This window comes from Arthrobacter sp. BE255 (assembly GCF_031457335.1).
Lineage (GTDB): Bacteria > Actinomycetota > Actinomycetes > Actinomycetales > Micrococcaceae > Arthrobacter.
Genome location: NZ_JAVDWK010000001.1, coordinates 571,174 through 627,996, shown reverse-complemented (window position 1 = coordinate 627,996; position 56,823 = coordinate 571,174). Strand labels below are relative to the sequence as shown.

General features: G+C 67.3%; 52 protein-coding genes, 1 tRNA gene and 1 pseudogene (1 of these 54 only partly in view). 21 read left to right on the top strand and 33 right to left on the bottom strand.

Annotation, left to right across the window (positions count from 1 at the left end):
• Window positions 1–201: the 5' end (the start) of a MarR family transcriptional regulator gene (locus tag J2X42_RS02920; RefSeq protein ID WP_310162184.1), read on the bottom strand. Its footprint begins 255 nt before the window's first position; only the first 201 of its 456 coding nucleotides appear in the window; its start codon is at window positions 199–201; the stop codon falls past the left edge of the window.
• A 95-nt stretch (window positions 202–296) separates the two neighbouring features.
• On the opposite strand from J2X42_RS02920, the gene bcp reads away from it, so the two are divergent.
• The 8 genes from bcp to J2X42_RS02880 all read left to right on the top strand — a co-directional run bounded on the left by bcp (window position 297) and on the right by J2X42_RS02880 (window position 10,314).
• Window positions 297–770 carry a thioredoxin-dependent thiol peroxidase gene (gene bcp, locus J2X42_RS02915; protein WP_310161959.1) on the top strand — a complete coding sequence of 158 codons (474 nt, stop codon included), beginning with the start codon at window positions 297–299 and terminating at the stop codon, window positions 768–770.
• Window positions 771–860: 90 nt separating this feature from the next.
• A tRNA-Leu gene (locus J2X42_RS02910) sits at window positions 861–942 on the top strand.
• Between the two features lie 274 nt (window positions 943–1,216).
• Window positions 1,217–1,891 carry a fasciclin domain-containing protein gene (locus J2X42_RS02905; protein ID WP_131131744.1) on the top strand — a complete coding sequence of 225 codons (675 nt, stop codon included), beginning with the start codon at window positions 1,217–1,219 and terminating at the stop codon, window positions 1,889–1,891.
• Window positions 1,892–2,086: 195 nt separating this feature from the next.
• A complete protein-coding gene (locus tag J2X42_RS02900) occupies window positions 2,087–3,760 on the top strand; it encodes an ABC transporter substrate-binding protein (RefSeq protein ID WP_310161957.1) in 1,674 nt (557 codons plus the stop codon).
• 79 nt (window positions 3,761–3,839) lie between these two features.
• Window positions 3,840–5,342: a malate:quinone oxidoreductase gene (locus J2X42_RS02895; protein WP_310161955.1), complete on the top strand. Its 1,503-nt coding sequence runs from the start codon at window positions 3,840–3,842 to the stop codon at window positions 5,340–5,342.
• Window positions 5,343–5,411: 69 nt separating this feature from the next.
• Entirely contained in the window at window positions 5,412–8,627 is a 3,216-nt protein-coding gene (locus J2X42_RS02890) for an efflux RND transporter permease subunit (RefSeq protein WP_310161953.1), read from the top strand.
• Window positions 8,628–8,743: 116 nt separating this feature from the next.
• Window positions 8,744–9,853: an LLM class flavin-dependent oxidoreductase gene (locus J2X42_RS02885; RefSeq protein ID WP_310161950.1), complete on the top strand. Its 1,110-nt coding sequence runs from the start codon at window positions 8,744–8,746 to the stop codon at window positions 9,851–9,853.
• A complete protein-coding gene (locus J2X42_RS02880) occupies window positions 9,853–10,314 on the top strand; it encodes a MarR family winged helix-turn-helix transcriptional regulator (RefSeq protein ID WP_310161948.1) in 462 nt (153 codons plus the stop codon). Before J2X42_RS02885 ends, J2X42_RS02880 begins: the two co-directional genes overlap by 1 nt.
• Before the next feature lie 64 nt (window positions 10,315–10,378).
• Here J2X42_RS02880 and J2X42_RS02875 read toward each other — a convergent pair whose 3' ends face one another.
• On the bottom strand, window positions 10,379–11,185 hold the full coding sequence (locus tag J2X42_RS02875) for a transglutaminase family protein (protein WP_310161946.1): 807 nt from the start codon (window positions 11,183–11,185) through the stop codon (window positions 10,379–10,381).
• A 72-nt stretch (window positions 11,186–11,257) separates the two neighbouring features.
• Window positions 11,258–12,061 carry a hypothetical protein gene (locus J2X42_RS02870; RefSeq protein WP_310161945.1) on the bottom strand — a complete coding sequence of 268 codons (804 nt, stop codon included), beginning with the start codon at window positions 12,059–12,061 and terminating at the stop codon, window positions 11,258–11,260.
• 68 nt (window positions 12,062–12,129) lie between these two features.
• Here J2X42_RS02870 and J2X42_RS02865 point away from each other — a divergent pair, with 68 nt between their 5' ends.
• The 3 genes from J2X42_RS02865 to J2X42_RS02855 are packed head-to-tail and all read left to right on the top strand — an operon-like array spanning window position 12,130 to window position 14,208.
• Window positions 12,130–12,792 carry a DUF1684 domain-containing protein gene (locus J2X42_RS02865; RefSeq protein WP_310161943.1) on the top strand — a complete coding sequence of 221 codons (663 nt, stop codon included), beginning with the start codon at window positions 12,130–12,132 and terminating at the stop codon, window positions 12,790–12,792.
• Window positions 12,793–12,844: 52 nt separating this feature from the next.
• Window positions 12,845–13,687, top strand: coding sequence for a fumarylacetoacetate hydrolase family protein (locus tag J2X42_RS02860; protein ID WP_310161941.1), 843 nt, complete (start codon window positions 12,845–12,847; stop codon window positions 13,685–13,687).
• 17 nt (window positions 13,688–13,704) lie between these two features.
• Window positions 13,705–14,208 (top strand): GtrA family protein, encoded by a 504-nt coding sequence (locus J2X42_RS02855; RefSeq protein ID WP_310161939.1) that lies wholly within the window; start codon window positions 13,705–13,707, stop codon window positions 14,206–14,208.
• Window positions 14,209–14,223: 15 nt separating this feature from the next.
• Here the strand turns inward: J2X42_RS02855 and J2X42_RS02850 are convergent, their stop codons facing one another.
• The 5 genes from J2X42_RS02850 to J2X42_RS02830 are packed head-to-tail and all read right to left on the bottom strand — an operon-like array spanning window position 14,224 to window position 20,088.
• Window positions 14,224–15,381, bottom strand: a complete 1,158-nt coding sequence (locus J2X42_RS02850) for a cysteine desulfurase family protein (RefSeq protein ID WP_310161937.1) — start codon at window positions 15,379–15,381, stop codon at window positions 14,224–14,226.
• A gap of 7 nt (window positions 15,382–15,388) precedes the next feature.
• Window positions 15,389–16,276 carry a carboxylating nicotinate-nucleotide diphosphorylase gene (gene nadC / locus J2X42_RS02845; RefSeq protein WP_310161934.1) on the bottom strand — a complete coding sequence of 296 codons (888 nt, stop codon included), beginning with the start codon at window positions 16,274–16,276 and terminating at the stop codon, window positions 15,389–15,391.
• On the bottom strand, window positions 16,269–18,074 hold the full coding sequence (gene nadB, locus J2X42_RS02840; protein ID WP_310161932.1) for an L-aspartate oxidase: 1,806 nt from the start codon (window positions 18,072–18,074) through the stop codon (window positions 16,269–16,271). Before nadB ends, nadC begins: the two co-directional genes overlap by 8 nt.
• Window positions 18,074–19,381: a quinolinate synthase NadA gene (gene nadA / locus J2X42_RS02835; protein WP_310161930.1), complete on the bottom strand. Its 1,308-nt coding sequence runs from the start codon at window positions 19,379–19,381 to the stop codon at window positions 18,074–18,076. Before nadA ends, nadB begins: the two co-directional genes overlap by 1 nt.
• Entirely contained in the window at window positions 19,378–20,088 is a 711-nt protein-coding gene (locus tag J2X42_RS02830; RefSeq protein ID WP_310161927.1) for an NrtR DNA-binding winged helix domain-containing protein, read from the bottom strand. Before J2X42_RS02830 ends, nadA begins: the two co-directional genes overlap by 4 nt.
• Before the next feature lie 253 nt (window positions 20,089–20,341).
• Between J2X42_RS02830 and J2X42_RS02825 the strand changes: the two genes are divergently transcribed.
• From J2X42_RS02825 to J2X42_RS02805, 5 genes and pseudogenes are all read left to right on the top strand, one after another.
• Window positions 20,342–21,721, top strand: coding sequence for an amino acid permease (locus tag J2X42_RS02825; protein WP_310161925.1), 1,380 nt, complete (start codon window positions 20,342–20,344; stop codon window positions 21,719–21,721).
• Between the two features lie 27 nt (window positions 21,722–21,748).
• Window positions 21,749–21,958, top strand: a pseudogene (locus J2X42_RS02820) (biotin attachment protein); the annotation flags it as partial.
• A gap of 4 nt (window positions 21,959–21,962) precedes the next feature.
• Window positions 21,963–22,790, top strand: coding sequence for an alpha/beta fold hydrolase (locus J2X42_RS02815; RefSeq protein ID WP_310161923.1), 828 nt, complete (start codon window positions 21,963–21,965; stop codon window positions 22,788–22,790).
• Between the two features lie 69 nt (window positions 22,791–22,859).
• Entirely contained in the window at window positions 22,860–23,741 is an 882-nt protein-coding gene (locus J2X42_RS02810) for a serine hydrolase (protein WP_310161921.1), read from the top strand.
• 95 nt (window positions 23,742–23,836) lie between these two features.
• Window positions 23,837–24,484, top strand: a complete 648-nt coding sequence (locus tag J2X42_RS02805) for a phosphoribosyltransferase family protein (RefSeq protein ID WP_310161917.1) — start codon at window positions 23,837–23,839, stop codon at window positions 24,482–24,484.
• Window positions 24,485–24,576: 92 nt separating this feature from the next.
• Here the strand turns inward: J2X42_RS02805 and J2X42_RS02800 are convergent, their stop codons facing one another.
• The 3 genes from J2X42_RS02800 to J2X42_RS02790 all read right to left on the bottom strand — a co-directional run bounded on the left by J2X42_RS02800 (window position 24,577) and on the right by J2X42_RS02790 (window position 28,107).
• Entirely contained in the window at window positions 24,577–25,908 is a 1,332-nt protein-coding gene (locus J2X42_RS02800) for an MFS transporter (protein WP_310161914.1), read from the bottom strand.
• Window positions 25,909–26,058: 150 nt separating this feature from the next.
• Window positions 26,059–27,513 (bottom strand): 4-hydroxyphenylacetate 3-monooxygenase, oxygenase component, encoded by a 1,455-nt coding sequence (hpaB, locus tag J2X42_RS02795; protein WP_310161910.1) that lies wholly within the window; start codon window positions 27,511–27,513, stop codon window positions 26,059–26,061.
• A 57-nt stretch (window positions 27,514–27,570) separates the two neighbouring features.
• On the bottom strand, window positions 27,571–28,107 hold the full coding sequence (locus J2X42_RS02790; RefSeq protein WP_310161906.1) for a flavin reductase family protein: 537 nt from the start codon (window positions 28,105–28,107) through the stop codon (window positions 27,571–27,573).
• Between the two features lie 155 nt (window positions 28,108–28,262).
• Here J2X42_RS02790 and J2X42_RS02785 point away from each other — a divergent pair, with 155 nt between their 5' ends.
• Window positions 28,263–28,997 carry an IclR family transcriptional regulator gene (locus J2X42_RS02785; RefSeq protein WP_310161905.1) on the top strand — a complete coding sequence of 245 codons (735 nt, stop codon included), beginning with the start codon at window positions 28,263–28,265 and terminating at the stop codon, window positions 28,995–28,997.
• 24 nt (window positions 28,998–29,021) lie between these two features.
• Here J2X42_RS02785 and J2X42_RS02780 read toward each other — a convergent pair whose 3' ends face one another.
• The 4 genes from J2X42_RS02780 to J2X42_RS02765 form a co-directional block, all read right to left on the bottom strand.
• Window positions 29,022–30,335: an MFS transporter gene (locus tag J2X42_RS02780; RefSeq protein ID WP_310162181.1), complete on the bottom strand. Its 1,314-nt coding sequence runs from the start codon at window positions 30,333–30,335 to the stop codon at window positions 29,022–29,024.
• 144 nt (window positions 30,336–30,479) lie between these two features.
• A complete protein-coding gene (locus tag J2X42_RS02775) occupies window positions 30,480–33,512 on the bottom strand; it encodes an SMC family ATPase (RefSeq protein ID WP_310161903.1) in 3,033 nt (1,010 codons plus the stop codon).
• Complete coding sequence (locus tag J2X42_RS02770; protein WP_310161899.1) at window positions 33,509–34,699, bottom strand: exonuclease SbcCD subunit D; 1,191 nt, start codon at window positions 34,697–34,699, stop codon at window positions 33,509–33,511. The genes J2X42_RS02775 and J2X42_RS02770 overlap by 4 nt, the downstream gene beginning before the upstream one ends.
• Window positions 34,700–34,790: 91 nt before the next feature.
• Complete coding sequence (locus J2X42_RS02765; protein ID WP_310161896.1) at window positions 34,791–35,780, bottom strand: aquaporin; 990 nt, start codon at window positions 35,778–35,780, stop codon at window positions 34,791–34,793.
• Between the two features lie 166 nt (window positions 35,781–35,946).
• Between J2X42_RS02765 and J2X42_RS02760 the strand changes: the two genes are divergently transcribed.
• Window positions 35,947–37,029: an ADP-ribosylglycohydrolase family protein gene (locus J2X42_RS02760; RefSeq protein ID WP_310161895.1), complete on the top strand. Its 1,083-nt coding sequence runs from the start codon at window positions 35,947–35,949 to the stop codon at window positions 37,027–37,029.
• On the opposite strand, the gene J2X42_RS02755 is transcribed toward J2X42_RS02760, so the two are convergent.
• Together J2X42_RS02755 and J2X42_RS02750 are read right to left on the bottom strand one after the other, a co-directional pair.
• Window positions 37,016–37,552: a DUF4395 domain-containing protein gene (locus J2X42_RS02755; protein WP_310161893.1), complete on the bottom strand. Its 537-nt coding sequence runs from the start codon at window positions 37,550–37,552 to the stop codon at window positions 37,016–37,018. The genes J2X42_RS02760 and J2X42_RS02755 overlap by 14 nt on opposite strands.
• 59 nt (window positions 37,553–37,611) lie before the next feature.
• A complete protein-coding gene (locus J2X42_RS02750; protein ID WP_310161890.1) occupies window positions 37,612–38,640 on the bottom strand; it encodes an exonuclease domain-containing protein in 1,029 nt (342 codons plus the stop codon).
• A gap of 123 nt (window positions 38,641–38,763) precedes the next feature.
• On the opposite strand from J2X42_RS02750, the gene J2X42_RS02745 reads away from it, so the two are divergent.
• A complete protein-coding gene (locus J2X42_RS02745) occupies window positions 38,764–39,540 on the top strand; it encodes a VTT domain-containing protein (RefSeq protein ID WP_310162179.1) in 777 nt (258 codons plus the stop codon).
• Window positions 39,541–39,667: 127 nt separating this feature from the next.
• Here J2X42_RS02745 and rdgB read toward each other — a convergent pair whose 3' ends face one another.
• The 8 genes from rdgB to clpS form a co-directional block, all read right to left on the bottom strand.
• Entirely contained in the window at window positions 39,668–40,324 is a 657-nt protein-coding gene (gene rdgB / locus J2X42_RS02740) for an RdgB/HAM1 family non-canonical purine NTP pyrophosphatase (RefSeq protein WP_396134012.1), read from the bottom strand.
• A gap of 2 nt (window positions 40,325–40,326) precedes the next feature.
• Window positions 40,327–41,085 carry a ribonuclease PH gene (gene rph, locus J2X42_RS02735; protein WP_131131717.1) on the bottom strand — a complete coding sequence of 253 codons (759 nt, stop codon included), beginning with the start codon at window positions 41,083–41,085 and terminating at the stop codon, window positions 40,327–40,329.
• A gap of 57 nt (window positions 41,086–41,142) precedes the next feature.
• Window positions 41,143–41,367, bottom strand: a complete 225-nt coding sequence (locus J2X42_RS02730; protein ID WP_310161887.1) for a helix-turn-helix transcriptional regulator — start codon at window positions 41,365–41,367, stop codon at window positions 41,143–41,145.
• Window positions 41,367–41,999 (bottom strand): hypothetical protein, encoded by a 633-nt coding sequence (locus tag J2X42_RS02725; RefSeq protein WP_310161885.1) that lies wholly within the window; start codon window positions 41,997–41,999, stop codon window positions 41,367–41,369. Before J2X42_RS02725 ends, J2X42_RS02730 begins: the two co-directional genes overlap by 1 nt.
• Before the next feature lie 102 nt (window positions 42,000–42,101).
• A complete protein-coding gene (locus tag J2X42_RS02720) occupies window positions 42,102–42,899 on the bottom strand; it encodes an MBL fold metallo-hydrolase (protein ID WP_310161884.1) in 798 nt (265 codons plus the stop codon).
• Entirely contained in the window at window positions 42,896–43,975 is a 1,080-nt protein-coding gene (murI, locus tag J2X42_RS02715; RefSeq protein ID WP_310161883.1) for a glutamate racemase, read from the bottom strand. The genes J2X42_RS02720 and murI overlap by 4 nt, the downstream gene beginning before the upstream one ends.
• Before the next feature lie 93 nt (window positions 43,976–44,068).
• Window positions 44,069–44,635 (bottom strand): DUF2017 domain-containing protein, encoded by a 567-nt coding sequence (locus tag J2X42_RS02710; RefSeq protein ID WP_131131713.1) that lies wholly within the window; start codon window positions 44,633–44,635, stop codon window positions 44,069–44,071.
• Window positions 44,628–45,011 (bottom strand): ATP-dependent Clp protease adapter ClpS, encoded by a 384-nt coding sequence (clpS, locus tag J2X42_RS02705; RefSeq protein WP_310161879.1) that lies wholly within the window; start codon window positions 45,009–45,011, stop codon window positions 44,628–44,630. Before clpS ends, J2X42_RS02710 begins: the two co-directional genes overlap by 8 nt.
• 214 nt (window positions 45,012–45,225) lie before the next feature.
• Between clpS and J2X42_RS02700 the strand changes: the two genes are divergently transcribed.
• Both J2X42_RS02700 and J2X42_RS02695 read left to right on the top strand, forming a co-directional pair.
• Window positions 45,226–46,554, top strand: a complete 1,329-nt coding sequence (locus J2X42_RS02700; protein WP_310161877.1) for a nicotinate phosphoribosyltransferase — start codon at window positions 45,226–45,228, stop codon at window positions 46,552–46,554.
• Entirely contained in the window at window positions 46,554–47,189 is a 636-nt protein-coding gene (locus J2X42_RS02695) for an isochorismatase family protein (RefSeq protein ID WP_310161876.1), read from the top strand. The genes J2X42_RS02700 and J2X42_RS02695 overlap by 1 nt, the downstream gene beginning before the upstream one ends.
• Before the next feature lie 83 nt (window positions 47,190–47,272).
• Here J2X42_RS02695 and J2X42_RS02690 read toward each other — a convergent pair whose 3' ends face one another.
• From J2X42_RS02690 to J2X42_RS02655, 8 genes are all read right to left on the bottom strand, one after another.
• Complete coding sequence (locus J2X42_RS02690) at window positions 47,273–49,057, bottom strand: DEAD/DEAH box helicase (protein WP_310161874.1); 1,785 nt, start codon at window positions 49,055–49,057, stop codon at window positions 47,273–47,275.
• Window positions 49,057–49,398, bottom strand: a complete 342-nt coding sequence (locus tag J2X42_RS02685) for a DUF3039 domain-containing protein (protein WP_056349372.1) — start codon at window positions 49,396–49,398, stop codon at window positions 49,057–49,059. Before J2X42_RS02685 ends, J2X42_RS02690 begins: the two co-directional genes overlap by 1 nt.
• A gap of 66 nt (window positions 49,399–49,464) precedes the next feature.
• The gene (gene nagB / locus J2X42_RS02680; RefSeq protein WP_310161870.1) at window positions 49,465–50,244 is read right to left on the bottom strand and encodes a glucosamine-6-phosphate deaminase; all 780 of its coding nucleotides are present in this window, start codon (window positions 50,242–50,244) and stop codon (window positions 49,465–49,467) included.
• A 30-nt stretch (window positions 50,245–50,274) separates the two neighbouring features.
• Window positions 50,275–51,846, bottom strand: a complete 1,572-nt coding sequence (locus J2X42_RS02675; RefSeq protein WP_310161869.1) for a transporter — start codon at window positions 51,844–51,846, stop codon at window positions 50,275–50,277.
• Window positions 51,828–52,622 carry an ABC transporter ATP-binding protein gene (locus tag J2X42_RS02670; protein ID WP_131131705.1) on the bottom strand — a complete coding sequence of 265 codons (795 nt, stop codon included), beginning with the start codon at window positions 52,620–52,622 and terminating at the stop codon, window positions 51,828–51,830. The genes J2X42_RS02675 and J2X42_RS02670 overlap by 19 nt, the downstream gene beginning before the upstream one ends.
• A gap of 72 nt (window positions 52,623–52,694) precedes the next feature.
• A complete protein-coding gene (locus J2X42_RS02665) occupies window positions 52,695–53,792 on the bottom strand; it encodes an NADH:flavin oxidoreductase/NADH oxidase (RefSeq protein WP_310161865.1) in 1,098 nt (365 codons plus the stop codon).
• Window positions 53,792–54,817 carry a tetratricopeptide repeat protein gene (locus J2X42_RS02660; RefSeq protein WP_310161863.1) on the bottom strand — a complete coding sequence of 342 codons (1,026 nt, stop codon included), beginning with the start codon at window positions 54,815–54,817 and terminating at the stop codon, window positions 53,792–53,794. Before J2X42_RS02660 ends, J2X42_RS02665 begins: the two co-directional genes overlap by 1 nt.
• A gap of 71 nt (window positions 54,818–54,888) precedes the next feature.
• Window positions 54,889–56,598: a hypothetical protein gene (locus J2X42_RS02655; RefSeq protein WP_310161862.1), complete on the bottom strand. Its 1,710-nt coding sequence runs from the start codon at window positions 56,596–56,598 to the stop codon at window positions 54,889–54,891.
• Window positions 56,599–56,823: the final 225 nt, after the last annotated feature.

Genomic DNA, 56,823 nt, shown 5'->3' with positions numbered 1-56,823 from the left:
CAGCGTCTTGCCCATGGTCTGCGCCTGGACGCGGACGTACTGGGCCAGCTGCGCTTGCGTCATGGGGCCCTGGGCCGCCAGGACTTCGATCGCGATGACACCGGCATGGGTCAACCCAATGGCGCCGAGTTTTTCGTTCCACGAGTGTTCTACGAGACGGGCCGCGGTGGACAGTAGGCGCCCAGTGGGCCAGTGATCCATATCAGGCATACCAGCAGTATAGCCAAGTGCCGATTCGCCCCGGTCCAGCACGCTTACTAAGCTGGAATGTCCCGCCTTCAACTAGGAGATTAACTGTGGCTGACAGACTCACGACCGGTACGGAAGCACCAGGCTTCACTTTGAAGGATTCGCACGGAAAGGACGTCAGCCTCGCTTCCATGCGCGGCCGCAGCACCGTTGTGTACTTCTATCCCGCGGCATCCACCCCTGGCTGCACCAAGCAGGCCTGCGATTTCCGTGACAGCCTGGCCTCCTTGCAGGCGGCCGGTTACGAAGTCCTGGGCATCTCCCCCGACCCCGTGGAGAAGCTGGCAAAATTCGCCGCCGCCGAAGCCCTCAGCTTTCCACTTCTCTCGGACGAAGACCACGCGGTTGCCGAGGCCTACGGCGCATGGGGCGAGAAGAAGAACTACGGAAAGACCTACCAGGGCCTGATCCGCTCAACCATCGTGGTGGACCCCGATGGCAAGGTGTCCATAGCGCAGTACAACGTCCGTGCGACAGGCCATGTGGCAAAGCTTCGCCGGGACCTCAAGCTTGATTCCTAAAGGTTCCGGCGGCTGACGGAACCCGTCGCCGGCCGGCGCTACAATGGAACCTGGCATCCGCCGTCGCAGGTTTTTTGCGGGGGCAGCCAAGCGCGAGTGGTGAAATTGGCAGACACGCAGGATTTAGGTTCCTGTGCCTTCGGGCGTGGGGGTTCAAGTCCCCCCTTGCGCACAGCCAGACAAATGAAAATACGCAATCCCGGGCCCCAGCGGCCCGGGATTGTGTTGTTTAAGCCCCGGAGAAGCCTGGAATTCCGCGGATTTTGAGCCGACAGGGCGCCAACCCAAAAAAACTCCTTGAGATTCACCCATCCGCTTCACGGCAGCGCCCGAATACACAGTGAGACACCAGCCAAGGGCAGGTGCCCACCAAGTCGGAAAAGGCCACATGCGGCAGGCAGATTGCCCGCAGCAGGCAATGATCGGCACTAACAAGGAGAATCGAAATGCAGTCAATCAAGCGCACAACTTTCACCGTTGCAGGTGTTGCAGCTGCAGCTCTGCTCAGCCTGACCGCTTGCGGCGGCTCGGCCACCACGGCGAACTCTTCCTCAGCACCGGCATCCACGCCCTCTGCCTCCAGCATGGCGCCGTCACCGTCGGCCAGCTCCGCTGCCCCCATGGACCCGGCAGCCAACCTGGTTGGTGCCGGCTGTGCAGGCTACGCCGAGAAGGTTCCGACCGGCGCAGGCTCCGTTGCCGGCATGGCACTGGATCCCGTTGCCGTTGCAGCTTCGAACAACCCCATCCTCACCACCCTGACGGCGGCTGTCTCCGGCAAGCTGAACCCCAAAGTTGACCTCGTGGACACCCTGAACGGCGGCGAGTTCACGGTCTTCGCTCCGGTCGATGACGCCTTCGCCAAGATCGACGCTGCCACCATCGAGACGCTCAAGACCGACGACGCCCTGCTGAGCAAGATCCTGACCTACCACGTGGTCCCCGGCCAGATCACTCCGGACAAGATCGCCGGCACCCACGCCACGGTCCAGGGCGGATCAGTCACCGTCACGGGCAGCAAGGATGCCCTCATGGTTGATGGCGCCAGCGTGATCTGCGGCGGCGTCCAGACCAAGAACGCCACCGTTTACCTGATCGACTCGGTGCTGATGCCCAAGTAACCCTGGGCGCAGTCAACACCGGGCTCCCCTGGAGCCGCCCGGCCTGACTCCCCCGGCGGCTCCGCGCACAACGTTGGACCCGGCCCTCACAGGCCGGGTCCAACTGCGTCCCCGGGACCTTCCGGGTCCGTCAACTAGACTGGGCTGGCCCCCGCAGACAGCGGAGCCAGCCCGCAGCCCAGAGGTGATCAACGAGTGCCCAGCAGTACATCGCGACGAACGGTGATCAAGACAGGCGCCGTTTTCCTGGCTTTGGGCATGACGTCCTGCACCGGCGTCCCGGGTCCCTCACCCTCTTCCCCCACCACGTCGACGCCATCAGCGGGAGACGGTCCGTCCGCCACCTTCACGTTCGGCACGGCCTCCCAGCCGCTTGGGCTCGACCCGGCACTCTCCAGCGATGTTGAGTCCTACCGGATCACGCGGCAGATCCTCGAAGGCCTGGTGGGAGTGGACCAAACAACGGGCAAACCCACGCCGCTGCTGGCCACCGAGTGGACCGAATCAGACGAAGGCCGCTCCTACACCTTCAAGCTGCGCAGCGGAGTCACTTTCCACGACGGAACCCCCTTCAACGCAGACGCCGTCTGCGCCAACTTCAACCGCTGGTTCGCATTCCCGGCGGCGCTCCGCCAACAGGCCCCGGGAAGTTCCTTCAAGGGTGTCTTCAAGGCGCACTCCGACGAGGCATCCCTTTCCATTTTCAAGAGCTGCACGGCCGTTTCCGCCGACACTGTCCGGATCGACCTCACGCAACGCTTCACTGCTTTCCTCCAGGCCCTGACGTTGCCGGCTTTCGCCATGGCGTCGCCGGCGGCACTGGCCGCCGGGACTGCGGATGTGCTGGACCAGGTACGGGGCGGGCAGCCCCTGTCAGCCTTCGCCACCAATCCTGTGGGGACCGGCCCCTTCAGCCTCGGAACGTGGAATGACGCAGCCGTCACCTTGGTCAGCAACAAGGGCTACTGGGGCGAGCGGGGGCAAATCGCCACCATCAATTTCCTGACGTACGACCATCCGCAGACCCGCCTGCAGGCACTCCTCGACGGAAAGATCGACGGCTTCGACGCCGTCACGGTGGGAAACTTTGACCAGCTGGTCAAACGCGGCATGCAGATCGTGCAGCGGGACCCCTTCTCCGTAATGTACGTGGGCATCAACCAGGAAGTCCCGGTCCTCCAGGACGTGAAAGTACGGCAGGCGATCGAGATGGCGATCGACAAGGACACCCTGATCCGTAAATTCTTCATCGACAACACCGCCCAGGCCTCCCAGTTCGTTCCACCGAAGATCAGTGGCTTCAATAACGAAGCCCCGTCGCTGGGCCACGACCCGGCCAAGGCAAAGACCTACCTGGAAGACTCCGGCTATAACGGCGAAGAACTCAGGTTCTACTATCCGCTGAACGCCACCCGGCCCTACCTCCCCACGCCTGAAAAGGTCTACGCCGAGATCAGCCGGCAGCTGACCGCCGTCGGGCTGAACATCAAACCCGTCCCGGTGGACTGGTCCGACGGGTACCTGCAGAAAGTCCAGTCCCCCGGCGACCACGCCCTCCACCTGCTCGGCTGGAACGGTGCCTACGCCGACGCCGACAACTTTGTCGGGCCGCTGTTCGGCGAGAAGAACGGCGAGTTCGGATACCAGGACCCCCAGGTCTTCTCAAAAATCAACCGGGCCCGCAGCATGCCGCAGGGACAGGAGCGTGATGAGCAATATCACACCATCAATGTCCAGATCGCTGCGTCGGTTCCGGCCGTTCCCATTGCATTCCCCATCTCGGCACTGGCACTCTCGGACCGGGTGGCCAGCTACCCGGCCTCCCCGGTCTTAAACGAAGTTTTCACCAAGGTCCAGCTAAAGCCTTGACGGGCCCGTCCAATTTCAGTAAGAGGGTCACGCGGGGATATTCTGTGACAGCCAGAGCCGCTGCTATCGGAGACTCACTGTGACTTTTATTTCCAAGACCAAACATGCCGACGTCGTCCTGATCGGCGGCGGCATCATGAGCGCCACACTGGGGGCGTTCATCAAGCAGCTCGAACCCACCTGGACCATCTCCCTCTTCGAGCGCCTCGACGAGCCCGGACTGGAAAGCTCCGGTCCGTGGAACAACGCCGGAACCGGGCACGCCGCACTCTGCGAGCTCAACTACTCCCCCGCAGCCAAAGACGGCTCGGTGGACCCCACCAAGGCGCTGCTCATCAACGAACAGTTCCAGCTGTCCCGGCAGTTCTGGTCCCACCTCGTGGAGCAGTCCCTGATCGGTTCGCCGAAGGGCTTTATCAACACCGTCCCGCACATGAGCTTTGTCATCGGCGAGGACAACACCAAGTTCCTGCGGACCCGGTACGAGGCACTGAAGCCCCACCCTCTGTTCCGCAGCATGGAATACTCCGAGGACCACGGCCAGATCGCTAAATGGGCCCCTCTGATCGTCAAGGGCCGCGACCCGAAGCAGCGCATCGCCGCCACGCGGGCGGCCGAAGGCACCGACGTCGACTTCGGCGCACTGACCCGGGAGCTGACCACCTACCTCGGGAACAACGGCGTCGAGATCAACTACGGCCATGACGTGACGGGCATTTCCAAAGCGTCCGACGGCGGCTGGGACCTTTCGCTCAAATACCCGGCTTCCGGGGAACACGGCAGGATCCATGCCAAGTTCGTGTTTGTCGGCGCCGGCGGCGGCGCACTGCACCTGCTGCAGGCCTCGGGGATTCCGGAAAGCAAGGGCTTCGGCGGCTTCCCCGTCTCGGGCCAGTTCTTCCGCTGCACCGACGAGACCCTCGCCGCCCAGCACAGCGCCAAGGTCTATGGCCAGGCCTCTGTGGGCGCACCGCCCATGTCCGTGCCGCACCTGGACACCCGCTACGTCGACGGCAAACGCTCCCTGCTGTTCGGCCCGTACGCCGGTTTCTCCACGAACTTCCTGAAGAACGGCTCGTACCTGGACCTGCCCCTGTCCATCCGGCCCAGCAACATTATCCCGATGCTCGCCGTGGCCAAGGACAACATGGACCTCACGGCCTACCTCGTGAAGGAGGTGGCCAAGCGCCACGGCGACAAGGTGGAGGCGCTGCGCGAGTACTACCCCGAGGCCAAGGACGGCGACTGGGAACTCATCACCGCCGGCCAGCGTGTACAGATCATCAAGAAGGACCCGAAGAAGGGCGGCGTGCTGCAGTTCGGCACGGAAGTCATTGCCGGCCGCGACGGCTCCATCGGTGCGCTCCTGGGCGCTTCCCCCGGAGCCTCCACCGCGGTGCCGATCATGATCGAACTGCTGCAGAAGTCCTTCCCGAAGAACTTCAAGGGCTGGCAGGGCAAGCTCAAGGACATGATGCCCGGCTACGGCACCAAGCTGGACAGCAACCCGGAACTCGCCGAGGAACTTGAGAAGGCAACCGCCACTGCCCTCCAGCTGGAGAGCGTTTCCGCGACCCGCTGACCCTGCCGGGGTCGGCGGGCAGCAGTTCATCCCCATACCAGTCCGCCAACCCCGTCAGGAGACCACGCGATGTTCCGGCTGGCACAACTTTCACTGGCAAACAGGGCACTGATCGCCCTCATCACCGTCTTCGCGTCGGTGTTCGGGGTGATCACCATGTCCTCGCTGAAGCAGGAACTGATCCCCTCCATCGAGTTCCCGCAGATCACTGTGCTGTCCGCGATGCCCGGCGCTTCGCCGGAGGTGGTGGACAAGCAGGTCAGTGAGCCGCTGGAGAAGGCGCTGAACGGCGTCGAAGGTCTGGAATCGACGTCGTCAACATCCCGCACGGGCGTCTCACAGATCTCGATGACGTTCACGTACGGCTCCAACCTGGACCGGGCGCGGAACCAGATCGACCGGGCCATCTCCAATGCCAAACGCCAGTTGCCGGATGACGTCCAGCCGCAGGCCATCGCCGGCAGCATCAGCGATTTCCCCATCCTGTTCCTGGCGGTCTCCTCGGACAAATCCCTGAGCGGGCTTAATGCCGACCTGCAGCGGCTCAGCATCCCCCGGCTGCAGAAAATCGACGGCGTCCGCAGCGCCGATGTGACCGGCGGCGCCACCCAGCACATCCAGATCCTGCCGCGCATGGACGCCCTGGCGTCCACCGGCGCAACCATCACGGCGATCCGCGATGCACTGGCCAACAACGGGGCGCTGGTTCCTGTCGGAACCGTCGAAGAGGACGGGAAGACCCTCTCCCTCCAGATCGGCAGTCCGGTGGACTCCCTCGACGCCGTCCGGGCCCTGCCTCTTGCCGGCACGAAGCAGCCTGCAACCATCGGCTCCGTGGCGGACGTCTCGCTCAAGGATGACGAACGCACCTCCATCTCCCGAACCAACGGCAAGGAAACGCTGGCGGTTTCCGTCACCAAGAAGCCCGAGGGCGACACGGTGGCCATCTCCCACGCCGTCGCAGGCATCATCGGTGACCTTGAAGCGGAATTAGGCTCCAACGCCACGTTCACGCCGGTCTTCGACCAGGCACCCTTCATTGAGAAGTCCATCAAGGACCTGACAACCGAGGGCCTGCTGGGCCTGGGGTTCGCCGTGGCCGTGATCCTCGTGTTCCTGATGTCGTCCCGCTCCACGCTGGTGACGGCGGTTTCCATTCCCCTGTCGCTCCTCATCACGTTCATCGGACTGTCAGCGACCGGCTACTCGCTGAATATCCTGACGCTGGGCGCACTGACCATCGCCATCGGCCGCGTGGTGGACGACTCGATCGTGGTCATCGAGAACATCAAACGCCACCTCGCCTACGGTGAGGACAAGGTCACCGCCATCCTGACGGCAATCCGGGAAGTGGCCGGGGCGATTACCGCCTCAACACTGACCACGGTGGCCGTCTTCCTGCCCATCGCGTTCGTTGGCGAACTCGCCGGCGAACTCTTCCGCCCGTTCGCGCTCACCGTCACCATGGCACTGCTGGCATCCCTGCTGGTGTCGCTGACCATCGTTCCCGTGCTGGCGTACTGGTTCCTGAAGTCCCCGGCGGTCGCTGCCCCCGGATCCGCTGTCGCCCGCGAGGCTGCCGCGGCCGTGCGGGCCAGGGCACTGGAAGCCGAGCAGAAGAGCCTGCTGCAGCGGGGCTACCTCCCCATCCTGACCAAGACCCAGAAACATCCGGTGGTGACGCTGGTTGCCGCCGGGCTGGTGCTGGCCGCCACCGGCGCCATGACCCCGTTGTTGGCCACGGACCTGCTGGGCCAGTCCGGGCAGAACAGCCTCACCGTGCGCCAGGTCCTGCCGGGCGGCACCAGCCTGGCCGAGACCAGCGCCGCCGCCGTCCGGGTGGAAGAGGTGCTGCGCGGCATCGACGGCGTCAAGACCATCCAGGTCACGTCCGGCAATGCCCAGGCGGGCTTCGCCGCGCTGGTATCCTCCGGGGCCTCCAATTCGACCTTCACCGTGGTGACGGACGAAAAAGCGGACCAGGCTGAGCTTCAGGAAGAAGTCCGCACAGAGCTTTCCGGCATCCCCGACGCCGGGAAGATCTCCGTGGGCACGCAGCAGGGCGGCTTCGGCACCTCGTCCACGGTGGACATCACCCTGCGGGCCGCAACCTCCGCCGATCTCCGCACCGCAAGCGATGCGATGGTCGAGGCAATGGGCGGTGTGCCCGGCACCAGCGAGGTGGCCACAAACCTTGCAGCCAGCCAGAACGTTGTCCAGGTCAAGGTTGACCGTGCCAAGGCCGTGGCCGCCGGACTGAACGAGCAACAGGTGGCCGGCGTGCTCGCCGCAACGATCAGTCCGGTCCCCGCCGGGACGGTCCGGATCGAAACCGACGACTTCCCGGTCCAGATCGGCGAGGGAACCCGGTTCACCAGTGTTGAGGCTGTGCGCAACATCCCGCTTCCGGGGGGACGGGCCACGCTGGGCACCATTGCCGACGTCGAGCAGGTGGAGGTCCCGATCTCCATCACCGCCAGCAACGGGCAGCGGACCGCGAAAGTCTCCCTCACGCCGTCGGGCTCCAACCTTGGCGCCGTGAGCGCCGAAGTCCAGTCCCGGCTGGACGATGTCCAGCTGCCTGCCGGGGTCACGGCCACCCTGGGCGGGGCCACCACGCAGCAGGCAGAGTCCTTCCGGCAGCTGGGGCTGGCCCTCCTGGCCGCCATCGCCATTGTGTACGTGATTATGGTGGCCACCTTCAAATCCCTCGTCCAGCCGCTGATCCTGCTGGTGTCCGTCCCCTTCGCGGCCACCGGCGCCGTAGCGCTGCTCCTGGTGACCGGTGTGCCGCTGGGCCTGCCGTCGCTGATCGGCATGCTGATGCTCGTCGGAATTGTGGTGACCAACGCCATTGTGCTCATCGACCTGATCAACCAGTACCGGAAGCCCGGCGACGGCAGGGCGGGGATGCCGGTGGCGGACGCCATCACCCACGGCGCCCGGCAGCGCCTGAGGCCCATCCTCATGACAGCTCTCGCCACCGTGTTCGCGCTGACCCCCATGGCCCTGGGCCTGACGGGCGGCGGCGGCTTCATTTCGCAGCCGCTCGCCGTCGTGGTGATCGGCGGCCTGGTCTCCTCCACGGCCCTCACCCTGGTCCTGGTCCCTGTCCTCTACCGGCTGGTGGAGGGGCGCCGCGAGAGGAAGGCACTGCTCCGGGCGCTGCACGAGCGCCCGGAACTCGGTCCCGCGGACGACGTCGACGACGAGTTCCGCGACTGGACCACGGGCATGGTTCCCAAGGTCAGCGGCCGCCGCGCCGCACCGGGCGAGCCGGGCTAAACGAACGGGAATAATCCGGCCCCGGAGGCGTTGTATCCGTCGATAGATGCATATGCATCTAAATCGGGTATAGTGGTGGTAAGCCCACCACGGACAGCCAGAACGGAAGGCACATCATGCAGATCGGCGTATTCAGCGTCAGCGACATCACCGCTGACCCCACCACGGGACAGACCCCCACGGAGAACGAGCGCATCAAGGCCTCCGTCGCGATTGCCAAAAAGGTCGAGGAAATCGGCATGGACGTCTATGCCATCGGCGAGCACCACAACCGACCGTTCTTCTCGTCCTCCCCCACCACCACCCTCGCCTACATCGCGGCGCAGACCGAGCGGATCACGCTGTCCACCGCCACGACCCTGATCACCACGAATGATCCGGTGAAGATCGCCGAGGACTTCGCCATGCTCCAGCACCTGTCCGATGGCCGCGTGGACCTGGTACTGGGCCGCGGCAACACGGCCCCCGTCTACCCCTGGTTCGGGAAGAACATCCAGGACGGCGTGGAACTGGCCATCGAGAACTACAGCCTGCTGCGCCGGCTGTGGGACGAGGACACCGTGAACTGGTCCGGCAAGTTCCGGACCCCGCTGCAGAACTTCACCTCCACGCCCCGCCCGCTCGACGGCGTCGCCCCCTTTGTCTGGCACGGCTCCATCCGCACGCCGCAGATCGCCGAGGTGGCCGCGTACTACGGCGACGGGTTCTTCGCGAACAACATCTTCTGGCCCAAGGAGCACTACCAGCAGCTGATCGGGCTCTACCGCGAACGCTACGAGCACTACGGCCACGGCAAGGCGGACCAGGCGATCGTGGGGCTCGGCGGCCAGTTCTTCATGCGGAAGAACTCCCAGGATGCGGTCAAGGAGTTCCGGCCCTACTTCGACAACGCCCCTGTCTACGGCCACGGCCCGTCGCTGGAGGACTTCACCTCGCAGACCCCGCTCACGGTGGGCAGCCCGCAGGAAGTCATCGAAAAGACACTCACCTTCCGCGAGTACTTCGGTGACTACCAGCGCCAGCTGTTCCTGATCGACCACGCGGGCCTGCCGCTGAAGACCGTGCTGGAACAGCTTGACCTGTTCGGCGAGGAGGTCCTGCCGGTCCTGCGCAAGGAGTACGCGGCCCTCAAGCCTGCGCACGTTCCGGAACCGCCCACGCACGCCGGCCGGGTCGCCACCCTGTTGGCTGCGCAGAGCGCCGAGACAACCCCGTCGGAGGCGTGATGGCCACCGACGGCGAATCTCCGGTCAGGCTCGCCGCTGAAACCTGGGAGTCCCTGTTCCGGGCCCAGGTGGCCGTGATGCGGAAGCTCCAGGCCGGGCCCGCCTTCAAGAAGGTGGCGATTAACGAGTACGATGTCCTGTTCACGCTTTCCCGCTGCCCGTCGGGCTGGCTGCGGCTGAACGAACTCAACGATCATGTCCTGCTGAGCCAGTCCAGCCTCAGCAGGCTCGTGGAGCGGCTCGAAAAACGGGGACTGGTGGAGCGGATGGCGGCCCCCGAGGACGGCCGCGGGGTGCTGCTGAAGCTGACCGACGCCGGCGCCGAGCTGCAAAAGGACATCGGCCGGGAACACGTCCGGGATATCTCCGGGCTTCTGGGTCCTGCCCTGACCGCGGCCGAGCAGAAGGAACTGAGGCGGCTCACCGAGAAGCTGCGTCATTCCGTGGGCGCGCGCCACTGACCTGAGATTCTTTGTCCGGATGCGGAGGGTTTATGCCCCTGTATCCGGACAAAAAACTCCAGGCCTAGCGCAGCACGACGAGCCTGGCCGGGTCCTCAGCGGGCAGGTTGCCGTTCACTACTGCGGTGACGCGCATCTGGTGGAGGGTGAGGCTTCCGCCGACGGTGGACAGGAAAGCGGTATCGGCAGAGTCGCGGCCGGCCGTGATCCTGAGCATCGACTCCCGCGGGGCGAGCCCCGTGGGGTCGATGACGTGCCAGGCCCCGTTGACGTGGGCTTCGGCCACGGCGTGGAAATCCATCGGGCTCAGTCCCGGCGCGTAGACAGCAGTCAGCCGCGCGGGGATGTCCTTGGACCGGAGCAGCGCGATGGCAAGGTGGGCGAAGTCGCGGCAGACGCCGCGGCGGTGCAGGAGGGTATCCACTGCTCCGTCGGTGCCCCGCGATGATCCGCTGATGTACCTCAGCTCGCCGTACACCCAGTTCCGCACGGCATGCAGCAGCTCCTCGCCGTGGAGCCCGCCGAATTCCGCATAGGCCGTGGGCAGGAGCCGGTCCGACTCGGCGTACCGGCTGGGGCGGACGTAGCGGATGAGGTCCGCCAGCGGTGCCTCCTCGGGGTCGGCCTGTCCGGCCACCGACGCCGAATAGTCGACTGTCACCTCGGACGGATCGGGGAACTCCATGTAGTGGATCCGGCCCCCATGGTGGTCCGATAATTCAGTCAGCGGAACCTGCGCGCCTTCAACCGTCACCGACAGGGATTCCTCGAACGAGGTGTAACCGGGGTTCCTGGCCACGGAAATGGCCAGCGCAACCTTGGTGTCGGCGACGGTCCTGAAAACCAGGCGGGCGGAAACAGAGCGGTCCATTGATCTCCGGGGTGTGTGGAAGTGGTTTGCCAGTCTCCGCTCTGGACCGGCGGGGGTGGGCCGGCAGCAGGACTAGTTTTTGATCTCCAGAGACATTAGCATCCGTTGGACGTTGGCGAATTCGGCGCCCTCATCCACGTACTTCGCAGCCTGGTCCAGGGTGTCAAAGGCCTTGGCGGGAGCCACCTTTTCATCCGGCGCGAACGCCCTGAGCGCCGGCAGGTCCCCGAAGGAGTAGTCACCCTTGCCGGCCGGGCCGCGGACCACGTTGCGCAGTTCGCACGCCTGCCCGTCGGCGCCGCCCACGATGTTCGTGATGCCGAAGGACCCGAAGTACCGGTAGCCCTGGATCACCCTGAACACCACATGCGGTGCGATGGTTCCCTCTCCTGCCAGTGCCGGCAGGTCCACCGGCACGCTGCTGATCACGGTGTAGGGCCGGCGCGCCGCCTCCGCGCATTCCGGGGCCGACGGCGGCAGTCCCGTCCGCAGCGAGGCAATGACGGTTCCGTCCGGCTTCTTTACCTCGACCTTCAGCGCACCTGCCATCGTCCCTTCCTCGGGCGTCACCGACTGGGCGATCCATTCCTCCGGCAGGTCGAAGCTCACCGTCTTGCCGGGGTCCGAAAAGGTCTTCCACGCAGCCGATGTGGCCCCCGCACCTGGCGTCGGCGAACCCTGGTCGCCGGACGCCGCCGGATCCGCCGACGCCGTTGCCGTTGCCGTCCCCGTCGGGGCAGCGGTGGACGCAGTCGCGTCCGGCTGCGCGGTCCAGGACGGTTCGGCCTGACCTTGGGCACTGCAGCCGGAGGCCACGCCTCCGCACACGAGCACGGCCATGATCCGGAACCCCAGCACTGCTGTCTTGCGCGTCATGCAGCCAGCGTAGCGCCGGGCGCCGCCGCCGCAAGGTAAGCGCGCTCCGAGGGACTAGGCTGGTGGCTATGGCGGAAGAGCAGTATGGCGTGGCGGACGACAGCCTGGCGGACATCTCCGCCATCGACATTGCGGATTGGCGCCTGCGGACGTTCTCCCTTTACGAGACGGTCCGGAAAATTTCGGTGGAGAGCCCCGCGGAGGCCCATTCCTATTGGCGGCACGAGCGTGACCGGATGTTTGCCACCCATCCGGCGTCTGCGCTGACCAGCCAGGACAAGGCGCGGTTTTCCGGACTCCGGACGGCGGACTACGATCCCATCTACCGCTTCCACGTGCCGCTGACCGGTGAAGGCGCGGGCCGGGAAATGTCGGTGGAAACCGCCACCGACGGCGTGGTCAACTTCGTCCGCCTCGGCACGTTCGACCTTCCGGAGATGGGACAGCTCGCCGTCTGGAAGCTTCAGGGATACGGCGGCGGCATCTTTGTTCCGTTCCGGGATGCAACGGCCGGGCAGCCGGGTGGGAGCTACGGTGCCGGACGCTACCTGATCGACACCATCAAGGGCGCCTTCCATGGTGTCCACGGCACCGGTCCCGGCGCTGAATTCGTGCTTGACTTCAACTTCGCGTACAACCCGTCCTGCGCCTACAACGAGGCATGGGCATGTCCGCTGGCCGGACCGTCGAACCGTCTCGCCGTCGAGATCCCTGCCGGCGAACTGTACTGACCGCCCGGCAACCGGGCCCCTGCCGCCGTCGCACGTCCCTGAAGGAAAACCTATGACCGCCCCGCTCCGCCTTGCCCGCGTCCGTCCCGTCTCCCCCGCGGCGCCCGGGGAACAGTTCTTTGTGGCCAACAGCGCCGCCGACTTCGCCAGTGACGCCGGCACCACCTGGACTGTGGTGGACACACCCTTCCCCGGATCCCCGGCCAACGCCGCCAGCCCTGCCCGCGCCGGCTGGACGCCGGGCGACAGTGTGCACCAGCGAAGCTTCGAGTTCCTCGCCCCCAGCGTCCCGGCCAACGTTCTGGGCATGGCCCACAACACGGGCGAGGCCGGCCGTGCCCTCCCGCGCCAGGCGTTCCACAAGGCCGCCACGAGCGTGATCGGACCCGGCGACGCCATTGAGCTGGCGTCAGACGCCGGCCATGTTGACCCTGAGGCGGAACTGGCCATCGTGATCGGCCGGAAGGCCCGGGGCCTGACTCCGGACACTGCGCGCAGCGCCGTGCTGGGATTCACCATCGGCAACGACGTGACCTCCCGGGACCTGCAGAAGTCGGACGAGCTGTGGACCAGCGCCAAGAGCCAGGACACTTTCACGCCTGCCGGGCCGTGGATCGTCACCAGCCTCGATGTCGCAGACCTGGCCATCGGCATCGTCCACAACGGCACTGTGCTGGCGCCTGCCAGCAGCGCGGACCTGGGCTGGAACGTGGACGAAATCCTGGTCTACCTGACGTCCTTCATGACCCTGCACCCCGGGGACCTGGTCCTGACCGGATTCCCGGCCGAGTGTGCGCCCATCGGCCCTGGCGATACGGTCACGTGCCGTGTGGAGGGCATCGGCGAACTCACCAACCCGGTGAAGGCAGCTTCCTGGGAGGGATCTGCGGCCTGATGTGTCAGGCTTGACCCATGGAATCCCCTGCTGCGCCCGCCGCCCAGCTGACGCAGCAGGCAGGCGTCCACCAAGGCCGCCGGGCACCATCCACCCGGCACTACCGCGGGATCCTGAAGTTCCCGGTGGTCCGCCAGCTCATCCGCTTCACCGGCGTGGGCATCGTCTGCACGGCCGCGTCGCTGGGGCTCTACGCACTGCTGCGCCCCTGGCTGGGTCCGCAGCTGGCCAATGCGGCCGCGCTGGTTGCCACGTCCTTCCTGAACACCGCCATGAACCGCAGGCTCACGTTCAAGATCACAGGGCAGCGCCGGATGGCCCGCGACCACCTGCATGGGCTGATCGTAATCGCCGTTGCCCTGGTCATCACGGGAAGCAGCCTGGGCATCCTGCACTGGCTGAGGCCCGAAGCAACTGTCGCCGACGAGCTCTGGACAACCACGCTGTCCGGTTTCCTGGCCACGGCTGTCCGCTTCACCATGCTCCGGCACTGGATCTTCCGCCGCGCCCGGCACATCTGACCGGGGATCGGCGCGTTATGCCCGGCCGAGGGTCCGGACGCTGGCGACGGCGGCCAGCACGGCCCGGGCAGCAGCGTCCAGGTCCGGGGCACTGACGGATGAATCAAAGCTGAACCGTACCGCGGTCTGCGCCACCTCGGCGGGGATGCCGAGTGCCGTCAGGACCGGTGAGGGCGCGTCTGACCCGGCCGCGCAGGCCGAACCGCTGGAGCACACCACTCCTTGCCGTTCGAGTTCGAGAAGGACGGATTCCCCGCTGGTGCCGGGAAAGCAGAAAGACGCCACGGACGGCAGCCGCTTCGTGGGGTGGCCGGTCAGGACAGCTCCGGGCACGCCGCCGAGCAACGCCGCCGTGAAGCTGTCACGCAGCGCCGCCACCCGGGCGCCCGAGCCGGCCTGGTCCCGCTGGGCCAGGGTGAGGGCGGTGGCCAGGCCTATGGCTCCGGCGACGTTCTCAGTGCCCGAGCGGCGGCCGCGTTCCTGTCCGCCGCCGTGGACAAGGGGTTCGATCCGGGTCCGTCCGCGGACGTAGAGTACGCCGCAGCCCTTGGGCGCCCCGAGTTTGTGGCCGGAAATGCTCAGTGCGTCCACGCCGATCGCCTTGACGTCCAGGGGCAGCCAGCCGGCGGCCTGGACGGCATCCGTGTGGAACGGGATGCCCTGCGCCCTGGCCAGCGCCGCCAGTTCGGCGATGGGCTGGACGGTGCCCACTTCATTGTTGGCGTACATCACGCTGACGAGGGCCGTTTCGGGGCGGAGGACGGCGGCAAGCGCCTCCGGGGTCACCAGCCCCGTCCCGTCAACGGGAACGACGTCCACCGCGAATCCGTGGAACCGTTCAAGGTAGCGTGCCGATTCATCCACGGCGGGGTGTTCGATGGCGCTGACCACCACGCGGTTGAGCCGCGGATCGGCAGCCTGCCGTGCCAGGGCAATGCCCTTCACGGCAAGGTTGTCGGCCTCGGTGCCGCCCGAGGTGAAGGTCACCTCGCCTGCCCTGCAGCCCAGCACATTTGCGACGGCGGCACGTGCGTCCGCGAGCGCGGCGGCCGCGGCCTCGCCCAGGGAATGATGGCTCGACGGGTTGCCGAATTCGCCGGTCAGGTAGGGCCACATCGCATCCAGCACCTCGCGGCGGACGGGGGTGGTGGCCGCGGCATCAAGGAAAATCACGGCGCGCTCACCCGACGCTCAGCTCTACGTCCAGGCCCAGGTCCAGTGCCGCGACGCTGTGGGTCAGTCCGCCGATGGAAATGACGTCCACACCGGTGGCGGCGATTCCGGCCACGGTCTGCAGGTTGACGTTGCCGCTGGCCTCCACGCGGGCGCGTCCGCCCACCAGTGCCACGCCGGTCCGGAGCTCCTCCAGGGTGAAGTTGTCCAGCATGATGGTGTCCACCCCCGCGGCGAGCACGGGTTCGATCTGGTCGATGCTGTCCACTTCCACCTCAAAGTGCGTGGTGTGGCCCAGCTGTGCCTTGGCTGCCGCCAGGAGGCCGGTAAGTTTGGCGGGGTCGCCGCCGGTCATCACTGCCAGGTGGTTGTCCTTGGCCAGCACGGCGTCGGACAGGCTGTACCGGTGGTTCGCTCCTCCCCCGCAGCGGACGGCAAAGCGTTCCAGGACACGCAGCCCGGGAGTGGTCTTCCGCGTGTCGGTGATCCGTGCGACGGTGCCCTCGGTGAGCTTCACGAATTCCGCCGTCTTGGTGGCAATCGCCGACATGCGCTGCACCAGGTTGAGGGCGACGCGTTCGGCAAGCAGGACAGAGCGTGCCCGGCCGCTGACCCGGGCGAGGTGCGTGCCGGCGTCGAACGCCTCACCGTCGGCGACCAGCAGCTCCACGTCGGTGTCCGGGTCAATGAGCACCATGGCGTCCCGGAAGACCGTGGCGCCGCTGAAGACGCCGGGTACGCGGGCGTTCAGCACCGCCGTCGCCCTGGCCTCGGCCGGGATGAGCAGCTGTGAGGTGATGTCACCGGCGGGGGCGTCCTCGGCGAACGCCCGCTCCAGGATCTCCCGCACAGGCGCCGTGGGGAGGGCCAGGTCAAACACGGTGGATTCAGTCATGGACAAGGCTCGCTTTCGGGCGGGTTAGGCAGGTCTCTTCAAATTCTTCATGGATGCCGGTGGTTTCGGCCGGGCTGTCGCTCCGGTAGTGGGCGCCCAGGGATTCGGTACGTTCCCGGGCCGCAGCCACGAGGAGCCGGGCGGCCAGCAGCAGATTGGCGTCTTCGTGCCTCACCGGATCCCCCTCAACTGGAACCAGTTCAGGACGGACGACGCCGGCCCACGCCTCAAGCGCGGCCCCCGCCTCCGCCAACAGCACCCCGTTCCGAAGCACCCCGGCCTTGGCAGTCATCAGCCGCCGCAAAGCGTCGCGTGAAAAGGGTTCGGGGACAGTGTCATTCGTACCCCAAGGCAACGGGTCGGTCTTCTGTACTGCTTGAGCGGCACCCGCGGCGACCTGTCGATCGTCGCCTGAGGGTGCTCCGGAAGCGTGCGTCAAGGGGAGGCCGCCAGCGGCCGAGACAGCACGCGGAGGAGCGCCGTCAGGCGACACCCAAGCGGGCACGGATGACGCGGACGAAAGGAAAGACTCAACGGCGCGCCGGCCAAAAACAAGCCCTTCGAGCAGCGAATTGCTGGCGAGCCTGTTCGCACCCTGGACGCCGGTGCAGGCGGCTTCGCCGGCGGCGTACAGCCCGGGGACTGAAGTTCTGGCGTGGAGGTCGGTGGCGACGCCGCCCATCCAGTAGTGGGCGGCCGGGGCGACGGGCACAAGCTCGCGGGTCCAGTCGAAGCCCGCCGCACGGGTCCTGGTGCTGAGGGTCGGGAACCGGCGTGCCAGGAAACCTGCGCCCTTGGCAGCCTCGATCACGGTTGCGTCGAGGTAGACGTGGCCGTTGGGGTCGCCAAGCTTGGCCAGGTGGAGGGCGATGCTGCGGGACACGACGTCGCGGGGCGCCAGCTCGGCGTCCGGATGGTATTCGGGCATAAAGCGCCGGCCCCGGGAGTCCAGCAGGATGGCGCCCTCGCCGCGGACGGCCTCCGAGATCAGCAGCGGGTCGGCGTCGGAAGCGGCCTGCGTCCTGGCGGGAACCAGGCAGGTGGGGTGGAACTGGAAGAATTCAAGGTCGGCGACGGCGGCACCGGCACGCCAGGCGAGGGCGAGTCCGTCGGCGGTGGCCACGGCCGGGTTGGTGGTCTGGGCGAACAGCTGGCCTGCGCCGCCGGTGGCCAGCAGCACCGCATCCCCCCGGATGACCAGGCTGCGGCCGCCGTGGGTGTACCTGACCCCTGTCACCCTGTCACCGGATTTCACCAGTTCGGTGGCCAGGGCATGGCCGATCAGCCGGATCTTTCCTGCTGCCTGCTGCGACAGCACGGCGCTGACCAGTGCGTGGACCACACCCGCCCCGGTGGCGTCGCCGCCGGCATGGAGGATGCGCGGCGCGGAATGGGCGGCTTCCAGGCCAAGGGCGGGCCCGCCGTCGTGGTCCCGGTCAAAATAAACACCGAACCGCACCAGGCCGGCAATGTCGTGGCGCGCCTCGGTGCACAGCACGCGGACGGCCTCGTAGTTGCAGTGCCCGGCACCCGCGGCAAGGGTGTCGGCGATGTGGGCAGCCACGGTGTCGCCCGGCGCAGGTTCGTCCAGCACGGCCGAGATCCCGCCCTGCGCGTAGAACGTGTTGCTGTCCGCGAGCGCGCCCTTGGTCAGCACCACCACATCGGCGCCCGCCTCCGCCGCCAGGAGGGCGGCATACAGGCCGGCTATGCCGCTTCCGACGACGATCAGCCGCTGCGGGGATGGGCTGCGGTCTGCAGCGGCACGGGTCTGTCCCACGGCTGGGATGGCGTTCATTACGGCCTGGCGGCGAGCATGCGCTCGAGCGCTGTCCGGGCGTTCGCCTGCACGGCGTCCGCGACGGTGATGCGGTTGACTACACGGCCTGCGACGAGTTCCTCCAGCACCCAGGCGAGGTAGCCGGGGTGGATCCGGTACATCGTGGAGCAGGGGCAGATCACCGGGTCCAGGCAGAAGATGGTGTGCTGCGGGTATTCGGCGGCAAGCCGGTTGACCATGTTGATTTCCGTGCCGATGGCGAACGTTGTGGGTTCGGTGGCTGCGGCAATGGCCTTTTTGATGAAGTCGGTGGACCCTGCGGAGTCCGCTGCGTCCACCACTTCCATGGGGCACTCGGGGTGCACGATCACGTTGACGCCGGGGAAGTCGGCGCGGGCCTTCTCGATCTGGGCCACGTTGAACCGCTTGTGGACCGAGCAGAATCCGTGCCAGAGAATCACGCGGGAATCCAGCAGTGCCTGTTCGTCGTTGCCGCCGAGCTCCTTGCGGGGATTCCACATGGGCATTTGCTCCAGCGGCACGCCCATGGCCTTGGCGGTGTTGCGGCCCAGGTGCTGGTCCGGGAAGAACAGGACCCGCTGGCCCCGTTCGAAGGCCCATTCCAGGACGGTCTTGGCGTTCGAGGAGGTGCAGACGATGCCGCCGTGCTCGCCGCAGAAAGCCTTCAGGGCGGCGGAGGAATTCATGTAGGTGACGGGGATGACCGGAACCCGGCCGTCGGCGTCGGGCTCGGTGCCGTAGATCTCTTCCAGCTGTTCCCAGCACTCTTCCACCGAGTCCGTGTCCGCCATGTCCGCCATGGAGCAGCCCGCGGCCAGGTTCGGCAGGATCACGGCCTGCTCCGGCCGCGACAGGATGTCCGCCGTCTCGGCCATGAAGTGGACACCGCAGAAGATGATGGCCTCTGCATCGGGCTTCGTCAGTGCGGCGTTGGCCAGCTGGAAGGAGTCACCCACGAAGTCGGCGTACTGGATGACCTCGTCACGCTGGTAGAAGTGGCCAAGGATCACGGCACGCTCCCCCAGGACGTCCTTCGCCGCGCGGATCCGCCGGTCCAGTTCGGCGTCGCTGGCGAGTTTGTATTCCTCGGGCAGCTGCCCCTGGCGGGGCGTGGCCGCCGGCGCAACATCGGCGCTGGACGCACCCGGGCCGTAGGCGGGAATGCCGGCAAGGGCTTCTGCGAGGTCGTAGTCCCAGGGGCCCTTGGCCAGCGCCGGGCTGCACGTGGCTGTTGCTTTGCCTGCAGCCGCGTTTTCGGCCTGTTCGCGCGTGATCAGCTGAATGGCTGTGTTGACGCTGCTCATGGTGTGCTCCTGTTATCTGGGTCAAGGCCTGGGCGGCCGGTGAAGCGGTAGAGGCGGGGCGGGCGGTGCTTGCCGCCCTGGAGGTATTCGCCGGTTTCTTCAATCTCCGGGGTGGAGGTGATTTGGCGGCGGAAGTTCGCGGGGTCCAGCTGGCGGTCAAGGACGGCTTCGTAGACTTCCCTGACCTGGGCCAGGGTGAAGTACTCGCCCAGGAAGTGGTAGGCGATGGAGCCGTACGCCAGCTTGTTCCGCAGCCGCCACAGGGCGTAGTCAACGATCGCGTTGTGGTCGAAGGCCAGGTCACCGACGCGGTCGGCCCGGAACCACCTGACGTTCTCCGATTCGTCGGCGAGGGCGGCCTCGGTGGGCTGCACGAGCGCCCAGTAGACGATGGAGACAACGCGCTGGCTGGGCGAACGGTGCAGGCCGCCGAACGCGTAGAGCTGTTCCAGGTAGCTGGGCGCCAGGCCCGTGGTTTCCTGCAGGTTGCGCGACGCCGCATCCTGGAGGGATTCGGCATGGGTCAGGGGTCCGCCGGGGAGCGCCCACAGGTCCTTGTACGGTTCACGGATGCGGCGGACCAGCGGGATCCACAGCGTGGGGCGGCCGGACTTTTCACTGGGGCGCAGGGCGAAAATGACCGTGGAGATAGCGAGCGACGGAGGCGCGCTCCGGCGCTCCGCCACATTGGCTGCACTGGTGTACACGATGCCCCACCCCGCTCTCCCCGATTAGTTAAAGTCACCTTGACCAGAACTAATTCTAAGCCCCGCCTGTCCCGAATCAAAATGTTTCTTTTCCTGCGACCCAGGCAAGGGGTCCGCCGCGGACGTGCTGACTGCGCGTTCGACCACCAAGGAGGCCCGCGGGACCATCCCAGCTTGGGCGCCCGTTGCCGAAGCGGTAAATTCGAGTGGTCCCACGAGGACCACCAACTACACCCCAAGAAGGTTTAAAGGCATGACAATGAAGTCCACGCAGGTGCGGCCGGAAACCCACCTCGGCCACAGCATGAAACCCCGCCAGCTCACCATGATGGGGCTGGGTAGCGCCATTGGCGCCGGCCTCTTCCTGGGCTCCGGCGCCGGAGTCCAGGCCGCCGGGCCGGCTGTGCTGGTGTCCTACCTGGTGGCGGGAACGCTCATTATCCTGGTGATGTGGGCGCTGGGCGAAATGGCCGCAGCCAACCCGACCAGCGGCGCGTTCTCGGTGTACGCCGAACGCGCCCTGGGGAAGACTGCCGGCGCCACGGTCGGGTGGCTGTGGTGGCTGCAGCTCGTCGTCGTGATCGCCGCCGAAGCCCTGGGCGCGGCAGGACTGCTGTTCTCCGTCTGGCCCGTCATCCCCGTCTGGGCCCTCGCCCTCATCTTCATGGTGGTCTTCACCGCCATCAACCTGGCGGGGGTGAAGAACTTCGGGGAGTTCGAGTTCTGGTTCGCCATCCTCAAGGTCGCGGCCATCGTCCTCTTCCTGGCGGTCGGCGCCGCCCTGCTGCTGGGACTTCTTCCCGACGTCGCGTCGCCGGGACTTTCCAACATCACCGAAGACTTCGCCCCGGCAGGCCTCGGCGGGGTGGCCACCGCCCTGTTTGTGGTGATCTTCGCCTTTGGCGGCACTGAGATCGTTTCCGTGGCCGCGGCCGAGACCGAGGACCCTGAACACAGCGTCGGCAAGGCCATCAAGACCGTTGTGTGGCGGATCCTGGTCTTCTACATCGGCTCCGTCTTTGTTATTGCGGCGGTACTGCCGGCCACCTCGGAAGGCCTCGCGTCGCCGTTCGCTGGTGTCCTCAACGCCGCCCGGATCCCCGGTGCCGGCACGGCAATCACCCTGGTCGCCGTCGTCGCGCTTCTCTCCGCCCTGAATGCAAACCTCTACGGCGCCTCGCGGATGGTGTACTCGCTGTCCGAGCGCGCCGAGGCGCCGCGCTTCCTCTCCCGGCTGGGCGGGGCGAGCGTGCCCATGCTCGCCGTCGGCGTTTCGGTGGCCTTTGGCTTTGCTGCGACGGTCCTGGAACTGCTGTTCCCGGAGCGGATCCTGCCGGCCCTCTTCCAGCTGGTGGGCTCCACCTGCCTGGTGGTGTGGGGCACTGCCCTCGTCTCGCAGCTGATCCTGCGCCACCGGGCCGACCGGGACGGGATTCCCCTGCCGCTGCGGATGAAAGGCTACCCGGGGCTGACGATCCTCGGCCTGGTTCTGCTGGGCCTGATCTTCGCCGTCGGCTTCAGCGCCGAAAGCAGCCGCATCCAGCTGCTCAGCACCTTCGCCCTGGTTGCCTGCCTCGCAGCGGCGTGCTGGACCGGTGCGCGGCTCACCTCCCGCGGGCGCCGGCCCGAGTAGGCCGCCGGAACGGGAAAGGGGCCCTTCGAAACCGGCAAATCCGCTGTTGAACTGCCCGGTCCGCAGGCAGGTAAAGTGGTGCGTACCTTCGGTGGGGCAGGCGACAGAATCAATGTCGGCGATCCACTCATCGTGTTCGAGGTGCCGGACCATACCGCCGGGATCGTGGGCACGGTCCCGAAGGACGAGGCACCGAAGCGCCGGGTCCGCCTGGGCGCCGTACTTGATGAGGACTGACACCATGAGCGGCAGGCACACCGGCGAGATCCATTCCCACACCGTTGAGGGTACCGACCCCCAGCTGTACGTGCAGGTGCACGATCCCCAGACCGACGCCGGACTCCGGCCCGTCCTGCTGCTCCACGGATTTTCCTCCTCCAGCAAACTCAACTGGGAGGACACCGGCTGGGTGCCTGCCCTGCTGGAGGCCGGACGGCGCGTCATCACCGTGGACCTGCCGGGCCACGGCCGCAGCGGCGCCCCGGAGGACCGGGACTCCTACTCCCCCAGCCGCATCCGCGCGGACCTGCTCCAGATCGTGTTCGACGCCGGCGTCCGGCCACTGCGCGACGGCGACCCGGCCAGCGGCCTGGACGTGGTGGGCTACTCGCTGGGGTCCCGGCTCGCCTGGGAATTCGGCGCCACCCAGCCCGAGATCGTCCACCGGCTGGTCCTGGGCGGCCCAAACGTCGCCGACCCGCTGGCCGCCTTCGACCTGGTGGCAGCCCAGCGGTACCTCGCCGACGGAACCCCCATTGCTGACGAATCCACAGCCGGACTGCTGAAGATGGCCATGCTGCTGCCCAGCAACAATATCTTCGCGCTGCTTTCCCTGGTGGAGGCCATCAAGGACGAGCCATACGATCCTGCCGAAGCCGTCCCGCACATGCCCATGCTCCTGGTGGCAGGCGACAAGGACGAGCGGGCCGCCACCATGCCGCAACTGGCGGAACTTGGCAAAAAGGCCGGCTCGATGCCCGAGCAGCTGCTGCTTCCGGGCCGCAACCACACCAATGCGATCACCAGCAGGGCGTTCAAGCAGGGAGCCATCAATTTCCTGGCGGTCTGATCCCGGGCGGGCCGTGCCCTGACAGGGGTTTCATAGCTCCCGCATAGGTTCGGTTGCTTGGATCGGCAGATGCACGATCGTCTCCAGCCGCCCGCCCGCCGCACGCCGGCCGCCTTAAGCCGCCGTTCCGCCCTGGTGGCCGCCGCGGGGCTCCTCGCCGTTGTCCTCATCGCCGCCGCCTACACTCTGGCGCATGCCCTGCCCTGGCCTGGATCGGCGTCGCGCGCTGCAACCGGCGCCGACTCCCGTGCCGCCACTGCCGGGATTGATGCCGGCCTGGATACGGCCATCAATGGCATCATCGGCGCCAACGGCGGGTACCAGGTGGGGGTTGCGCTGCTGGATACGGACGGCGGGGACCTGCACCAGTACGGTGTGGAGCAACCGTTCGAGGCAGCGAGCACGGCGAAGATCCTGACCGCTGCGGCCTACTACAGCCTGGTGGAGGACGGTTTGGCGTCGCTCGATGATCCGCTGGGCGACTACACCTCGGGGTTCCAGATCGAGGCGATGGTACAGGACAGCAACAACGATTCATGGAGCCTGCTGATGGACGCCGTCGGCCTGTCCCGGCTCTCGGACTACGCGGCTTCCCTCGGCATCAGCTACGACGCCGAAGTGAACACGCTCACCACCGCCGACATGGCCCACCTCCTCGCGGAACTGTCGGAGGGCGGGCTCCTCAACCGGGAGCACACCCAGCAGCTGCTGTCCTACATGCAGGACACCAACTACGAAGACCTCATTCCGGCCGCAGTCCCCGACTCCGTGACCGTGTTTCACAAATATGGACTCCTCAACGACGAACTCCACGACGCCGCCATCCTCTCCTCCCCCGAAGGCACCTACGTCCTGGTGGTCTACACCAAGGGCGCCGGCTTGAGCGATGTCCCGCAGCGGACGGCCGTGATCCATGAGATCACCGAGGCCGTCACCGCCGCCCTTTTCTGACCCCGCGGCCACGTTCAGGACAGGCGCCGGCTTCCCGGCACGGCAGTGGCAGAAGGTAGGCTGGAAGCGGGGCGGATTCAGCCGGAGAGGGAACAATGAGCACGCGTTTTGAAGACCGCACGGATGCCGGTGAGCGTCTGGCCGCGGTGCTGACGCAGTTCCGGGAACGTCCCGACGCCATTGTCCTGGGGCTGGCGCGCGGCGGGATCCCGGTGGCCGCAGCCGTGGCGAAGGCCCTGTACCTGCCGCTCGGTGCGGTGCTGGTCCGGAAGCTGGGCATCCCCGGCCACGACGAGACCGCCTATGGCGCCCTGGCCTGGTCCAACGGGCGCGTTGTACGCCTGCTCAACAGGCCCCTGATGTCCCGGGTCCTGGAACACGGCGTCCGCCAGGAGTGGCTGGATGAGGTGGAGCACAGGGAACGCGCGGAGCTCCTCCGCCGGGTGGAAACGTACCCTGCCATCAGGCATGACCTCACCGGGAAAACAGTGCTGCTCGTTGACGACGGCCTGGCAACCGGAGCCACCATGCGGGCAGCCGTCGAAGCTGCCCGTTCCGGCGGCGCAGCCCGCGTGGTGGCAGCAGCGCCTGTTGGTTCAGTGGAGGCTGAAGCCGCCGTCGCCGCCGTCTGCGATGCGGTCCTCTGCCTGCACTTGCCGGGCAAGTTCCGCGCCGTGGGCAGCTTTTACCGCCGTTTTGAGCAACTGACGGACGAGGACGCCATCAGCCAGCTGGACCAGTAGGCGCGGCCCACCCGACCGTTAACGGACGCCAGGCACGGACCGGGAGGTCCGTGCCTGGCATCTACAACTCCACGGCTGCAGCCGCCCAGTTCCTAGTGGTGGCTGATTCCCAGCGGGCGGCCCTTGGTTTCCTTGGCCAGCAGGACACCGGCGGCCGAAATCACGCACAGGATCATGATGTAGATGCCGATCGAGCCGGTCCACTTGGTGCTCTGCAGCAGCGACTCAGCGATGGTGGCCGCAAAGGCTCCGCCGAGGATGGCGCCGAAGGCGTAGCCGATCGAGATGCCGGAGTAGCGAACGTTCGCCGGGAACATCTCTGCGTACATGGCGGACATGGGTCCGTAGGACAGGCCGAGGCCGATGGTCAGGACAAACAGGGCCACACCGTAAAGCACGATGTCCTTGGTGTCGATCAGGGCGAACATCGGGATCATCCACGCGAACACGATGCCGTAGCCGATCAGGAAGGTCTTTACCCGGCCGATCCTGTCAGAGAGCCAGCCGCCGACGAGGGTGAAGATGAGCCAGCCGAAGGATGCCAGGGTGGTGGCCAGCAGGATCTGCGGGGTGGGCATCTTCAGGGTCCGGGTGGCGTAGGAGATGAAGAAGGCGATCAGCAGGTAGCCGGCGGCGTTGTTGCCGATGAAGATCATGGTGGAGTAGAGGACGGCCTTCTTGTGCTTCCGGATGAGCTCGCCGAGGGGCGCCTTGCTGGCTTCCTTGCGGGCAGCCATCTCCTTGAAGACCGGGCTCTCGGCCACGGCGCGGCGGATCAGGTACCCGACCGCGATCAGGACGATGGACAGCAGGAACGGAACCCGCCAGCCCCAGGCCGCGAAGTCCTCCTTGGACATGCTGCTGTTGAGGAAGAACAGGAGCCCGGTGGCCAGGATCATGCCCACCGGAACACCAATCTGCGGGTACGCTCCGAACAGGCCGCGCCTGTTCAGGGGCGCGTGTTCGACCGCCATCAGCGCGGCCCCGCCCCATTCCCCGCCGGCGGAGAAGCCCTGGATGATGCGAAGGGTGATCAGCAGGATGGGTGCCCAGACGCCGATGTCGTTGTAAGTGGGCAGCATGCCGATCAGCGCCGTCGCAGCACCCATCATGAGCAGGGTGAACACCAGCATTGCCTTGCGGCCGAGGCGGTCACCGAGGTGGCCTGCAACGACAGCGCCCAGCGGCCGGAACAGGAAGCTGATGCCGATCAGGGCAAACGAGAGGATCTGCGCAAGGCCGGGGTTCGAGGCCTGCAGCGGTGTGAGAAAAAGCGGTGACAGCAGCGTCCCGGTCAGCTGGGCAAAGATGAAGAAGTCGTACCACTCGATGGTGGTGCCTACGAGGGTCCCGGCCAGGACCTTGCGTTCTTCCCTCCGGGTGCTGGGGCCGGCAAGTGAATCCACCAAAGAAGGTGTGGTCATTGAAACTCCATTGTTTAAGGCAGGGGTGCTGCCAGGTGAAACGCCTTCATGATTACCGACAGAACGGTCAGTTAGTTAGTAGGGTACTACGAAAAGTGAGGCAGAACACGCCCGGTGGGATTTTTCGGTTAACTGCGGCGGCTTTTGGCCTCAGTCGTCCCGGGACAGGAACTCCCTGACCCGGGCCCGGACGGGCCCGCGGTCGTAGGAGCTGACGAGGGCGCCGGCCATCCGGACCGGGTCGCCGAAGAAGAAGTACTCGTAGAGCGCCTGCCGCCCCGAGAACGAGGAGACACTGGCATCAAACGCCAGCTTGAACAGCCTCACGCGCTCGGGGCCGGTGAGCGTTTTGGCCTGCAGGTACAGCTTGATGTCGTCCAGCGCCTCGCCGGCGACGTCGGCTTCGCCGGGGAGCGCCATCAGGCCGGAGGCGGAAAACTTCCGGATGATCTGGGGGAAGCGCTGGGCAACCTTCGGATACCAGTTCCGGGCAGCATTCAGGGTGGACCACTTGGGCAGCATCACGCCGTCGTCGTTCAGCTCCGCCTCCGCTTCCGACGCGCTGATCAGCGCCTTGCCGATTTCAACCGCCTGGATCAGCTCGGCGAGATCCTCCTGGATGTGCTGGAAACCGTCGATGCCGATCGCATCCGCAATTTCGGATGCAAGGCCCAGGTAGAACTCGCTCTTGGCGATAGTGCGCGTGACCACCTGGTGCGTCATGAGTGCTGCGGCACCGGTTTCGGAGTAAAAAACGTTGCAGAGTTCCGGATGCCCGAGCATGAAGATCCGCTCATTGGGGACAAACGCATTGTCAAAAACGACGACGGCGTCCATCTCCTCGAAGCGGCTGGCCAGCGGTTCGTCGTGCCTGCCTCCGCCGTGGTGCAGGGAGGTGCGGCACAGGTACCGTACGCCTTCGGCGTCGTTCGGGACGGCGAAGGCGTACGAGTAGGGGGCGTCCTCGGGCGTCCCGCGCAGGATGGTGGACGGGAACACCAGGAGCTCGTCCGCTATCGGGGCGATGGTGGCCAGCATCCGGGCGCCACGGACCACGATGCCGTCTTCGCGCTCCTCGACGACGCGTGCGGACAGCTGGCCGCCCAGCTGCTCGGATCCGGACACGGAGCGGTTGGCCTGCGGCGGGATCAGGGTGTGCGTGGCAAGAAGGTCGTTTTCGCGGCAGTACTTGTAGTACCTGCGGATGTTTTCACCGAACATCGGATCCACCTGCCCGAACCACTTTTCGGCGGCGGCGAGCGCGGTCAGCGCACTGTTCATGTAGTCCCCGGTGCGGCCCAGGAAGCCGTTGGAGTACTCCGCCCAGGTCCTGGTGGCAGCGCGGCGGCGGGCCAGGTCCTCTTTGGTCCGCGGGACCAGGAAGGAAGCGCTGACCTTGTCACCGGTAGTGGGCGAATCGTAGGTCAGCGCCGCAGCATGGCGGGGCTCGTGCTGCATGTCAAAGAGCCGGGCGTACGTTCGTGCCACGTTGGCGAAGGAAGGGTGGTCGGCAACGTTCGCGGTGACCGCCTCGCCGTCGATCATGATGTGCGGGGTCATGGAATTGAGCTTGTCCAGATACTGCTGGCCGGTGCGGATGCCCACGGTGTCTTCTCCAGTCGTCGTTGAACTGCCAAATGGTTCCCGCGGCGGACCACGGGGTCAGAGGAGGTTCTCCATCCCCAGCTGGCTCTCCGGAATGATGGTGAAGCTGCTGTTGGCGAAGGCCAGCGCGTCACCGCTGCGGTAATTGAAATCGGCCACCTCGCCCACGTAGAGGGTGTGGTCTCCGCCGGGGTAGGCCGCCCAGGGCGTGCACTCGAACCAGGCCAGGACCCCTGACAGCCGCGGCGCCGTGCCGCCTTCAACCCACAACGGTTCCGGTCCCGGACGGCCGGCGAAGTGCAGGGCCAGCTGTCGCTGCTCAGCCCCCAGGATGTTGACGGTGAACGGCCGTCCCGCCAACTCATCATGTGCCCTTGTCCGCCGTGCAATGCTGACCAGGACCAGGGGCGGATCCATGGATACGGCGGTGAAGGAGTTGACCGTGATGCCGTGGCGCCTGGTGGCACCGTCGAAGGTCACGATGGCCACTCCGGTGGCGAACCGGCCCAGGCTGCCGCGGAAATGGTGCGACCGCGGGGCCGACGTCCTGCGGGCGGCTGACGGATCGGCCGTGTTCCGTGAATCGGAAATCATCCTGAACCTCAACCTGTGATCGCCGCGGCGCTGGACCCTTGTCGGAACGAGTTCTATATTTGAACTAACAATTCTTATATAGGACGCTACTCGGATGAGGGCGGCAGCACAAGAGCCGGTCGGCCACTGGGCCGCAGCCACTTAGGATGGACACCATGAACCCCACAGCCGCCGCCCCCGCGGGAGCAGCTCCCGCGCAGGCGTCGCCGTCGCAGACCCTCTCGCGGGGCATCAGGGCGCTCGAAATCCTCGCCGCAGCCCAGAACCCGCTGACCATCGCCGAGCTTGCTGATGCCATGGGCGTGCACCGGTCGGTCGCGTACCGGATCCTGCGGACGCTGGAGGACCACTCGCTGCTGGTACGGGACGACGCCGGCCGCGTACAGCCTGGCCCCGGCCTGGCTGTCCTCGCCCGGGGCGTCTCGCGCAACCTCCAGAGCGCAGCAATGCCTGAACTCACCCACCTGGCCAACACGCTGGACATGACGGCCTTTGTGGCGGTGTGGGACCATCTCGACTGCATCACCCTGGTGACCGTGGAACCGCGGCACTCCAGCGCGACGGTGGCCCAGCACCCGGGCACCCGGCATCCCGTCAGTGCCGGCGCACCCGGCATCGCCATCCAGTCAGCGCTGACCGAGGCGGAGTGGGCACAGCTGGCGCCGGGGATCCCCTACCGGCCCGAGGCAGCCGACGCCCGCCGCGCCGGCTACTCCGCCAGCCATGACGAGGTCATCGCGGGTGTGTCGTCGCTGGCCGCCCCTGTCCGCGTTCCCGGTGGACGGCCGGCTGCGCTCGCCGTCGTGTACATCCGGTCGGCGCATGATCCCGGCACGGTGGGCGCTGCCCTCGCCGAAAGCGCTGCCCGGATTGAACGCCAGCTTGCCTGACCGCCGCTGATGCGGCGCGGCGGCTTAGGCCCGCTTCCGGCGGAGCACGACGGCGGACACGGCACCCAGCAGGACAAGGGCCGCCGCGGCGGCAACCGGCACCAGGAACGCCACCGAATAGCCGTGCGCCTGCGCCAGCTGGCCGGCCACCGCGGCACCGGCGGCGGTGCCTGCCACGATGCCGCTGGCCAGTGCCGTCATCACGGTTCCCAGCCGGCCGGCGGGGGCGATGAGGCCGCCGATCGCGAAGACCGTCACCATGACCGGGCCCACAGGGATGCCCAGGACCAGGAGCACCAGCACCATGCCCGTCGCCGTCGTCGGCACAAACAGCAAAAAGGCCAGCGCCGCCATCAGCACAGCCCCCAGCAGCCACCGGGCTGAAACGGTGAAGCGTTGCGGCCAGTAGGCCACGGACAATGCTGCGACGGCGGAGCTCACGCCCATCACGGCGTACAGCAGGCCGGCAATTTCCGAGGTGGCAAAGCCTGCCGAAAATGAGCTGAGCGCTGTCTGCGTCGAGCCAAAGAAGGTGCCCATGCAGACCATGGCCAGGACCGGCAGCGCCACCGCCAACGGAATCCTGGCCGGGATGACCTTCGGCCCGCCGCTTTGCCTGGCGGGAACGCGGCGGTGGACGGGCACGGCCCGGTGCGTCCGGTGGACAGCGAACGCGGGAACAAGGGTGATGGTCAGGGCAGCGGCCAGAGCAAGAGGCAGCCAGGGTGCGACGAGGCTGGCCAGGATTCCCACCAGGGCGGGCCCCAGGACAAAGGTGAGTTCGTCCGCTGTGCTCTCGTAGGACAGGGCAGTGTCGAGGTCCTGTCTGTTCGCAGCCTTGTTGGCGGCGGCCGCACTGCTTCGCGGGTTTCGGGACGTCAGAGCCATCCACCGGACCCGTGCCAGCGGGCCGACCTGCGGGCAGCTGGCCCCCGAGACAAACGCGGCGGCGAGCAGGGCCGCGGGGAAGGCCCCGGGCGGGGTCATGGCGTAGGCCGCGGCGATCAGTACGAGCACAGCAAGGGTGTTGAAGGCGGCTGCGACCAGCAGGACCGGGCGCTGGCCCAGCCGGTCGGCCAGGGCCCCGAGCACGGGTGCGCCAACAGCAGAGCCGATTCCGACCGCGCCCGCTGCGGTGCCGCCCACGGCGTACGAGCCGCTGACCGAGGTCACCAGTGTCAGGGTACCGACGGTGAGCATGGCCAAAGGCAGGCGGGCGAAGAGTCCGAGGGGAACAAAGCTGCGTCCGGCCAGCTGCGGAAGCCTGGCAAAGCGGCCTGCGGCGGAGGGCTTGGGAGCGTCGGATCCCGGGCCTTCAGGCCGGGGACCGCGCTGCAGGGAGGGGGTTGTGGGGAGGGTTGAAGGATTCAAGGTTCCGGGCTCGTTCGTTCATGCGCATCGTCCCTCCTCCCGATGCGCGCAACCCGGTAACTGTTCGATTATAGCCCCGCAGGCCATGCCGGGGGTGCTGGCGTGCCGCTCTTATGAGAGCGGCGGCGCCGTGTCGGAGATGTGGAGCGTGGATCCGTTGCGGCCCTTGACCACCTGGAGCTGGACTCCGATGCGCTGCTTCATCTCGCCCACATGGCTGACCAGCCCCACCACCCGGCCGCCGTCCCGCAGGCCTTCGAGTGCGTCCATCACCTGTTCGAGCGACTGCTCGTCCAGGCTGCCGAAGCCCTCGTCCACAAACAGCGTCTCTATCTGGATTCCCCCGGATTCGTGCTGGACCACATCGGCCAGGCCGAGCGCCAGCGACAGGGATGCCATAAATGATTCGCCGCCGGAAAGTGTTGACGTGTCACGGCGGTGCCCCGTCCACTGGTCCACCACTTCCAGTCCCAGCCCGGATTTGGCTCCGCGCGCGGCTTTGGCGTCGGTGTGCTGGAGCAGGTAGCGTCCGTCGCTCATGGCGACAAGGCGCTCAGATGCCGCAAGGGCCACCTGTTCCAGCCGTGCGGCGAGGACGTAGCTGTTCAGGCTCATGCGGTAGGTGTTGTCGCCGCGTCCGCCTGCCGCTTCCGCCAGGGCGGTCAGCATCCGTGCGCGCTCCCGCGGAGCGTTTCCGGAACCGGCAAGGTCCCGGTACTCGGCCACGATGGCGTCCAGGGACTCCATGCAACGCTTCGCCATGCCCGCGGCCAGGCCCGCAGCCTGCGCCTCCGCCTCGGCCTGCGCGGCTGCTGACCGCAGCGCCGCGAGCCGGGGCCCGTCCGGGACCAGGTCCGAGGCCTGCTCCTCAAGGGCCAGGACAACCTCCTCAGAGGCAAAGAGCTCGGCCACCCGGGCTTGTTCGTCGTGCCCGGCGCGGACAGTGGCCTGCAGGGAGGCGGCCTCGGCGCTGCCGAGCAGCTCTGCCCGGGCCGCTTCGGCCGTGCCGAAGCCCGCTTCGGGCAGGGCCAGGTCCAGCTGCTGCCTGGCGTCGGCAGCCCGGAGCTCGGCCTGGTCCAGCTGGGTCTGCGCCTGCACGGTCTTTTCAAGCGTTCCGGCCGCATCCTTCAGCGCGCGCAGCCGGTGCGTGAGGTCGCGGTGGCCGGACCTGAGGCCCGACAGCGATTCGCTGAGGGCCGTTGCCTGGTCCAGGACCTCGGCCAGGGTGGACTCCACCTGGGCAAGCTCCGCACCGGCGCCTGACCTGCCCGTCTCCGCTTCGGCGATGCGGGTTTCGATTCCGGTGAGCCGCAACCGCATTCCGGCCAGCTTGTCAGCCGCCTGTGCGGAGCGGTCGGCAGCGTGCCGTGCCTCTTCGGCGGCCTCCCGGGCAATGTCTTCGGGGGTGTCTCCGCCCTGGCCCGCCAGGACGGCCACCAGCTGCCTCGCGGCTGCCAATTCTGTGCCGAGCACTGAGAGCCGGGCCTCCGCCGCTTCGAACTCCTCGCGGGCTTCCTCTTCGGCCTCGCCCAGCAGGAGGGCTGACCGGGCCGCCTTTGCCGGGGACGGGTGATCGGGGCTGCCACACACAGGGCAGGGCACGTCGTCGGCGAGCTGCGCCGCGAGTTCAGCTGCCGCATTCGCCAGGCGCTCTTCGCGAAGGTCGAGCCAGAGGCGCTTTTTCTGAAGCTGGTCCTCGCGGCACGCCTCGTAGTGCCCTGATGCCAGCTGCTGTGCCGCCACGGCCGTCCGGTAGCGGCGGACGACGTCCAGCAGTTCGTCGGCCGCGGCCGCTTCCTTGGTGTGCAGGACGGCGGCTGCAGCCAGGTCGGCGAGTGGCTCCAGGCCCGCTGAAAGGTCCGTGTACTCCGCCCGCAAGGCCTCGAGCCTGCCGCCAAGTTCAACCTCAGTAACCTGCAGCTCGTCCTTCTTCCGGCCCAGGTCCGCCCGCCTGGCATTAAGGGCCAGGAGCCGCTCTTCGTCCGGCAGCCGCGCTTCCACCACGGCGAGGAGCGAGCGCAGCCGGCTCAGTTCCGAGGCGGCATCGGGTGCGTCCGGATCAAGCCGCTCCAGCTCCGGGTCCTCGTCCACTGCCATGCGCAGGAGCGTGAGGGCTGACTCGCGGGCTGCAGCCGCACTCCGGAGCCGGGCTTCGACCTTCTCCACAGCCTGCAGCTGGCCGGTCAGTACCTCCGCCTGGCGGTGCCGGGAAAGCCGCGCGGCGTGCTCGTCCAGAACCGGGGCTGCTTCGTCGGCCGCCGCTTTCCGGGCTGCCGCGGCTTCCAGCCGGCGTTGCCGCTCCGTCCTGGCAACTGCAGTATGCAGCAACTGCCGGTGCTCACTGCTCAGCGACGTGGCTGCCTCCGCCTCCCCGGCCAGGCCTGCGGCCCGGACGGCGAGGGCTGCCTGCAGCCACTCAATCCGGGCCTCAGCTTCCGCCTCCGGCGGTGTCCCGGTTTCGCTGAGGCCGACGGCGGCTACCTCGGCTTCAGCCCTCGCTGCCAGCAGCTCAAGGTGTCCGTTCAGGCGTGAAACGTCGTTCCGTGCGGCCTGGGCCAGGAGTGTGAGCTCCTGTTCCACTGCTTCGAAACGCTGTGTGCCGAAGAGTTTCTGCAGCAGGTCGAGGCGGTCTGCCGCCTTGGACCGCAGGAACGCCGCGAAGTCGCCCTGCGGGAGCATCACCACACGGGTGAACTGTTCGCGGTCCATCCCCAGCAGGCCGGTGATTTCGGCGCCCGCTTCATCGTTGCGGCCGGATTTTTCGATCCAGTCCCCGTTCACCCGTTCGCGCAGGAGGGTCTTGGCCTGCTGGGTGGTGAATCCGTTTTTCCCGCGCGTGCTGGGCTTGTCCCATGCCGGCGAACGGGTGACTTCGAAGTGCCGGCCCTGGGCCGAGAACTCGCAGCTGACGGCCGGTTCACTGGCGGGGTCCGCATGGTCGCTGCGCAGGCGCTTGCCGTCCTGGCGCGCGCCCGGAACCGAGCCGTACAGCGCGAAGCAGATGGCGTCCAGGACGCTGGTCTTGCCGGCGCCGGTGGGTCCGTTGAGGAGGAACAGCCCGTGGGCACTGAGCCTGTCGAAGTCGATTTCCTCGGTGCCGGCGAAGGGCCCGAACGCGGAGATGCGCAGCCGGTGGATCCTCACAGCGATGCCTCCTGGAGCCGCACGTTGTCCAGGGCCGCTGCGAGCGCGGCCCGTTCGGCGTCGTCGGGTTCCCGGCCGCGGACATGGTCGAGGAATCCGCAGCAGACGGAGAGATCGTCCTCGGCCTCCGCCAGCCTGCTGCTGTAGCTGGCTGCCGCCTTCACGGCTCCGCCCTGTGGATCAAAGCCCAGCACCAGGGTGTCCGGGAAACGTGACCGCAGTCGTTCCATGGCCTGGGCGGGCCGCTGGGCATCCGTCAGGGTGATCTGGCAGTAGGCCTCTTCTGCCCAGGTGTGGTCGCTGGATTCCAGCAGTTCCGTGATTCCGCCGCGGAGCACGGCGAGTGTCCGGGGAGCCTTCCAGGCCAGTTCCGTGACGCCGGCAACCCCGGCAGGGCCGACGTCGATCAGCCAGCCGCCTTTTTGGTGTTTGGCTTCCGAGAAGGAATAGGCCAGCGGGGACCCGGAATACCTGACCTGGGGAGTGAGCTGCTGGCGGCCGTGCAGGTGGCCCAGTGCGGTGTAGCTGAAGCCGTCGAACAGGTCCAGGGGGACGGCTCCCACTCCCCCGATGCTCAGGTCCCGTTCGCTGTCCGAGCTGATGCCGCCGCTGGCAAAGGTGTGTGCCAGCACTACGGAATGGACGGTGCCCACGGAGCTGCGGCGCTGAAGATCCGCCCGGATGAGGTCCGTGGCGGCCCGAGTGACCTCGAAGTGGCTGGCCGTCTCCACGCCCAGCGGTTCCGCCACCAGGCGCGGCTCCAGCCACGGAATGCCGTAAATGGCCAGCATGGCGCCCCCAGCCCCGGTGTCCGCCGCGGCTGCCCCGTCCAGGGGCAGCAGCAGCGGCTGGTCCAGTTCGGCCAGCCTGGTGCGAAGGTGCACTCCGCCGCGTTCCAGCAAACGTGAGGCAAAGCCCAGCCTGATGGCGGAGTCATGGTTTCCGCTGGTCAGGACCACTTTGGCGCCGGCTCCGGTCAGCCTGACCAGGGCGTCGTCCAGCAGCCCCACGACGTCCACGCCCGGCAGGGCGCGGTCGTATACGTCGCCGGCGATCAGGACCACGTCAACAGCGTTTTCCGTGACGGCGCTGACGAGCTGGTCGATGAAGGACCGCTGGGCGTCCAGCATCCCGACGCCGTGGAACGACCGGCCCAGATGCCAGTCCGATGTGTGCAATAACCGCATATTCCTACGCTATCGGCTGGCACTGACAGTTTGAGCCAGCCCCGCTGCGGGGCCTTGGCGCCCGTGCACGGCCGGACCCCTGGCCGGGAGCTTAACCGCGCTTTCCGTCGAAGAACTCCTGGGCCTCGTCGCCCTTGGCCGCGGGTACAGCTACGGGGGCGGACGCCACCGGGTTCCCGGACCGGTCAACGTCGTCCGACCCGTCAACGTCGTCGGACTCATCGATGTCCGCGGACCCGTCAACGTCGTCGGACTCATCCAGATCGCCATCCGCTGCGTCTGCAGAAACAGCAGGGGTGGCCGCGCCGGCAGTGTCCGCGGAGAGAGCGAAGCCGCGGAAGACCAGCCCGGCGATGGCTGCGCCGACCAGCGGCGCCACCCAGAAAACCCACAGCTGCTCGAGCGACCAGGAGGAGGAGAAGATGGCAGAGGCTGTGGCGCGGGCCGGGTTGAAGGGCGCATTTCCGACGGACTGGCCCAGCTGGAGCAGCACTGCGAAGGCCAGGCCCACGGCCACGGGCACAGCAGCTTTGTTGACGCCGCTGCGGGCGGTGGCACCGAGGAAGATGGAAACCAGGATCGCGGCGCCCAGCACCTCCAGCAGCAGGACCGCGGCCATCGGGGCCTGGATGATGGAGTGCTCACCAAAGCCGGCCGTGACGGTGTCGAACGCCGTCCGGCTGTCTTGGATGCTGGGAAGGGTGCGCAGGATCGCGAAAAGTGCCAGGGCACCGAGCAGGGCACCCAGCAGTTGCGCGCCGATGTAGGCGGCGGCGTTGCCGGGCCGGATCCGCCCGGCCACGGCATGGCCGACGGTCACAGCCGGGTTGAAGTGCCCGCCGGACACATAGCCGAATGCGAGCATAACGGCGGTGACCGCGAGGCCGGCGGCTAGCGCAGCAGGCAACGGGCTGGACTGCGGAATGGTGAAGAGCGGCACGCCCAGGCCGGCGACCACCAGGAACAGGCTGCCGAACGCCTCGGCGGACAGCCTGGCCACCAGCCCGTAGCTGGCCGGGACAGCGCCGGCCCCGGAAGGCTGGGCGTTGTGTGCGTGGTGTACGGGCACAGGCGTGGTCATGTTGGGGCGGTCCTTTGCATAGGGTGGGGGCTCAGCGGCCGGGGACTGCCTCGAGCTTTATGCACCAGGCAGCCCCTGCATTCTGCCAGCGGAGTCTGGACGTTGGCTGGATCCGAGCTTAGCGCCCCGTGCAGGCAACGCCCGCCGCCACGGTAAATTTACTGTCATGAGCATTGATCCGGGCGCCCCTGCCGTGCCCTCGCTGGAGTCGCGTATCCATGGTTGCCTGCTGGGCGGAGCGCTGGGCGACTCGCTGGGCTACGCCGTCGAATTCGATTCCATTGCGGAGATCCGCCGCCGCTTCGGTCCGGAGGGACTGACGGATCTTTCAGTGGTCGACGGCGGAAGCCACTTTTCGGACGACACCCAGATGACCCTCTACACCGTTGACGGGCTCGTTGAGGCGCTCGAATGGGCCAACTCCGGAGTGGGCGCCGACGCCAACGCCTGCCTCTGGCTGGCGTACCTGCGCTGGCTGGCCACCCAGGGTGAGGCGGCACCGTCCTCCGCACCGGTGCCCCAGCCGCGCTGGATCGACACGCAGGAGGTACTCCGGCACCGCCGCGCCCCGGGCGCAGCCTGCATCAGCGGACTCGCCACCGGCGAGATGGGAACCTCGTTCCGTCCCGTGAATCCGGACTCCAAGGGCTGCGGGACGGTGATGCGGTCCGCGCCGTTCGGGCTGATACCCCACATCACGCCCGACGCCGTCTACAAACTGAGTGCCGACGCCGCGGCCCTGACGCACGGCCATCCGTCCGCGCGCCAGAGTGCGGGAGCCTTCAGCCTGCTGATTAACAGGCTGGTGTCAGGCGACACCCTGCAGGCAGCAGCGGCGGCGGTCCTGGATGATGTGCGTGCACTCGCCGACGGCGCTCCGGAACTGCCGCTGCGGCTGGAGGCGGCGGTCCGCCTCGCCGAAACCGGCATCGTGGGCCCGGAGGAACTGGTACAGCAGCTCGGCGAGGGCTGGGTCGCTGAGGAGGCATTCGCCGTCGGACTTTACGCGGTCCTGGCGACGGCCCCGGACAGCACAGGATCCGGTGCGCCGGACGATCACTTCCGCGCCGCCGTCGGCCTCGCCGTCAATCACGGCGGCGACAGCGACTCCACGGGTTCGATCGCGGGCAACATCCTGGGCGCTTACTACGGCGAGGCGTGCCTTCCGGCGGCCTGGCTGGAACAGCTGGAGGCACCGCACGTCATCCGCGGCATGGCGGACCTGCTGGTGGGCGTCACAACCGCCTGAGGGAGATGTTGTTGCAGGCCTCGCAGACTTCCGCCGGGATGAGTCCGCGGCGCTGCAGCAGTCCGAAAATGACACAGCCCAGGCAGAAGCCCGCAAATGCTTCCAGTGACGCCGCAAGGATGAGAACAGCCAGCACGATCCACGCTGCTGGAGCTGCGCCCGCCGCGAAGAGGATCAGTGCCGTGGTGGAGACCACCGTGCCCATACCCTGGGCGAACCGCTTGGGCGGCCCGGGGACCAGCTTCGGCCGCCCCAGGCGGGGCGCCAGGACTTTGACCGAGAGCAGGGCCAGCGGCGAAATCCGGGGGCCAAACAGCACACGGAGCCAAAAACCTGCGGCAATGAGCAGCAGCCCCCAGCCGGAACCGGTCAACAGCGTGGCGCCGGCGAGCAGCACCACCAGCCCGGCAGTGATCCGGGCAGCGTATTCGTTGACCGGGTTGGGGAAGGCAAACACCGCGCGCCAGCCGATCCCCGTCGGGGCGGCTTCGGGGGTGGTGTCAGCGCCGGTGGGCTTGCTCATGCTGCAAGGCTAGGAGCACACCGGGCGGCGCGGAAGGTTTGTTGCGCCAGATGAATGAATCAGGCGGTGCGCCCTGCCCCGGAAACGCCGGCCGTGGCGTAGCCGCCCACCATCTGGAGGAATTCGCCTTCGGAGAGCACCTCGATCAGCTGGCCGCGTTCGTGCAGTTCCAGGACGCGCCGGGCCTTGCCCGTCAGTCTCCCGGAGCGGAGATCGGATGCCACAAATCCGTCGCCCACCACCAGCACGGTGGTACGTGCCGTCACCCTGCTTTCGGGCCGGGCGCCGAACTCCGCGGAGCGGACCTTCGCTTCGGGCCGCGCCATGGAGAGCTCCCCGGTGAAGACCACTGTCTGGCCGTACAGCGGATGGCCGGGTTCGGCGTCGGCGTTGGGCAGCGGGTTGGCACCTTCCTCCGGCCAGCCCGACCGGAACGGCAGGACCCGGGCCGGGCCACCGCCATCGGCGACGGCCACCGCGGCCAGGCTTTGCTTGGACAGGGCATCCCGTGACGGGTCAAAGGCCTGCTGGTGGGCAAGTGCGAGGCCCAGCGACAGGTACAGTTCGGCGATGCTGTTGGCACCGTTGCGCGCGGCGATATCGATCAGGATGCCGGCGCAGGCACGGGCATCCTCGCCGGCGTCGTGGTGGTTGACCAAGGGAACACCGGCCTCTTCAGCGGCAAAGGGCAGGGAGTTCGAGACGAGCGAATAGCAGCGGCGGGACAGCATGACGGTGCAGACGTAGTCGTAGGCGGGCCCGGGAAGGCCTGACACCTCCAGGCCGGACCTGATGACGCCGAGGTCGAAGGCCGCATTGTGGGCCACCAGGATGTCGTCGCCGATGAAGGCGCCGATCTCCGGAAACAATTCACCGAACCGCGGAAGTCCGGCAACGTCCTCGGCGCGGATGCCGTGGATCCGGACGTTGTGGTAATCGAAGTGGTCGTGGTTTTCCGGGGGGCGCATCAGCCAGGACGCCTCGGCGACGACCTTGCCGCCCCGGACCTTCGTCAGGCCCACCGCGCACGGTGAACCCCGGAAGCCGTTGGCTGTTTCGAAGTCGATCGCCGTAAAGTCCAAACCCACGGCCCATACTTTACCGCCGGCCAGGGCCGTTCCTGTGTCACCGCGGCGGCCCTGTCGCGGATATCACCAAAACGATCAGCCCGCCTCCGCGTCAAGTACCCTGAGTAGGTGAACTTTCTTGCGATCAGCGACCTTGCCGCGCCCATGCTGGGAGGTGCCGGACCGGTCCAGCCGCAGCTGGCTTCGTTCCTGCCCGACTGGCTGAACCCCCAGGTATTCCTGGCCGACCCCGCGCTCGCCCCTTGGGTGGTGCTGCTGGTCTGCGGAATCGTCTTTGCCGAGACCGGCCTGCTGGTGGGTTTTTTCCTGCCCGGCGATTCAATGCTGTTTACGGCCGGCCTGCTGGTGGCAACCGACACCATCAAGTTCAATGTCTGGCTCCTGGCGCTGCTGATCACGGTCTCCGCGATCATCGGCAACCAGACCGGCTACCTGATCGGTGCCAAAGCCGGTCCAGCCATCTTCAACAAGCCCAATTCCCGCCTGTTCAAGCGTGAGAACGTGGAGAATGCCCATGCGTTCTTCGAGAAGCACGGCGGCAAGGCCCTGATCCTCGCGCGCTTCGTTCCGATCATCAGGACCTTCGTTCCCGTCATTGTGGGCGTGGCCCAGATGGACAAGAGGAAATTCTTCATCTTCAACGTGATCGGCGCGGTCCTCTGGGGCAGCGGCGTGACCCTCCTCGGCTACCTTTTGGGCGACAGGGTCCCGTGGGTCAGGGACAACCTGGACATCATCTTCATCGCCATCGTGCTGGTCTCCGTAATTCCGATCGGCATCGAGGTCCTCCGTGGCCTCTCGGCCAGGCGGCAGGCCGCCAAGTACGGCACGGATCCGGTGGAGGAGTTCATCGAAGAGCACGAACCCGAAGCCGAGCGGAAGACCCACCGGGAGCACTGAGGCCCGGCGAAACAGTTCCGGCGCCGGAAACAGGAAGGGAGCCCTGCTGATGCAGGGCTCCCTTCCTGTCTTCAGGCCTTCCTGGCTTCAGGCCGGTTTCTTCAGGCCATCGGCTCCAGTGCCGGCGCTAGGTCCGGGCGAGTGCCTCGACAATGGCAGGCAGCAGGGCCCGGAAAGCCTGGCCCCGGTGGCTGATGGCGTTCTTCTCCTCCGCGGACAGCTCGGCACAGCTGCGCTCCTCGCCGACGGGCTGCAGGACGGGATCGTAGCCGAACCCGCCCTCGCCCCGCGGCTCGCGCAGCAGGGTCCCCTCAAGCTGCCCGTATTCCACCGTTTCGTGGGCCGTGCCCGCCGCCGCCGGAACGGCCAGTGCGGCGGCGCAGACGAACGCCGCCCCGCGGTGCCCGTCGGGGACATCTGACAGCTGGTCCAGCAGGAGCCGCAGGTTGGCGGCATCGTCCCCGTGCCGGCCGGCCCACCGTGCGGAAAAGATGCCGGGCGCCCCGCCCAGGACGTCGACGGCCAGGCCTGAGTCGTCAGCGATGGCCACCAGGCCGGTCGCCTCGGCTACCGCGCGGGCCTTCAGCAGCGAGTTCTCGGCAAACGTCACACCCGTTTCGACGACGTCCGGCGCACCGGCCGCCGCGGCGTCCACGACCTGGGTGTCGACGTCGAGCCCCGGAACCTGGCCGCGCAGCAGCTCCCGCAGTTCGCGGAGCTTTCCCTTATTGTGCGTGGCGAGGACGAGCCGGGGCGCTGCGCCGTCGGACCCGGCGCCGGCCAGGCTCACAGCGCGTCCGCGAGGGTTTCGCGCTGGATCGCCGCCAGCTGGGTAGTGCCCAGGAGGGCAAGATCGAGCAGCTGGTTGAGCTCGTCGCGGTCGAAGGGAGCGCCCTCTGCGGTGCCCTGGACCTCAACAAACTTCCCGGAACCGGTGACCACAACGTTCATGTCAGTCTCGGCCCGGACATCCTCAACGTAGGGCAGGTCCAGCATCGGGACGCCGTCAATGATGCCAACGGAAACAGCCGCGATGGTGTCGATCAGGGGCTGGGCATTCTTGGCGATCAGCTTGTTGTCGCGGGCAAAGCGGATGGCGTCGGCCAGGGCAACGTACGCACCCGTGATGGCGGCCGTGCGGGTTCCGCCGTCTGCCTGCAGGACGTCGCAGTCCAGAACGATGGTGTTTTCGCCCAGGGCCTTGGTGTCGATGATGGAGCGCAGCGAACGGCCGATCAGCCGGGAGATCTCGTGGGTCCGTCCGCCGATCTTGCCCTTGACCGACTCGCGGTCCGAACGGGTGTTGGTGGCCCGTGGCAGCATGGCGTACTCGGCGGTGACCCAGCCCCGGCCTTCACCCTTGAGCCAGCGAGGTACCCCGGCGGTCAGCGAAGCCGTGCACAGGACCCGTGTGTTGCCGAACTCGATCAGGGCCGAGCCCTCTGCCTGCTTGGACCATCCGCGGGTGATGCTGATGGGGCGGAGCTGGTCGGGGGTACGGCCGTCGGCGCGCACTACGGGCACTGCGGTTGCTTCTGAAGTCATGGCTTTAGCTTATCGACTCGCCGCCGCGCGCCCGGCCACCTCCGGCGGCGCACGACCTTATTCGGGCTGATACGAAAGCAGATCACCGACGCTGCAGTCCAGGACGGCGCACAGTGCGGTCAGGGTGGAGAACCTGATGGCCTTCGCCCGGTTGTTCTTGAGCACTGACAGGTTCACCAGGCTGACGCCTACCCGCCGGCTCAGTTCCGTCAGGCTCATGCCGCGCTCCGCCAGCAGTTCATCGAGCCGGCAATGGATGGCCGAATAATCCTCGGCCGGCATCAGACAAGCCCCTCGGTATCCTTCTGCAGCCGGCGGCCGAACTGGAAAACGCCGGCGATGAGTACCAGGACGACGCCGGCCACCAGCGGCGTGAAATTGAAGCCGGCCGCGAAGCCGTCGCTTTGCCCGTTGGCTGCGATCAGGCGGGCAACTCGCGTGCGGGCGACCGCATCGAGAACCTGTCCGGCGCTGCCGGCGAGGGCCAGGACCACTCCGCAGGCTCCCACAATCCATGCCGAAGCCGGGGTGAAGAGGTTCTCCCCGCGGAGCCGGAGGGCGAGCAGGAACAGCAGGGCTGCCACAGCCAGGACGCTGACCTGGCCCAGGACGCCGGCCCAGGCCAGAAGCGCGGCCTCATCCGAAGGAAGGGCAGGAATGGTTGCTTCCATGGCAGTGAAGCGTGCCGTGGCGCCCAGTTCCAGCCCGGCGGGGTCCTGCGGCGACGAGTGCAGGGGCAGAGTCAGCGTCACCGGTCCCCCGAACGTTGCAATGATTCCGGCGATGGTCAGAAAAGTCGTGGCGGCCGCCGCAATGGCAGCGACGGTCATGATCGCCACAGCATCTGCGCGCGACACCACTTTCCCCTGCCAGGACTGCCTGCGGTTCTCGGTCTGCTCCAATGTGTCCCCCAAGTATTATCGATGATCGTTATTAACGACTATCGATAAGCTACCGGATAAACCGGTGCAGCACCAGTGCGGGCGCCTCAAAGGTCCAAAAGGTGGCGGGCGGCGCTAGATCGTGTAGTGCACTCCGGCCACGGCAACCGCCACGTCGCCGCCGAAGACCGGGCGGGCCTCGGCCATGACCGTGGTGGGTGAGGTCCAGACGGGGATGTGCGTGAGCAGGAGCCGGCGCGCGCCCGCGGCCGCTGCGGCCTCGCCGGCGCGCTTGCCGGTCAGGTGCACGTCCTTGATGCCGTCGTCGCGGCCTTCCTCGAAGGCCGCCTCGCAGAGGAACAGGTCGGAGTCCTTGGCCGCCTCCTCCAGGCCGGCGCAGGAATCGGTGTCCCCGGAATAGGTCAGCACCCGGCTGACCTGGTTGCCTTCCTTGTCCGGCTCGGTGACCTCCACCCGGAGGGCGTAGGCCTCCTCCACCGGATGGTTCACGGCGAACGGGGTGATGGTGAACGGCCCCAGGGTTACGGGCTGGCGTTCAGACCAGTTGGTGAAGTCGAACTCCTCGTGCATGCCGGGGTCCAGGTCCAGGCCATACGCGGTGGCCATGCGGTCGGCGGTGGCCGCGGGGCCCCATACCGGAATCCTGCCGCGTCCCCAGCCGCCGGGCTTCCAGCGGACCGCCACGTGCAGGCCGCAGAGGTCCATGCAGTGGTCCGGGTGCAGGTGCGTCAGGAAGATCGCGTCGATGTCCTCGAGGTCGGTGTAGCGCTGGATGGCGCCAAGCGCGCCGCTGCCCAGGTCCATCACGATCTTCCATGTGCGTTCGCCGTCGTTGGCGGTCAGGAGGTAGCACGACGCCGGCGAGCCCGGGCCCGGGAAGGAACCAGTGCAGCCAACGATGGTGAGCTTCACTGGGCAGGACCTCCGGCCCGGCCGCTGTCCACAAAACCGCTGTCCACGAAGTTCGACAGCCGCCGCTGCGGCCTGGTGCTCCCGGTGGCGCTCTGTGCCGCGGCAATCATCTCCGGGGTGATCCGGGCGAGGCTGCCGGTGGGGTACTGGGCGGAGACGTGGTCCACGTGCCGGACGGACAGGACTTCGGGTCCGAGGAAGCGGCGCGCGAGGGCTTCGAACTGGCCGGCATCGCCGGTGGCGATGAAGTGGTGTTCCGGCGGCGTCGCGGTGGTGCGCTGCAGGTCATGGGTGGCCAGCGCCCGGTAAACGTCCTTGGCTGTCTCCTCCGCGCTTGAAACCAGCGTCACGGACTCGCCCATCACATAGGAAATGACACCGGTGAGCAGCGGGTAGTGCGTGCAGCCGAGGACCACGGTGTCCACCCCGGCAGCCTTCAGCGGGGCGAGGTATTCCTCGGCGACGGCCAGCAGCGCGGGCCCGGTGGTAATGCCCGCTTCGACGTAGCTGACGAACTCAGGGCAGGCCACGGACGTGATCTGCAGGTCCGGGGCCGCGGCGAACGTGTCCTCGTAGGCGCGGGAGCCTACAGTGGCGGACGTTCCGATCACGCCCACCCGCCCGCTCCGGGTGGCAGCCACGGCCCGCCGCACGGCCGGCTGGATTACCTCGATCACGGGAATTCCGTACTTGGCGGTGTACCGCTCCCGGGCGTCGCGCAGGACCGCGGCCGACGCCGAGTTGCAGGCGATGGTGAGCAGCTTGACGCCGGAGTCCACCAGTTCGTCCATCACACCCAGGGCGTTGGCCCGGACTTCGGCGATGGGCAGGGGGCCGTACGGCCCGTGGGCCGTGTCCCCGACGTAAAGGATCGATTCGTTGGGCAGTTGGTCGATGATGGACCGCGCCACCGTCAGCCCGCCGACGCCGGAATCAAAGATGCCGATTGGCCGGGATCCCAGGTGACCGCCGGTAACGCTGCTGGCTGGGGACGCCGCAGCAGCTGCTGACGGGTCCGTGCTCGAGGCTGTAGTCATGATTATTCGAGGATAGGTCTTCCCTGTGGTCGCGGCCATCACATTGTGGCGTCCGACTCATGTCTAATTTGTCACAGTGCAGCGCGGGTCCCGGTCCCGCGCAGTTCCGAAGGGCTTCCGGTGCGTGCCGGGTCAGGCCCGGGTGTCCAGGGACTGGAGCATCGCCTGCACCAGGGATTCCTGCAGCCACGTGGCGAAGTTGTACACCAGGGCAAGGTAGCTTTCCACGTCCTCCGCCTGCGACCAGTCCTGCATCAGGTGGACGTGCTCGGCGTCCTCCTCGTCCCGGATATCGAGCCGTTCGGCCAGCACCAGGCGGACATCGTTCAGCGCCATCGACCAGTGCCTGGCGCCTTCGGCGGTCAGGACGATGTCGTCCTTGTCCAGGTCCAGGGCGGCGGCACGGAGGGCGCCGATCTTGGTTTCCCGCAGCGAACGCTCGGTGAGCTGGCGGAACTCCAGGGACGCGCCGTCGTCGTTCTTCATGACGTTGGGCAGGAGCCTCCTGACCGCACGGTCCGTGGGTTCCTGGACGTCCATGTCCAGCCCGATCATCGCGGCCAGCGGATCCTGGTTGGCGCGTTCCTCCGGCTGGAGCATGGAGATGACGTCATCGATCAGGCTGCGGAGCAGTTCCCGTTCGGCCGGTTCCAGGAATCCGGTGATGCCTTTGAGCCCGTATTTGAATGCCTTAGCCACGCTTACCCTTGCCCTGCCCTGATCCGCCGGCTTTGCCGGAGTTGCCGCCCGGCCCGCCGCTTGCCTTCTCCACGGTGGCCCACAGACCGAATCCGTGCATGGCCACGGCATGGCGTTCAACCTGTTCCTTGCTGCCGTGGGCGACGATGGAGCGGCCCTTTTTGTGGACCTCCATCATGAGCTTGTTCGCCTTGGACTCGGAGTAGCCGAAGTAGCTCTGAAAAACATAGCTGACGTAGCTCATGAGGTTGACGGGATCGTTCCAGATCACCAGGTTCCAGGGGATGTCCGGGGCGGTCAGGGAGTCGGTGGACGCCTCTGTCCCGGTCCGGGTGCCCTCCTGTGTATCAGGGCCGAGCGCAACGCTTAAGGTCATCTGTCCATTCTATGGGGATGCTGGGCCCACACCGGCGAGGGCCCCACGGCGAAGCGAAGCGAGACGCGGGAGCCGGTGGGTGGGCCCACGCCGGCGAGGGCCCCACGGCGAAGCGAAGCGAGACGCGGGGCCCGGTGGGTGGGCCCACGCCGGCGAGGGCCCCACGGCGAAGCGAAGCGAGACGCGGGAGCCGGTGGGGACTAGAGTGAATTTCGTGAGTACCTCTGCCGGCTGGGACCATCCCCGCACGTCCTTTTACACAGACCACTACGAACTGACCATGCTGCAGGCGTCGCTCCACTCGGGCGCCGCGCACCGCCGGTCGGTCTTCGAGGCCTTCGCGCGGCGGCTGCCGGACGGCCGGAGGTACGGGATTGTGGCGGGCACCGGCAGGCTGCTGGAAGGCATCGCCGACTTCCGTTTCGGCGAAGCGGAGCTGGATTTCCTCGGCCGGACCGGCGTGGTCAACCAGGACACCCTCGATTACCTCGCGAACTACCGTTTCTCCGGCGACATCTGGGGCTACCCGGAGGGCGAGGCCTACTTCCCCAACTCCCCCATCCTGATCGTTGAGTCCACGTTCGCCGAAGCCTGCATGCTGGAGACCTACCTCCTCTCGGTCCTGAACCACGACAGCGCCATCGCCTCCGCGGCATCGCGGATGATCACGGCGGCCGGGCACCGGCCGTGCATCGAGATGGGCTCGCGGCGCACGCATGAGGAATCGGCAGCCGCCGCCGCCCGCGCCGCCGTCATCGCCGGGTTCGACAGCACCTCGAACCTGGAGGCCGGCATCCGCTACGGCATCAAGACGGTAGGCACAGCCGCGCATTCCTTCACCCTCCTGCATGACACCGAGCGGGAAGCCTTCGAGGCGCAGATCGCCGCACTGGGGCCCGGCACATCGCTGCTCGTGGACACGTACGACGTCGAAGCGGCCGTGCGTGCCGCCGTCGAGCTGGCAGGTCCCCGGCTGGGTGCGGTGCGGCTTGATTCCGGCGACCTCGTCGCCCAGGCCCAGTGGGTCAGGCAGCTGCTGGACGAACTCGGCAACGAGGACACCAAGATTGTGGTCACCTCCGACCTGGACGAATTCGCCATTGCCGCGCTGCAGTCTGCCCCCGTCGATTCGTACGGGGTGGGCACATCCTTGGTCACCGGCTCAGGCGCACCCACCGCCAGCATGGTCTACAAGCTCGTCAGCCGTACCGATGACGACGGCAACTTCGTCTCGGTTGCGAAGGCCGCCAAGAACAAGACCAGCATGGGCGGGCGGAAGTACGCACTGCGGAAACTGAACGAACGCGGCGTCGCCACGCAGGAGATTGTGGGAATCGGCCACCGTCCCGAGGACGACGGCAACGACCGGCCGCTGCTGCAGCAGTTCATGAAGAACGGCGAACTCCTGCCCGGCTGGACCGGGCACGAAGGCGTGGTCCGCGCCCGCCAGCGGCACGCTGACTCCATGGCCGAACTGCCGCCGGTGGTCAACCGGCTCCAACGCGGCGAAGCTGCGATCCCCACGATCTACGAGGAGAACTGATGTCACGCGCCCTGATCATCGTTGACGTCCAGAATGATTTCTGCGAGGGTGGTTCGCTGGCCGTGGCCGGCGGCGCGGACGTGGCAGCGGCCATCAGCGAATACGTTGATGCCCACCACCTCGAGTTCGACCACATCGTTGCCACCCAGGACTGGCACATTGATCCCGGAGCGCATTTCTCCGAGGCGCCCGATTTCAAGGACAGCTGGCCGCGTCACTGCGTTGCGGGCAGCAAGGGCGCCGAACTGCATCCGGACCTGGACACCGAATACGTCCAGGCCTACTTCCAGAAGGGCCAGTTCGCAGCCGCGTACTCCGGGTTCGAAGGCCTCCTGGCTCCCGAAGACGCTGTTCCCACCGGAGACCGTCAGCCCGGCACCCTCCCGGCCGGCGATCCGGAAGCCTACGCCGCGGCCGACGACGCCATCGGCCTTGATGACTGGCTGCAGAGCCATGACGTGGAGGACGTTGTGGTGGTGGGGATCGCCACGGACTACTGCGTGATGGCAACCTCGCTGGATGCGGTCCAGGCGGGCTATTCCGTCACCGTTATCCGCTCCCTTACCGCCGGCATCGCGGACGACATTGACGATGCAGTGGCCGAAATGGAGCTCGGCGGCGTGGACGTCGCCTGATTGCAGGTCGCAACACAGCAGTGGCCCGGTGCTGAGCACCGGGCCACTGCCATTTTCACGTCACTGCCGTTTCCTGGCCGCCGCTATTTCCGGCCGATAAACCAGTCCTGGAGCTTCCGCAGCCTGGACTGCAGCTGCTCCTCGTTCGCCTGGGCCACCGGCGGGCCGCCGCAGACCGTGCGCAGTTTGGTGTGGACCACACCATGCGGGGTTCCGGTCCGCGCGGACCAGGCGGCCACGTTTTTGGCCAGTTCGTTGCGCAGGTCCATCAGCATCCGGTGGTCCGGTATGGCCGGACCGGCGGAGGCCTGTTCAGGCGCCGGCGCGCGCCGGTTCTTCCGGTTGAGCTGGTCGTGCTGGCGCTGCCGGAGCAGGGTGCCCACCTGCTCCGCATCAAGGAGCCCGGGGATGCCGAGGAAGTCCAGCTCGTCCTCCGAACCGACCTCTCCCCCGGTGCCGAACTCGCCGCCGTCGAACAGGACCCGGTCGAAGGACGCCTGTGAGTCCAGGGCCTCGAACTTGCCCTTCGTCAGGCTGTCCGACGCTTTGTCCTCCCGGTTGGCCTCGGCCATCAGGGAATCCTCGGGATTGAACAGGCCGTCGGCGTCCTCCTTCTCGGGGCGGTCCAGGGCGTGGTCGCGCTCGGCCTCCATCGAGTTGGCCAGCGCCATCAGCTGCGGCACGGACGGCAGGAACACCGAGGCGGTCTCGCCCCGCTTCCGGGCACGCACAAAGCGGCCCACCGCCTGGGCGAAGAACAGCGGCGTGGAGGTGGACGTCGCATACACGCCCACCGACAGCCGGGGCACGTCAACGCCTTCGGACACCATCCGGACGGCAACCATCCAGCGCTTCTCGCTCGCGGTGAACTCCTCGATCTTGCTGGAGGCCTTCGCGTCGTCGGACAGAATCACGGTGGGCGACTCGCCGGTGATCCGCTTCAGCTGCCCGGCATAGGCCCTGGCATCCTCGTGGTCGGTGGCGATGACCAGCCCGCCGGCGTCGGGAACTGTGCGGCGCACCTCGCTGAGGCGCTTGTCCGCGCCGGCAAGGACGGCCGGAATCCACTCACCGGCCGGGTTCAGCGCCGTCCGCCACGCATGGGACGTGATGTCCTTCGTGACCGCGGCCTCGCCGAGCGAGGCCGCCATTTCCTCCCCGGCACTGGTGCGCCAGCGCATCTGGCCGGAGTACGCCATGAACATCACAGGACGCACCACGTGGTCCCGCAGGGCGTTGCCGTAGCCATACGTGTAATCAGCCTTGGAACGCCGGATGCCGTCCTTGTCCTGGGCGTACTCCACAAACGGGATGGGCGAGGTGTCGGAACGGAACGGCGTACCCGTCAGCGACAGCCGCCGGGCCGCGGGATCAAACGCCTCGCGCAGGCCGTCGCCCCAGGACAGGGCCTCGCCGCCGTGGTGGATCTCGTCAAGGATCACCAGGGTTCGGGCGGCCTCCGTCTTGGCCCGGTGCAGCATGGGCTTGCTGGCAACCTGGGCGTACGTGACGGCCACGCCAACAAAACCGCGGCCGTGCTGGCCGTCGGAGTTCTTGAAGTTGGGGTCGATGGCGATACCAACCTTGGCGGCCGCATCTGCCCACTGCCGTTTCAGGTGGTCGGTGGGCGCCACAATGGTGACCCGGTTGACTGCCCCGGACTCAATGAGCATCGACGCGACGCGCAGGGCGAAGGTGGTCTTACCTGCACCGGGGGTTGCTACCGCCAGGAAATCCCGGGGACCGGTGGTGAAGTAGAGGTCAAGGGCTTCCTGTTGCCAGGCACGGAGTTTCGGGGCGGTTCCCCAGGCTGCACGTTCCGGGTAAGCCGGAGGCAGGGTGGGGCCGCCAAAGAGCGTCTCCGTCACTACTTGTTGTTGCCCGAGTCCCCTCCGGGACCCTTGCCGCCGTCGTTGCCCGGGCGGAGGCCGTCATAAACCTCTTTGCACATGGGGCATACCGGGAACTTCTGCGGATCCCGGCCCGGCGTCCACACCTTGCCGCAGAGGGCAATGACGGGATCGCCCGTCAGCGCGGATTCCATGATCTTTTCTTTGCGCACGTAGTGCGAGAAGCGCTCCCGGTCACCGGGCTCCACTTCCTGGCGCAGTTCCTCGCGCTCAATGGTGGCCGTGGACGTTCCAGCCCCGGAAAGCTCGCGCATCGGGTCGTTTTCGAGAGGGTCCGTCATGCTAGTCATGGCATCCATCTTAGCCTTTCCCGGACAGTGGCGTCCGACGCCGGGTGGTCCGTTTCGCTTCCCACGCTCCTGTGCCTACAGCCCCTGCCAGGCGGGTTTGTTGTCGTAGGTGTGCCGGTAGAAGTCGGCGAGTTTCAGCGACGACGCCGCCGCCTCGTCCAGCAGGACGGTGGCGTGCGGGTGGAACTGCAGGACCGAGGCCGGGCAGATGGCAGAGACCGGCCCCTCGACGAAGTCGCGGACGGTCTGGGCCTTCTGGGCCCCGGTGGCGATCAGGACGACGTGCCGTGCTTCAAGTATGGTGCCGAGCCCCTGGGTGACTACATGGTGCGGCACCTCCGCCAGGCTGCGGAAGAACCGCGCGTTGTCCCTGCGGGTCTGCTCGATGAGGCTCTTGATCCGGGTCCTGGATGCGAAGGACGAGCCTGGCTCGTTGAAGCCAATGTGGCCGTCCGTGCCGACGCCCAGGAGCTGCAGGTCCACTCCGCCCAGGGACCGCATCTGGTCCTCGTAGGCCTGGCATGCTGCCGGAATGTCTTCAGCGGCACCGTCAGGGGTGTGCACGTTTTCCTGGAGGATGTTGACCCGGTTGGTGAACTCGCGCCTGATGACCTCACGGTAGGATTCCGGGTGCCCGGGCCCCAGCCCCACGTATTCGTCCAGCGCAAAAGCATGCGCAGCACTGAAGTCCAGCCCGCGCTCATGCCGTGCCGCGAGCTCGTCGTAGACGGGAAGCGGTGAGGAGCCGGTGGCCAGCCCCAGCACCGCACCGGGTTTGCGGCGGAGCAGCGCTTCGACCGCATCGGCCGCGAGCGCTCCGATCTGCCTGCTGCCTGGGAGGATGACAACTTCCACTACCGGCCACCTTTCTGGCGTACTGCGGATCTAGCGGTTAACAGTCAGCTGGGCCAGGAGTTCCGGCCCGCGGGCGTCCAGCCATTTGCCGCCCAGCCTGACTCCGGCGCCAAACAGCGCGAGTCCCAGCATCAGGCCCACTGCCAGGTTGGTCCACCCGAACACAGGGTTTCCGGTGACCAGCTGCGCGATGAACAGTCCCACCTCGGGCAGGACCAGCAGGCTCAGGATCCCCATGCCGGCGAACTGCACCGCGAGTGTCTGGCCAACGTTGCCCGGCGGTTTCTTGAACGGGCTGTCGCCCGGCAGCGGCACAGCCACGGTGTAGCGGGCCGACACCACGGACGACAGTCCCAGGCCGGTGAACAGGATTCCCAGGCTGAGGCCCAGCTGGCCCGGCAGGGCGTCCCAGCTGCCCGTGAAGAAGCACTGGCCCACGGCAAAGATCAATACCACCGGCAGGGCAAAGGCGAGGCAGGCCAGCGCCCGTCCAAGGCGGTCGTCGGTCCCCTTCACCCCGGTTGCCAGATGCAGGGCAAAAGCTGTGTTGTCGTAGGAGACATCCGCCGAGATGGACCAGGCCAGCAGGAACGCCGCCAGCGGCGCCGCGAAGGCAAGGGTCCCGTAGTTTCCGGTTTGGCTGCCCTGGAACACCAGCAGGATGGGCAGCAGCGGCACCACCACCAGGGACCCTGCGTACCGGGGATCGCGCAGCCAGTAAATCAGCGCCCTCGCCGTCACGGCACCGGCGGGGGTGGCCGGCACCAGGCCAAGCAGCCCCAGCTTTCCGCCTTTGCGGCTCCCGCTTCCGGCGTAGGGCGGATTGACCAGGGCCCGCTCCAGGAGCAGCTTCCAGCACCACGCAAGGCCGGCGAGGGTGGCCAGGGCGATGACGAGTTTAGCGGCGGCCTCGGCCGGCCGTCCGGCGGCGACATCGCCGCCGAGGGACCACACCGCCCCCAGGGGCGTCCAGGACAGCGTTCCGGCCAGCTCCGGCAGGAAGCCTGTGGAGGCCGAAACGCCCCGGCCCACCCCTGCGACGATCGGACCCATCAGGACCAGCGGAACCATAAAGGCGATGGCGCTGGCGTCCTTGAACCGGCGGGACGCCGCGAGGCTTGCGGTTGCCGTGGTCACCACCCGGGAGAGCACGATGCAGCTCAGGACGCCGACGGCGGCACCCACCAGGGCGGCGACGGCCGCGAGGGGACCGCGGGCCCAGGTCCACACGGTGGCGAGTGCCACGAGCGCCGTGGCGATGCCGGGAATGCCGATCAGCCCGCCAAGGGCCAGCCCGGTCAGGAGCTGCCGCATGGGAATGGCGGAGGTGGTGAAACGTGCAGGGTCCAGGGTCATGTCCACAGCGGATGCGGCCACGGGGACGATGCCCCAGCCCAGGAGGGCCGCCGAACCGCCGAGCACCACTGCCGTCTGCGCAAGTTCAGGGTCGGCGCGGCGCAAAAGGACCAGGGCCACGACCAATGCCCCCACCACGCCAAGCGCGTACAGCCCGCCGAAGGCCATTCCGACCAGCTGCCAGGGACTGCGCCGGAGTCCGTTGCGGAGCAGGGCCAGCTTCAGCCTCAGAAGGTGCGCAACCATTCCAGGCCTTCCGTGTGGTTGCGTCCGCCCACCAGCTGGACGAACCTCTCCTCCAGGGACGCCCCGGCGCGGACCTCGTCCACGGTGCCGGCAGCAAGCAGCCGGCCTGCCGCAACGACGGCAACGTGGTCGCACATGCGCTGGACCAGGTCCATCACGTGGCTGGAGACGATGACCGTTCCGCCGGAGGCTACATAGCTGTCCAGGATGGAGCGGATGTTCGACGCCGAGACGGGATCCACGGACTCGAAGGGCTCGTCCAGCACCAGCAGCCGCGGCGCATGGATCAGGGCCGAGGCGAGGGCGATCTTTTTGGTCATGCCTGCCGAATAGTCCACCACCAGGGTCCCTGCGTCCTGGCTGAGGTCCAGGGCCGACAGCAGCTCACCCACCCGGGCGGCCACCACGTCCCTGTCCATGCCCCGCAGCAGCCCGGCGTAGGTGACCAGCTGCTCGCCGGTGAGCCGATCAAAGAGGCGGACACCGTCGGGGAGGATGCCCATCAGTTTCTTGGCCTCCAGCGGCCGGGCCCAGACGTCGACGCCATGGACCACTGCCGTGCCGAAGTCAGGCCTCAACAGGCCGGTGGCCATCGACAGGGTGGTGGTCTTGCCGGCGCCGTTGGGGCCGACTATGCCAAAAAATGAGCCTGCCGGGACATCGAGGCTGATGCCGTCCACGGCGATTTTTCCGCCGAAACGCTTGGCAAGCCCGCGGATGGACAGGGCAGGAACCGGGCCGGCGTGCGCCTCCGGATCAGGATGCGGAGCAGTCATAAGGCCAGAGTAGACCCACGGCCCCGCCGGAGGGGTCCTCCCGAAGGAGTAGGGACAAAGGAGTAGGGACGCCTAGAACGAATGCCGCGGCACGGCACGTTCGTACTGCGGCGCCCAGGCCAGGTCGTGGCCCAGTTCGAACGCCGCACGCAGCCACCAGTGCGGGTCGCGCAGCGCCGCGCGGGCGATGAACACGCCGTCGGCCTGGCCGGTGGCAACGGCATGCTCTGCCTGTCCGGGGGACGTAAGCAGGCCCACCGTTCCGGTGGGTACATGGCTTTCGCGCCGGATCCGTGCCGAGAAGCCGGTCTGGTAGCCGGGGCCGGGCTGGATCTGCTGGTGCGCCACCGCTCCCCCGCTGGATACGTCAATGAGGTCCACACCGTGTTCGCGTGCCTGCGCGGCCAGGCGGACCGAAGCCTCAATGTCGATCCCGCCCTCCGCCCAGTCAGTGGCGGAGATCCTGAGCAACAGCGGCATGGACTCGGGCATCACGTCACGGACGGCGTCGATCACGGCGAGCATCAGGCGGTTCCGTCCCGCTTCGTCACCGCCCCAGGAGTCGGTCCGGGTGTTGGTCAGCGGGCTTTGGAACTGGTGCAGCAGGTAACCGTGGGCGCCGTGCAGCTCAAGCGTGTCAAAGCCGGCATCGACGGCCCGCACTGCCGCAGCGGCGAAGTCGCTGATCACGTCCTGGATCTGTTCCCCGGTCATCGCGGCGGGCCCGGCGAAGCCGTCGAAGGCCGACGGCGACGGGCCCACCGTGGCCCAGCCGCCGTCGGACTCCGGCACGCTGCCGCGCTGGCCCGAAAACGGCCAGTACGTGGATGCCTTGCGCCCGGCGTGGGCCAGCTGGGCGCCGATCTTCGGCGCCGCGGCGCCGTGGCGGTGCACAAAGGACGTGATCCGTTGCCAGGCCTCAGCCTGTTCGTCGTTGTACAGCCCGGCATCCCGCGGGCTGATGCGCCCCTCGGCGTTGACGGCCGCGGCTTCGGTGAGGATGAGTGCGGCGCCGCCGGCGGCGAAGGAGCCCAGATGCATCAGGTGCCAGTCGTTCGGCACACCCGGGGCGCCGTCGGGCCCGCAGCTGTACTGGCACATGGGTGACACCCAGCCGCGGTGCGTCAGCTCCAGGGAGCGCAGCTTCAGCGGCCGGAACAGCGCCGGCACTAAAACAGCACCCGTGCCAGGTTCTGCCGGGCCTTCGCGACGCGCCCGTCGGAGGTGCCCACCACGTCGAAAAGTTCCAGCAGGCGGACACGGGCTGTTTCCCGCTCCGGGCCGAAGTTCCTGCCGATAAAGGTGACCACGCGGTTGAGGCCGTCTTCCACGTGGCCGCCGGCAACGTCCAGGTCCGCAACGGCGAGCTGCGCCTCAAGGTTGTCCGGCTCCTCGGCAGCCCGGGTCCGCAGTGCCTCGGTCTCCTGGGCGGACAGCGGCTGCAGCCGGGCCATCAGCTCCACCTGGGCCAGCCCGGCCTTGGCTTCGGCATCGGCGGGCATCTCCAGCAGGGCCTGGCGGTAGGCGGCGGCAGCGGCCTGGTAATCGCCCTCCTCGATGGCGTCGAAGGCCGCCTGGTGCAGCGGCGGCAGCGGCGCCGCTTCGGTCTCGGCGGGCGCCCCGCCGCCGAGGCTTCCGGTGACGCCGTTGGCTGCGGCGACCTTCAGCAGTTCATCGAGCAGTGCCCGCACCTGTGCCTCGTCCGCCCCGCCCTGGAAGAGCGGGACCGGCTGGCCTTTGACCACGGCGACGGCGGTGGGGACGGCCTGCACCTGGAAGGCCTGCGCGAGTTGCGGGAAAGCGTCGATGTCCGCGGTTCCCAGCACCAACCGGCCGCCGTAGCTGTTGACCACGCGTTCGAGCGTGTCCAGCATTCCGGCGGATTCCGGTGAATAGGCGGCCCACAACGCGAAAACCACCGGCACCTGGGCCGAGAGCTCCACGAGCTCCTGGAAGTTTCCTTCCGTGACGTTGACCCGCAACGGAGCGTGGCCGGCGTCGGCGGTTCCGGCGGGGGCGCCCTCGACGGGAACCGGAGGGCCGGCGGGCGGGTTGCCGGGGGCACTTCCCGGCGCGTTGCCGGGAACGGCGGCCGGCGCCTGGCGCTGTTTCAGGGCTGACAGGTCGACGGCGCCTCGCAGGTTAAGCAGGCTGGCAGCGGCTGGAGGGACTGGGCGGGAAGCTGGCGAACTCATGCTTTCCACTCTAGCCACTCCGGCCGCTGCCGGGGGTAATGCGCGGGCGGGCCGGTAGCCCTGCCGCCTGCCTACTTGAAGCTTGCTCCGACCAGTCCGCGGGTTGCGGCGACGAGCTTGATGGGGTCCGTTGAGCCGGCCGGCGGGATGTAGACGGCCATCGACTCGGCAAAGTTCAGCACCATGCCGGTGGTGGTTTCCTTGCCGCCTGCGAGCGCAGCGGCATCGTCACCGATGGTGAGCTTGTCGCCGGACGCCTTGGGCGTACCGTCGAACCCGAAGTTCAGGCGGCCCAGGACCAGCGCGCCGCCGTCCGCCGTGCGGAACACCACGGTGCTTTCCGGAACCACCTTGTGCGTAAAGGAGAAGTTGCCGTTCTCGCCGGACTTGACCACTTCAGCCTGGTAGGAGAGTGTGTCGGCGATGTACGGCGAGGACTCCCCCTCCACCAGCTTGTCCTTGAAGCTCGAGTCCGCGGAGGTGAGGCGGTCGGCCAGGCCGGCGAGGGCCTCCTCGCCGCTGTACAGCAGGCCCGTCTTGTCGTTGGCGGCCAGGGTTTCCGTTCCGCCCCTTTCGATCGACGGGAACGTGGTGCCCGGCTGCAGCGGGGTGGTTTCCACGAGCTTGTAGTTATCACGCGGTGTCAGCTGTACCAGGGTCAGCAGCTGGGGCACAACGTTGCCGTCGCCCTGGGTAACGGCAAGAACGTGGCGCGGCCACTCCCGCTGGCTGGTGACCACGGTGGTGAGCAGCTTGGTGGAGCGGACGGGCATCCGTGCCTCGTAGGCACCGACCTGGGAGCGGATCTTGTAGTTCTGGGTCCGCACCTCGAGTTCGGTTCCTGCCAGGCGCTCGGTTAGCTTACCGGCGTCCTTGGCCGCATCGCCGGCGTCGGCGGCGGCGGAAACCTGCTCCAGGATGCGGCGGAACTGGGCGTCCAGGAGGACGGGCGAGGACGGAGCGGCACCTTCGGTGGCGGTGGGTTCCGTCGTCGGCGCCGGGGTACTGGTCGCGTTGGCGGCAACGCCCGTACCGGCAACCACAGCGGCCGTGACGGCAGCGGCAACCATGCCGGCGCTCACCATGCCCAGGCGGGTTGAGGAACGGGCCTCGGCACGGGCGCGGGCGCGCTTGGCGAAGAGGCTGCCCTCTCCGGTGCCGTCGCCGTTCCGGTTGCGGGCCGAAAGGACCGCCAGCGCAATGCCGGCAAGGATCAGCAGGCCGCCGATGACCATCAGCGGGATGGCCCAGGGCGTGGCCGTGTCATTCGGGAACGTCATGGACACCTCGCCCGGAGCAGCCTTGGTGCCGTCCGATGCCAGCAGCAGTGACCATTCACCGTCCGCGGGCGGGGTCCAGGAGTAGTCCAGTTCGCCGCTGGCGTTTTCGCTGGACACCCACAGGTCGGAACCCGCAGGGCTGGGGGCCGTCGCTTCACCGTCGGCGTGTTCCACCTGGAGGGACTTGTTGTCTTCGGAGACCCCAGTGACGGTGTTGTGGGCAGTCTGGCCCACCCACGCGTCAACGTCGTCCGGACGGCCGGCAGCAAGGATGAAGTTGCCCTCACCCTTGATGTTGATCTTCACCGTGCCGCCGTGGAGCGTGCGGAGGTTCTGGTCAATGACGGTCAGCGGCGCCTCGGCGGCATCTGTGGGTACCGAAGCCGTAAAGGTCTCGGAGGGAGCCCAGATGGTCTTCTGGCCGATACCGGCCAGAAGGGTCAGGAGGCCGAGCAGCACGAGTGCGACTGCAGTCTTGAAACGCAAAGAATCACCTATCATCAGCGGGGGTTTACTTTCAATAGTAACCGTTTTGTTACCAATAGCTCAGTCGGGGGCCTTCCGCCGGCGCCTCCGGCTCCCCGGCGCGGGCAGCCCTCCCGGCTGTTGACAAGGCTGCTGATAGTGTTTGCGATGATCATCACACCGGCCCGCAGCCGCGGCGCCACGCACGGAACAGGCCCCAAAAGCAGTGACTGACAAGACGGACGAATCCCCCACGGGACA

Excerpts from the sequence above, each read along its gene's own strand:
- nadC (WP_310161934.1), bottom strand. The coding sequence starts at position 16,276 with ATGACTGAATCCACCGTGTTTGACCTGGCCCTCCCCACGGCGCCTGTG.
- J2X42_RS02880 (WP_310161948.1), top strand. The coding sequence starts at position 9,853 with ATGGCCACCGACGGCGAATCTCCGGTCAGGCTCGCCGCTGAAACCTGG.
- J2X42_RS02825 (WP_310161925.1), top strand. The coding sequence starts at position 20,342 with ATGACAATGAAGTCCACGCAGGTGCGGCCGGAAACCCACCTCGGCCAC.
- J2X42_RS02695 (WP_310161876.1), top strand. The coding sequence starts at position 46,554 with ATGTCACGCGCCCTGATCATCGTTGACGTCCAGAATGATTTCTGCGAG.
- J2X42_RS02855 (WP_310161939.1), top strand. The coding sequence starts at position 13,705 with ATGGAATCCCCTGCTGCGCCCGCCGCCCAGCTGACGCAGCAGGCAGGC.
- J2X42_RS02810 (WP_310161921.1), top strand. The coding sequence starts at position 22,860 with ATGCACGATCGTCTCCAGCCGCCCGCCCGCCGCACGCCGGCCGCCTTA.
- J2X42_RS02785 (WP_310161905.1), top strand. The coding sequence starts at position 28,263 with ATGAACCCCACAGCCGCCGCCCCCGCGGGAGCAGCTCCCGCGCAGGCG.
- J2X42_RS02670 (WP_131131705.1), bottom strand. The coding sequence starts at position 52,622 with ATGACTGCTCCGCATCCTGATCCGGAGGCGCACGCCGGCCCGGTTCCT.
- J2X42_RS02905 (WP_131131744.1), top strand. The coding sequence starts at position 1,217 with ATGCAGTCAATCAAGCGCACAACTTTCACCGTTGCAGGTGTTGCAGCT.
- J2X42_RS02815 (WP_310161923.1), top strand. The coding sequence starts at position 21,963 with ATGAGCGGCAGGCACACCGGCGAGATCCATTCCCACACCGTTGAGGGT.
- J2X42_RS02870 (WP_310161945.1), bottom strand. The coding sequence starts at position 12,061 with ATGACGCGCAAGACAGCAGTGCTGGGGTTCCGGATCATGGCCGTGCTC.
- J2X42_RS02730 (WP_310161887.1), bottom strand. The coding sequence starts at position 41,367 with ATGCCGGCCGAGGATTATTCGGCCATCCATTGCCGGCTCGATGAACTG.
- J2X42_RS02755 (WP_310161893.1), bottom strand. The coding sequence starts at position 37,552 with ATGAGCAAGCCCACCGGCGCTGACACCACCCCCGAAGCCGCCCCGACG.
- J2X42_RS02860 (WP_310161941.1), top strand. The coding sequence starts at position 12,845 with ATGACCGCCCCGCTCCGCCTTGCCCGCGTCCGTCCCGTCTCCCCCGCG.
- J2X42_RS02770 (WP_310161899.1), bottom strand. The coding sequence starts at position 34,699 with ATGCGGTTATTGCACACATCGGACTGGCATCTGGGCCGGTCGTTCCAC.
- J2X42_RS02765 (WP_310161896.1), bottom strand. The coding sequence starts at position 35,780 with ATGACCACGCCTGTGCCCGTACACCACGCACACAACGCCCAGCCTTCC.
- J2X42_RS02675 (WP_310161869.1), bottom strand. The coding sequence starts at position 51,846 with ATGGTTGCGCACCTTCTGAGGCTGAAGCTGGCCCTGCTCCGCAACGGA.
- J2X42_RS02800 (WP_310161914.1), bottom strand. The coding sequence starts at position 25,908 with ATGACCACACCTTCTTTGGTGGATTCACTTGCCGGCCCCAGCACCCGG.
- rph (WP_131131717.1), bottom strand. The coding sequence starts at position 41,085 with ATGACTTCAGAAGCAACCGCAGTGCCCGTAGTGCGCGCCGACGGCCGT.
- J2X42_RS02790 (WP_310161906.1), bottom strand. The coding sequence starts at position 28,107 with ATGATTTCCGATTCACGGAACACGGCCGATCCGTCAGCCGCCCGCAGG.
- nadB (WP_310161932.1), bottom strand. The coding sequence starts at position 18,074 with ATGAACGCCATCCCAGCCGTGGGACAGACCCGTGCCGCTGCAGACCGC.
- J2X42_RS02660 (WP_310161863.1), bottom strand. The coding sequence starts at position 54,817 with ATGAGTTCGCCAGCTTCCCGCCCAGTCCCTCCAGCCGCTGCCAGCCTG.
- J2X42_RS02885 (WP_310161950.1), top strand. The coding sequence starts at position 8,744 with ATGCAGATCGGCGTATTCAGCGTCAGCGACATCACCGCTGACCCCACC.
- J2X42_RS02805 (WP_310161917.1), top strand. The coding sequence starts at position 23,837 with ATGAGCACGCGTTTTGAAGACCGCACGGATGCCGGTGAGCGTCTGGCC.
- murI (WP_310161883.1), bottom strand. The coding sequence starts at position 43,975 with ATGGCCGCGACCACAGGGAAGACCTATCCTCGAATAATCATGACTACA.
- J2X42_RS02890 (WP_310161953.1), top strand. The coding sequence starts at position 5,412 with ATGTTCCGGCTGGCACAACTTTCACTGGCAAACAGGGCACTGATCGCC.
- nadA (WP_310161930.1), bottom strand. The coding sequence starts at position 19,381 with ATGAGCAGCGTCAACACAGCCATTCAGCTGATCACGCGCGAACAGGCC.
- J2X42_RS02685 (WP_056349372.1), bottom strand. The coding sequence starts at position 49,398 with ATGGATGCCATGACTAGCATGACGGACCCTCTCGAAAACGACCCGATG.
- J2X42_RS02875 (WP_310161946.1), bottom strand. The coding sequence starts at position 11,185 with ATGGACCGCTCTGTTTCCGCCCGCCTGGTTTTCAGGACCGTCGCCGAC.
- J2X42_RS02865 (WP_310161943.1), top strand. The coding sequence starts at position 12,130 with ATGGCGGAAGAGCAGTATGGCGTGGCGGACGACAGCCTGGCGGACATC.
- J2X42_RS02655 (WP_310161862.1), bottom strand. The coding sequence starts at position 56,598 with ATGATAGGTGATTCTTTGCGTTTCAAGACTGCAGTCGCACTCGTGCTG.
- J2X42_RS02760 (WP_310161895.1), top strand. The coding sequence starts at position 35,947 with ATGAGCATTGATCCGGGCGCCCCTGCCGTGCCCTCGCTGGAGTCGCGT.
- clpS (WP_310161879.1), bottom strand. The coding sequence starts at position 45,011 with ATGACCTTAAGCGTTGCGCTCGGCCCTGATACACAGGAGGGCACCCGG.